The organism is Rhizobium sp. 3T7 (assembly GCF_020166565.1).
Classification (GTDB): Bacteria; Pseudomonadota; Alphaproteobacteria; order Rhizobiales; family Rhizobiaceae; genus Rhizobium.
Window position 1 is genome coordinate 1 of record NZ_JAIQXS010000024.1, and the last position, 56,215, is coordinate 56,215.

Annotated in this window: 53 protein-coding genes (1 of these 53 cut by a window edge); 18 read left to right on the forward strand and 35 right to left on the reverse strand. The window is 61.1% G+C overall.

Annotation, left to right across the window (positions count from 1 at the left end):
* Positions 1 to 58 precede the first annotated feature (58 nt).
* Positions 59 to 541 carry a DUF992 domain-containing protein gene (locus tag K9B32_RS24585; protein WP_224567163.1) on the forward strand — a complete coding sequence of 161 codons (483 nt, stop codon included), beginning with the start codon at positions 59 to 61 and terminating at the stop codon, positions 539 to 541.
* A 183-nt stretch (positions 542 to 724) separates the two neighbouring features.
* Here the strand turns inward: K9B32_RS24585 and K9B32_RS24590 are convergent, their stop codons facing one another.
* The 6 genes from K9B32_RS24590 to K9B32_RS24615 form a co-directional block, all read right to left on the reverse strand.
* A complete protein-coding gene (locus tag K9B32_RS24590) occupies positions 725 to 2,119 on the reverse strand; it encodes an NAD(P)(+) transhydrogenase (Re/Si-specific) subunit beta (RefSeq protein ID WP_224567000.1) in 1,395 nt (464 codons plus the stop codon).
* 7 nt (positions 2,120 to 2,126) lie between these two features.
* Positions 2,127 to 2,525: a proton-translocating transhydrogenase family protein gene (locus K9B32_RS24595; protein WP_007797674.1), complete on the reverse strand. Its 399-nt coding sequence runs from the start codon at positions 2,523 to 2,525 to the stop codon at positions 2,127 to 2,129.
* Positions 2,525 to 3,673, reverse strand: coding sequence for a Re/Si-specific NAD(P)(+) transhydrogenase subunit alpha (locus K9B32_RS24600; protein WP_224567001.1), 1,149 nt, complete (start codon positions 3,671 to 3,673; stop codon positions 2,525 to 2,527). The genes K9B32_RS24595 and K9B32_RS24600 overlap by 1 nt, the downstream gene beginning before the upstream one ends.
* A 99-nt stretch (positions 3,674 to 3,772) precedes the next feature.
* A complete protein-coding gene (locus K9B32_RS24605) occupies positions 3,773 to 3,997 on the reverse strand; it encodes an aa3-type cytochrome c oxidase subunit IV (protein WP_007797669.1) in 225 nt (74 codons plus the stop codon).
* Between the two features lie 181 nt (positions 3,998 to 4,178).
* The gene (locus tag K9B32_RS24610; RefSeq protein WP_088692114.1) at positions 4,179 to 4,931 is read right to left on the reverse strand and encodes an N-acyl amino acid synthase FeeM domain-containing protein; all 753 of its coding nucleotides are present in this window, start codon (positions 4,929 to 4,931) and stop codon (positions 4,179 to 4,181) included.
* Between the two features lie 149 nt (positions 4,932 to 5,080).
* The gene (locus tag K9B32_RS24615) at positions 5,081 to 7,384 is read right to left on the reverse strand and encodes a putative bifunctional diguanylate cyclase/phosphodiesterase (RefSeq protein WP_224567003.1); all 2,304 of its coding nucleotides are present in this window, start codon (positions 7,382 to 7,384) and stop codon (positions 5,081 to 5,083) included.
* 329 nt (positions 7,385 to 7,713) lie between these two features.
* On the opposite strand from K9B32_RS24615, the gene K9B32_RS24620 reads away from it, so the two are divergent.
* Both K9B32_RS24620 and K9B32_RS24625 read left to right on the forward strand, forming a co-directional pair.
* On the forward strand, positions 7,714 to 8,253 hold the full coding sequence (locus tag K9B32_RS24620) for a TRAP transporter small permease subunit (RefSeq protein WP_224567005.1): 540 nt from the start codon (positions 7,714 to 7,716) through the stop codon (positions 8,251 to 8,253).
* A gap of 21 nt (positions 8,254 to 8,274) precedes the next feature.
* Positions 8,275 to 9,822: a TRAP transporter large permease subunit gene (locus tag K9B32_RS24625; RefSeq protein WP_224567007.1), complete on the forward strand. Its 1,548-nt coding sequence runs from the start codon at positions 8,275 to 8,277 to the stop codon at positions 9,820 to 9,822.
* 57 nt (positions 9,823 to 9,879) lie between these two features.
* On the opposite strand, the gene K9B32_RS24630 is transcribed toward K9B32_RS24625, so the two are convergent.
* Positions 9,880 to 10,989: a TRAP transporter substrate-binding protein gene (locus K9B32_RS24630; RefSeq protein ID WP_224567009.1), complete on the reverse strand. Its 1,110-nt coding sequence runs from the start codon at positions 10,987 to 10,989 to the stop codon at positions 9,880 to 9,882.
* Between the two features lie 296 nt (positions 10,990 to 11,285).
* Here K9B32_RS24630 and K9B32_RS24635 point away from each other — a divergent pair, with 296 nt between their 5' ends.
* Entirely contained in the window at positions 11,286 to 12,065 is a 780-nt protein-coding gene (locus tag K9B32_RS24635) for a gamma-glutamyl-gamma-aminobutyrate hydrolase family protein (protein WP_224567019.1), read from the forward strand.
* Between the two features lie 35 nt (positions 12,066 to 12,100).
* Here the strand turns inward: K9B32_RS24635 and K9B32_RS24640 are convergent, their stop codons facing one another.
* The 5 genes from K9B32_RS24640 to K9B32_RS24660 form a co-directional block, all read right to left on the reverse strand.
* On the reverse strand, positions 12,101 to 12,775 hold the full coding sequence (locus K9B32_RS24640) for a VOC family protein (RefSeq protein ID WP_224567021.1): 675 nt from the start codon (positions 12,773 to 12,775) through the stop codon (positions 12,101 to 12,103).
* A gap of 198 nt (positions 12,776 to 12,973) precedes the next feature.
* A complete protein-coding gene (locus K9B32_RS24645) occupies positions 12,974 to 13,876 on the reverse strand; it encodes an adenylate/guanylate cyclase domain-containing protein (RefSeq protein WP_224567024.1) in 903 nt (300 codons plus the stop codon).
* A 138-nt stretch (positions 13,877 to 14,014) separates the two neighbouring features.
* On the reverse strand, positions 14,015 to 14,962 hold the full coding sequence (locus K9B32_RS24650; RefSeq protein WP_224567026.1) for a 2-hydroxyacid dehydrogenase: 948 nt from the start codon (positions 14,960 to 14,962) through the stop codon (positions 14,015 to 14,017).
* Between the two features lie 20 nt (positions 14,963 to 14,982).
* On the reverse strand, positions 14,983 to 16,005 hold the full coding sequence (locus K9B32_RS24655) for a LacI family DNA-binding transcriptional regulator (protein ID WP_224567028.1): 1,023 nt from the start codon (positions 16,003 to 16,005) through the stop codon (positions 14,983 to 14,985).
* Positions 16,006 to 16,125: 120 nt separating this feature from the next.
* Entirely contained in the window at positions 16,126 to 16,668 is a 543-nt protein-coding gene (locus tag K9B32_RS24660) for a MarR family winged helix-turn-helix transcriptional regulator (protein ID WP_411969747.1), read from the reverse strand.
* 145 nt (positions 16,669 to 16,813) lie between these two features.
* Here K9B32_RS24660 and K9B32_RS24665 point away from each other — a divergent pair, with 145 nt between their 5' ends.
* The 3 genes from K9B32_RS24665 (at position 16,814) to K9B32_RS24675 (ending at position 19,822) form a co-directional block, all read left to right on the forward strand.
* Positions 16,814 to 17,605: a creatininase family protein gene (locus tag K9B32_RS24665; protein ID WP_224567030.1), complete on the forward strand. Its 792-nt coding sequence runs from the start codon at positions 16,814 to 16,816 to the stop codon at positions 17,603 to 17,605.
* A 124-nt stretch (positions 17,606 to 17,729) separates the two neighbouring features.
* The gene (locus K9B32_RS24670; protein ID WP_224567032.1) at positions 17,730 to 18,833 is read left to right on the forward strand and encodes a CobW family GTP-binding protein; all 1,104 of its coding nucleotides are present in this window, start codon (positions 17,730 to 17,732) and stop codon (positions 18,831 to 18,833) included.
* Positions 18,833 to 19,822 carry a WD40 repeat domain-containing protein gene (locus K9B32_RS24675; protein ID WP_224567034.1) on the forward strand — a complete coding sequence of 330 codons (990 nt, stop codon included), beginning with the start codon at positions 18,833 to 18,835 and terminating at the stop codon, positions 19,820 to 19,822. Before K9B32_RS24670 ends, K9B32_RS24675 begins: the two co-directional genes overlap by 1 nt.
* A 116-nt stretch (positions 19,823 to 19,938) precedes the next feature.
* Here the strand turns inward: K9B32_RS24675 and K9B32_RS24680 are convergent, their stop codons facing one another.
* The 4 genes from K9B32_RS24680 to odc2 form a co-directional block, all read right to left on the reverse strand.
* Positions 19,939 to 21,093, reverse strand: coding sequence for a GGDEF domain-containing protein (locus K9B32_RS24680; RefSeq protein WP_224567036.1), 1,155 nt, complete (start codon positions 21,091 to 21,093; stop codon positions 19,939 to 19,941).
* A gap of 102 nt (positions 21,094 to 21,195) precedes the next feature.
* Positions 21,196 to 22,206 (reverse strand): serine hydrolase domain-containing protein, encoded by a 1,011-nt coding sequence (locus K9B32_RS24685; protein ID WP_224567038.1) that lies wholly within the window; start codon positions 22,204 to 22,206, stop codon positions 21,196 to 21,198.
* A 926-nt stretch (positions 22,207 to 23,132) separates the two neighbouring features.
* Positions 23,133 to 23,723 carry a GNAT family N-acetyltransferase gene (locus K9B32_RS24690; RefSeq protein ID WP_224567040.1) on the reverse strand — a complete coding sequence of 197 codons (591 nt, stop codon included), beginning with the start codon at positions 23,721 to 23,723 and terminating at the stop codon, positions 23,133 to 23,135.
* A gap of 88 nt (positions 23,724 to 23,811) precedes the next feature.
* Positions 23,812 to 24,945 carry an ornithine/lysine decarboxylase gene (gene odc2 / locus K9B32_RS24695; RefSeq protein ID WP_007802889.1) on the reverse strand — a complete coding sequence of 378 codons (1,134 nt, stop codon included), beginning with the start codon at positions 24,943 to 24,945 and terminating at the stop codon, positions 23,812 to 23,814.
* A 568-nt stretch (positions 24,946 to 25,513) separates the two neighbouring features.
* Between odc2 and K9B32_RS24700 the strand changes: the two genes are divergently transcribed.
* The 3 genes from K9B32_RS24700 (at position 25,514) to K9B32_RS24710 (ending at position 28,211) form a co-directional block, all read left to right on the forward strand.
* Positions 25,514 to 26,407, forward strand: coding sequence for a LysR family transcriptional regulator (locus K9B32_RS24700; protein WP_224567042.1), 894 nt, complete (start codon positions 25,514 to 25,516; stop codon positions 26,405 to 26,407).
* A gap of 89 nt (positions 26,408 to 26,496) precedes the next feature.
* Positions 26,497 to 27,138 (forward strand): DUF1007 family protein, encoded by a 642-nt coding sequence (locus K9B32_RS24705; protein WP_224567044.1) that lies wholly within the window; start codon positions 26,497 to 26,499, stop codon positions 27,136 to 27,138.
* A gap of 53 nt (positions 27,139 to 27,191) precedes the next feature.
* On the forward strand, positions 27,192 to 28,211 hold the full coding sequence (locus K9B32_RS24710) for a nickel/cobalt transporter (protein ID WP_224567166.1): 1,020 nt from the start codon (positions 27,192 to 27,194) through the stop codon (positions 28,209 to 28,211).
* An 8-nt stretch (positions 28,212 to 28,219) separates the two neighbouring features.
* Here K9B32_RS24710 and K9B32_RS24715 read toward each other — a convergent pair whose 3' ends face one another.
* From K9B32_RS24715 to K9B32_RS24730, 4 genes are all read right to left on the reverse strand, one after another.
* Positions 28,220 to 28,435 (reverse strand): hypothetical protein, encoded by a 216-nt coding sequence (locus tag K9B32_RS24715; RefSeq protein WP_007802896.1) that lies wholly within the window; start codon positions 28,433 to 28,435, stop codon positions 28,220 to 28,222.
* On the reverse strand, positions 28,432 to 29,127 hold the full coding sequence (locus K9B32_RS24720) for a GNAT family N-acetyltransferase (protein WP_224567046.1): 696 nt from the start codon (positions 29,125 to 29,127) through the stop codon (positions 28,432 to 28,434). Before K9B32_RS24720 ends, K9B32_RS24715 begins: the two co-directional genes overlap by 4 nt.
* Positions 29,128 to 29,197: 70 nt before the next feature.
* Positions 29,198 to 29,908: a tellurite resistance TerB family protein gene (locus K9B32_RS24725; protein WP_224567048.1), complete on the reverse strand. Its 711-nt coding sequence runs from the start codon at positions 29,906 to 29,908 to the stop codon at positions 29,198 to 29,200.
* A 107-nt stretch (positions 29,909 to 30,015) separates the two neighbouring features.
* Positions 30,016 to 30,654, reverse strand: a complete 639-nt coding sequence (locus tag K9B32_RS24730; RefSeq protein WP_224567050.1) for a 2-dehydro-3-deoxy-phosphogluconate aldolase — start codon at positions 30,652 to 30,654, stop codon at positions 30,016 to 30,018.
* Between the two features lie 156 nt (positions 30,655 to 30,810).
* Between K9B32_RS24730 and K9B32_RS24735 the strand changes: the two genes are divergently transcribed.
* From K9B32_RS24735 to K9B32_RS24745, 3 genes are read left to right on the forward strand one after another with little or no spacing between them, the layout of a single operon-like run.
* Positions 30,811 to 31,299 carry a CYTH domain-containing protein gene (locus K9B32_RS24735; RefSeq protein ID WP_224567052.1) on the forward strand — a complete coding sequence of 163 codons (489 nt, stop codon included), beginning with the start codon at positions 30,811 to 30,813 and terminating at the stop codon, positions 31,297 to 31,299.
* On the forward strand, positions 31,277 to 32,185 hold the full coding sequence (locus K9B32_RS24740) for a CHAD domain-containing protein (protein WP_224567053.1): 909 nt from the start codon (positions 31,277 to 31,279) through the stop codon (positions 32,183 to 32,185). Before K9B32_RS24735 ends, K9B32_RS24740 begins: the two co-directional genes overlap by 23 nt.
* 46 nt (positions 32,186 to 32,231) lie before the next feature.
* Positions 32,232 to 33,173, forward strand: a complete 942-nt coding sequence (locus K9B32_RS24745; RefSeq protein WP_224567055.1) for a rhodanese-related sulfurtransferase — start codon at positions 32,232 to 32,234, stop codon at positions 33,171 to 33,173.
* Here K9B32_RS24745 and K9B32_RS24750 read toward each other — a convergent pair whose 3' ends face one another.
* The 3 genes from K9B32_RS24750 to K9B32_RS24760 form a co-directional block, all read right to left on the reverse strand.
* Complete coding sequence (locus tag K9B32_RS24750; protein ID WP_224567057.1) at positions 33,174 to 35,384, reverse strand: EAL domain-containing protein; 2,211 nt, start codon at positions 35,382 to 35,384, stop codon at positions 33,174 to 33,176.
* A gap of 156 nt (positions 35,385 to 35,540) precedes the next feature.
* Positions 35,541 to 36,089, reverse strand: coding sequence for an NADPH-dependent FMN reductase (locus K9B32_RS24755; protein ID WP_224567059.1), 549 nt, complete (start codon positions 36,087 to 36,089; stop codon positions 35,541 to 35,543).
* Between the two features lie 43 nt (positions 36,090 to 36,132).
* Entirely contained in the window at positions 36,133 to 37,506 is a 1,374-nt protein-coding gene (locus K9B32_RS24760; RefSeq protein WP_224567061.1) for a GH1 family beta-glucosidase, read from the reverse strand.
* Positions 37,507 to 37,673: 167 nt separating this feature from the next.
* Between K9B32_RS24760 and K9B32_RS24765 the strand changes: the two genes are divergently transcribed.
* A complete protein-coding gene (locus tag K9B32_RS24765; protein WP_224567071.1) occupies positions 37,674 to 38,639 on the forward strand; it encodes an acetylxylan esterase in 966 nt (321 codons plus the stop codon).
* Complete coding sequence (locus tag K9B32_RS24770; RefSeq protein WP_224567073.1) at positions 38,636 to 39,364, forward strand: esterase family protein; 729 nt, start codon at positions 38,636 to 38,638, stop codon at positions 39,362 to 39,364. The genes K9B32_RS24765 and K9B32_RS24770 overlap by 4 nt, the downstream gene beginning before the upstream one ends.
* 27 nt (positions 39,365 to 39,391) lie before the next feature.
* Here K9B32_RS24770 and K9B32_RS24775 read toward each other — a convergent pair whose 3' ends face one another.
* Entirely contained in the window at positions 39,392 to 40,993 is a 1,602-nt protein-coding gene (locus tag K9B32_RS24775; RefSeq protein WP_224567075.1) for an ABC-F family ATP-binding cassette domain-containing protein, read from the reverse strand.
* A 356-nt stretch (positions 40,994 to 41,349) separates the two neighbouring features.
* On the opposite strand from K9B32_RS24775, the gene K9B32_RS24780 reads away from it, so the two are divergent.
* A complete protein-coding gene (locus K9B32_RS24780; RefSeq protein ID WP_224567077.1) occupies positions 41,350 to 41,751 on the forward strand; it encodes a DoxX family protein in 402 nt (133 codons plus the stop codon).
* A gap of 58 nt (positions 41,752 to 41,809) precedes the next feature.
* Here K9B32_RS24780 and K9B32_RS24785 read toward each other — a convergent pair whose 3' ends face one another.
* The 3 genes from K9B32_RS24785 to K9B32_RS24795 form a co-directional block, all read right to left on the reverse strand.
* A complete protein-coding gene (locus tag K9B32_RS24785; RefSeq protein ID WP_224567079.1) occupies positions 41,810 to 42,193 on the reverse strand; it encodes a hypothetical protein in 384 nt (127 codons plus the stop codon).
* Positions 42,194 to 42,318: 125 nt separating this feature from the next.
* Positions 42,319 to 43,506, reverse strand: coding sequence for a Gfo/Idh/MocA family protein (locus K9B32_RS24790; RefSeq protein ID WP_224567080.1), 1,188 nt, complete (start codon positions 43,504 to 43,506; stop codon positions 42,319 to 42,321).
* Positions 43,507 to 43,621: 115 nt separating this feature from the next.
* On the reverse strand, positions 43,622 to 44,674 hold the full coding sequence (locus K9B32_RS24795) for a sugar phosphate isomerase/epimerase family protein (RefSeq protein WP_224567082.1): 1,053 nt from the start codon (positions 44,672 to 44,674) through the stop codon (positions 43,622 to 43,624).
* 292 nt (positions 44,675 to 44,966) lie between these two features.
* Here K9B32_RS24795 and K9B32_RS24800 point away from each other — a divergent pair, with 292 nt between their 5' ends.
* Positions 44,967 to 46,742, forward strand: coding sequence for a tetratricopeptide repeat protein (locus K9B32_RS24800; protein WP_224567084.1), 1,776 nt, complete (start codon positions 44,967 to 44,969; stop codon positions 46,740 to 46,742).
* Between the two features lie 63 nt (positions 46,743 to 46,805).
* Here K9B32_RS24800 and K9B32_RS24805 read toward each other — a convergent pair whose 3' ends face one another.
* The 3 genes from K9B32_RS24805 to K9B32_RS24815 all read right to left on the reverse strand — a co-directional run bounded on the left by K9B32_RS24805 (position 46,806) and on the right by K9B32_RS24815 (position 50,445).
* Positions 46,806 to 47,753 (reverse strand): substrate-binding domain-containing protein, encoded by a 948-nt coding sequence (locus tag K9B32_RS24805; RefSeq protein ID WP_132589098.1) that lies wholly within the window; start codon positions 47,751 to 47,753, stop codon positions 46,806 to 46,808.
* An 88-nt stretch (positions 47,754 to 47,841) separates the two neighbouring features.
* Entirely contained in the window at positions 47,842 to 48,846 is a 1,005-nt protein-coding gene (locus K9B32_RS24810) for an ABC transporter permease (protein WP_224567086.1), read from the reverse strand.
* A gap of 75 nt (positions 48,847 to 48,921) precedes the next feature.
* Positions 48,922 to 50,445 (reverse strand): sugar ABC transporter ATP-binding protein, encoded by a 1,524-nt coding sequence (locus tag K9B32_RS24815; protein ID WP_224567088.1) that lies wholly within the window; start codon positions 50,443 to 50,445, stop codon positions 48,922 to 48,924.
* A 170-nt stretch (positions 50,446 to 50,615) separates the two neighbouring features.
* Here K9B32_RS24815 and K9B32_RS24820 point away from each other — a divergent pair, with 170 nt between their 5' ends.
* Entirely contained in the window at positions 50,616 to 51,647 is a 1,032-nt protein-coding gene (locus tag K9B32_RS24820) for a LacI family DNA-binding transcriptional regulator (RefSeq protein WP_007802715.1), read from the forward strand.
* Between the two features lie 91 nt (positions 51,648 to 51,738).
* Here K9B32_RS24820 and K9B32_RS24825 read toward each other — a convergent pair whose 3' ends face one another.
* From K9B32_RS24825 to xylB, 5 genes are all read right to left on the reverse strand, one after another.
* Positions 51,739 to 52,209 (reverse strand): cupin domain-containing protein, encoded by a 471-nt coding sequence (locus tag K9B32_RS24825; protein ID WP_224567090.1) that lies wholly within the window; start codon positions 52,207 to 52,209, stop codon positions 51,739 to 51,741.
* Positions 52,210 to 52,337: 128 nt separating this feature from the next.
* Positions 52,338 to 52,556: a hypothetical protein gene (locus K9B32_RS24830; RefSeq protein ID WP_224567092.1), complete on the reverse strand. Its 219-nt coding sequence runs from the start codon at positions 52,554 to 52,556 to the stop codon at positions 52,338 to 52,340.
* A 202-nt stretch (positions 52,557 to 52,758) separates the two neighbouring features.
* Entirely contained in the window at positions 52,759 to 53,535 is a 777-nt protein-coding gene (locus tag K9B32_RS24835; protein WP_224567094.1) for a phosphodiester glycosidase family protein, read from the reverse strand.
* 170 nt (positions 53,536 to 53,705) lie between these two features.
* Positions 53,706 to 55,016, reverse strand: coding sequence for a xylose isomerase (gene xylA / locus K9B32_RS24840; protein WP_224567096.1), 1,311 nt, complete (start codon positions 55,014 to 55,016; stop codon positions 53,706 to 53,708).
* A gap of 37 nt (positions 55,017 to 55,053) precedes the next feature.
* Positions 55,054 to 56,215 carry the 3' portion of a xylulokinase gene (xylB, locus tag K9B32_RS24845; RefSeq protein WP_224567098.1) on the reverse strand. The gene runs 293 nt beyond the window's last position, so only the last 1,162 of its 1,455 coding nucleotides appear in the window; the start codon falls outside the window, past its right edge; it ends in the stop codon at positions 55,054 to 55,056.

A 56,215-nucleotide genomic window follows, 5' to 3' on the forward strand; every position in this document is an offset into this window, starting at 1 on the left:
AAGGAAAAGCCCGCAAATGCTGGTGTTTACCCCTTGTGTTCTTTCATTGGAGAAGACCATGTTCAGGGAAACGATGATTGCCGCGGCGGCTGCCGCAGTAGCCGCCATCGCAAACCCGGCAAGTGCCGCAAATTACATCACGCTCGGTCAGCTCGTCTGCGGATCGGAGGGCGGTCAGGGATTGATCGTCACCTCGCAGAAGAACCTGCTCTGCACCTACACGCCGGCGGAAGGGGGACCCAAGGTCGTCTATGCCGGAACGATTCAGAAATTCGGCCTGGATGTCGGCCAGACCGGCAAGACAGTCATGATATGGCAGGTTCTGGCCAAGACCGGAACCGATATTGCCGACTACGCGCTGGCCGGTGAGTATTACGGCGTAGGGGCCGATGCGAGCTTCGGCGCGGGTGCAGGTGCCAAGGTGATTGCCGGTGGTACCAACCAATCCTTCATGCTCCAGCCACTGAACGTGCAGGCCCAGGAAGGCCTGAACCTCGCGCTCGGCGTGGAGAAACTGACGCTGGCGCCGGCTGCCACCTGATCGCAGGTCGCGCCGAGAAGGAGAGAGGCCCCTGCCTCTCTCCTTTCTATTCACGTGGAGCAATGCGCCGCCTAAGACCACATCGTCCGTCCGATTGAACCAACCGCTCTGCCGGTTACGGGGCAAAACAACGGCGTGGATCGAAAGCCGCGCCCTCGCTCCGATCAGCAACCCGACGAGGCCTCAGTGGCCGATCGCCTTGTTGATTTCCTCGGTCACCTTCTTTGCATCGCCGAGCAGCATCATCGTGCCGTCCTTATAGAACAGCGTATTGTCGATGCCGGCATAGCCGGAGCCGAGCGAGCGTTTGACGAAGAGGCAGGTCTTGGCCTTGTCGACGTCGAGGATCGGCATGCCGTAGATCGGCGAGGTCTTGTCGTCGCGCGCCGCCGGATTGGTAACGTCGTTGGCGCCGATGACATAGGCGACATCCGCCTGCGCGAATTCCGAATTGATATCCTCGAGTTCGAAGACCTCGTCGTAAGGCACGTTCGCTTCGGCCAACAGTACGTTCATGTGGCCCGGCATGCGGCCGGCGACCGGATGGATCGCGTATTTCACCTCGACACCGTTCTTCTTCAGATTGTCGGCCATTTCACGAAGTGCATGCTGCGCCTGCGCCACCGCCATGCCGTAGCCCGGCACGATGATGACCTTGGAGGCGTTCGCCATCAGATAAGCGGCATCTTCCGCCGAGCCGAGCTTGACCGTTTTGTCGGAATTGTCCGTGCCGCCTGCAGCCGTTTCGCCGCCAAAGCCACCGAGGATGACCGAAATGAACGAGCGGTTCATGCCCTTGCACATGATGTAGGACAGAATCGCACCGGAAGAGCCGACGAGCGCACCGGTGATGATCAGCGCCAGGTTGCCGAGCGTGAAGCCGATACCGGCCGCTGCCCATCCCGAATAGGAATTCAGCATCGACACGACGACAGGCATATCGGCGCCGCCGATCGGCACGATCAAAAGCACGCCGAGCGCCAGCGACAGCGCGACGAGCGCCCAGAAGTCAACATGGCTTTCCGTCGCGGCCAGGCCGATGATGAAGAGCACAATCAGCGCCAGGAGAGCGATGTTGATCAGATGCCGGAAAGGCAGGAGGATCGGCTTGCCGGACATGCGCCCGTCAAGCTTCAGGAAGGCGATGATCGAGCCGGTGAAGGTCAACGCACCAATCGCGACACCGAGCGCCATTTCGATCCGCGCCTCGGTATGGATCTCACCGATGTTGCCGATGCCGAAGGAAGACGGCGTATAGAGCGCCGACGCCGCCACCAGCACGGCGGCAAGGCCGACCAGCGAGTGGAAGCCGGCGACCAGCTGCGGCATCGAAGTCATCGGAATGACGCGGGCGATATAGGCGCCCGCACCGCCGCCGATGGCAAGGCCGAGAACGATCAGCACGAAACCGCCGAAGGACGGCGTTGCCAGCGTCAGCGTGGTGAGGATGGCGATCGCCATGCCGGCCATGCCGTAGAGATTTCCCTTGCGGCTGGTGGCCGGATGGGAAAGCCCACGCAATGCCAGGATGAAGAGAACGCCGGAAACAAGATAAAGGAAGGCTGCGATACTGGTCATGCGGTCCTCACTTGTCCTTCTTCTTGTACATCGCCAGCATGCGCTGGGTGACAAGGAAGCCGCCGAAGATGTTCACCGAGACGAGGACGAGGGCGATGAAGCCGAAGCCGGTCGCAAGCCCACTCGTCGAAATGCCGACCGCCAGAAGCGCGCCGACGACGATGACCGAAGAGATCGCATTGGTGACCGCCATCAGCGGCGTGTGCAGCGCCGGCGTCACCGACCAGACGACGTAATAGCCGACGAAGATCGCCAGCACGAAGATCGCGAACTGGAACACGAAGGGATCGATCGCGCCGCCGGTTGCGGCACTTGCCGCTTCGGGGGCATGAGCAGCAGCAGCCGTCACCGCGTTCACAGCCTGGTTCAGCTGCTCCAGCGCCTTGTCCATTGCTTCACTGGCCATCAGTTATCCCCCTTCTTCGCACCGCCGAACGCCGGGTGCGCGACATTGCCCGCATGCGTCAGCATCGTCGCCTTGATCAGCTCGTCCTCGAGATTGAGAGCAATCGTCTTCGTTTCCTTGTTGACCATGGTCTCGAGGAAGGTGACGAGGTTCTTGGCGTAGAGCTGAGAGGCACTGGCGGCAATCCTGCCGGCCATGTTTGCAAAGCCGATGACGCGCACGCCGTCGACGTCTGCGACCTTGCCCGGCTTGACGCCTTCGATATTGCCGCCGCGCTCGACGGCGAGGTCGACGGCGACCGCACCCGGCTTCATCGACTTCAGCATCTCGCGCGACACGAGCTTCGGTGCCGGGCGTCCGGGGATCAGCGCCGTGGTGATGACGATGTCCTGCTTGGCGATGTGATCGGCCACAAGAGCCGCCTGCTTCGCCTGGTATTCCTTGGACATTTCCTTGGCGTATCCGCCAGCCGTCTCGGCGGCCTTGAACTCTTCATCCTCGACGGCGATGAATTTCGCACCCAGGGAAGCAACCTGTTCCTTCGCCGCCGGGCGAACGTCGGTCGCCGAGACCGCAGCACCGAGACGACGAGCCGTGGCGATCGCCTGCAGCCCGGCAACGCCGGCGCCCATGACGAAGACCTTGGCCGCCGGAACGGTGCCGGCGGCCGTCATCATCATCGGCATGGCCCGATCATAAACCGCCGCCGCTTCGATGACTGCCTGGTAACCTGCCAAGTTTGCCTGCGAGGAAAGAACGTCCATTGACTGCGCGCGCGTGATGCGCGGCATCAGTTCCATGGCGAAGCTGGAGAGCCCGGCCTTGGCCATGGCGGTGATCGCTTCGTCGTTACCGTAGGGATCCATGACCGCAATCACGATCGCGCCGCTCTTGTAGCCACCGATCTCTTCGTCCGTGGGACGGCGCACTTTCAGCACTACATCGGCCGTGGCCGCAGCACCGACGGAGCCGATCCGTGCCCCGATCGCTTCGAACTCCGCATCCGGAATTTTCGACTTGGTCCCCGCTCCGGTCTCGACGACGACGTCGAGCCCGAGCCCTACCATCTTCTTTACGGTTTCGACGGACGCAGCGACGCGCGTCTCATCTCCCGTGGTTTCTTTCGCGACAAAAACAATATTGCCCAACCGCCCCCTCCTCCGGGTCAGCCAGCCTGCCGCAGGTCCTCCCTGCTCAGTCCGAATATTCAGTCAAAGCTCTGGAAAAGCGCCCCTCCCACGCCGCGCTTAGCGCAGCAGAACGAGGCCAGCGATAAAGACGATCAGCAGGACGACGAGTCCGCCAAGGAAGCCAGCCCCGGTGAAGAAGCCAGCGGTCATGCCGAGCAGCAGAGCGACAAGAAACAGCGTGCCGTACTTCGCTGCGGCAAGGAACATGCTGTAAGTCTGCTCATGTTCCTTGTAATCCATCGGCGCGCCAACTTCGGCAGGTCCGGTGTGATGCTCAGCCATGAATATCGTCTCCCTCAAACTTCCCGGCCGATAAAGCAATGCGGCCGGTCGACTGCCGTGATTCCCTCGCTCCCGCGAGGGAATTTCCCTGCAGAGGGATTACACAAAGCTTTGATAAAGCGCAATGCATGAGAATGCCACAGGCAGGCCTGCATTCTCAGCCAAATTCAAGCGGATGGGATCACAGCGGAAGATCGGTTCCGAGATCGCCTTCAGCCATGAAACGTGCCGTCGGAATGATGGTGAGCGGCGGCAGCGTGTCATTGGGAGTGCGCGAGAACATCATGCGCTGCTCGCTGGCGCTGGAGATGAAGAAGGGATAGCGCGTCAGGAGCTTTCGGCCGACCTCGATGACATTGGTCGCCATCAGCGTCAGATCGAAGCCGTAGGTCTCGGTCATGCGGCTCGCGACGACGGTATCGGCATAGAAGACACGCTTGTAGAAGGCCGCATGCGCCGGGCGCACGTGCTGCATTACACGGTCCGCGCGAAAATGCGCGGCAGCGACGATGTTCGGACGCAGCGTAAGATAGGGAATCCACGGCATTTCCGTGCTGAGTTCCGGATCCGCAGCGAAGCGCGCCGGATCGATCAGGCTCAGTCCGGCATCCAAAAATGCATCCATTTCCACCGGAAAGATACCGCCCGATTGTGAGACACGATGGTCCGGCGTCACGTGATGGATGCGGATCGTGCTGACGAGCTGTTCATAATAGTACAGTCCGAAAACATAGGCCTGACTGTCGAAATCGGCCTCGTCGATCATGCTTTTGGCGGCGACCGGAAGCACTTCACGGGCCTTGTAGGCCTTGTAGCGCAGGCGCTCCACCTCTTCCATATCCTCGCCGCTTTCGACGCGACGGTATTCGACGTGGTTCATTATTTCGAGGAGTTTGCTGCTGAAATCACTCGTCTTTAAAGGGTTGTCTGCCATAGTTACTCGGTTCGCTGTTAACGAAGCATTAATCATATGGAACCGGCGGAAGAGCAAGAACGGTGCGAGAATTTGCATTATATTTGAATTGTTAAGGTTAACGGCGCAGCGTTTGCGCGATGCATCCTCGGCTGCAAGAGCGAGCAGGCTTATGCAACTTTCGAACGACGACGCGGCGCCGTACGGCGACTGAGGCTTTGGGAGAGGATGGCGATGTTCTGCGCCGGAACTGCCGGCGAGAAAACGTAGCCCTGCACGAGATCGGTGGCGCGATACTTGTTGAGCAAGGCCAGTTGCTCGGTGGTCTCGACACCTTCGGTGACGATCTTCAGACCGAGTTCGCGCGCCAGGTTGACGGTGCCGCGCAGCAGCTTGAGCCGACGCCCGTCCTCGACGATGTTGCGCAGGAACGAGCGGTCGATCTTGACGATGTCGAGCGGCAGCGTGTCGAGATAGCTGAGGCTGGAGAAGCCGGTGCCGAAGTCGTCGATCGCAATCGTGATCCCGCGTGCCCTAAGTTCGGCGAGAATCGCGCGCACCGCAGCCGGCTCGTCGATCAGGCAGCTTTCGGTGATCTCCAGATGCAGTCGCGCTGGCTCGAGGCCCGAGGCCTCGAGCGCTTCCGCGACCACGGCAAGAATGTCGGCGTCACGCAGATCGCGCGCCGACAGGTTGACCGAAACCGCGATATGATCCGGCCAGCTCATGCAGTCCTTGCACGCCTTCATCAGGATAAAGCGGGTGATGTCGGAGATGATGCCCATCTCTTCGGCAAGGCGAATGAAGACATCCGGTGGGATCGCGCCCTTTTCGGGATGCACCCAGCGCGCCAGCGCCTCGGCACATTCGATGCGCGTTCCGTCCGCTTTGAACATCGGCTGGTAGGCAACGCTCAGACCCTGGTTGCCGATCGCTTCGCGCAGATCCGCCTTGAGCTTCTGCTGCTCGATATAGCGACCGTCCATCTCGCGTTCGAAGCCGGCAATGCCGCCGCGCTGCTTCGACTTGCTCTCGAAGAGGGCGAGATCAGCCTTGATGCTCCACTCCTCCATCGCGAAGGCATCGCTTTCCAGGATCGCAAAGCCGGCACTCAGCGAAACGAGGAAGGTGACGTCATCCGCCTCGTAATTGCCCTGGATGCTCTCATGGAAACGGTGAATCTCCGCGTCGAGCGTGGCCAGGTCCTTCGCATGCGGGAAGAAGAGAATGAACTGGTCACCCATCAAGCGGCCGACGATGGCCTTGCCCGCCTGCTTGGCGATACGGCTTGCGATGGCGCACAGCAACCGGTCGCCGGTGATGTGGCCGCGCATATCGTTAACATGCTTGAACTCGTCGATATCGAGAACCATGAAGGCGACGGGGCCGCGCTTCTTCTGGTGCTTGGTCAGGTAGTCCTGCACGAGATGGCTGAAGTATTCGCGGTTCGGCAGACCGGTCAGCGCATCGAAGCGAACCATGTGCAGGATCTTCTGCTCCGCCTTCACGCGGCTCGACACGTCTTCGAAAATCAAGACGGCACCGCCATCGGCGCGGCGGCTCGCCGAAAACTCCAGCGACAGATCCTCTGGAAAGTGAATCAGCGTGCGCGAAAGCTTGCCCTCGGCGACATGCGTCATCTGCCGCAGGATCAACTCCGGCTGCGTGGAATCCATAAAGCTGTAGCGGGCGCCGTAGCGCAGCACCGCGCCGAGGTCGCGTTCCTTCAGCCGCTCAGGGTCGCCGATCTTCAGAAGGTCGCAGGCCTTGCGGTTGATAACCTGGATACGGTTTTCCGGATCGACCATCACCAGGCCATGCGGCATGTTGTTGAGTGCCGTGTCGAAGCGGTCGGCGATCATCGAGATCTCGCGACGCGCAATGACGTTCTCATAGAGGAACTCGCGCACGCCGTTGGCCATTGCCCGCGTCGTCAGGCCGAACGGAATGAGGAAAGCCGACAGGATCGCACGATAGAAGTCGAGCGCCATCAGGCTGCAGATGATCATCGGCAGACAGCAGGCCAGCGTCTGCAGGTCGATCGCCTTTTGCGATCCATAGTTTCGGCCGACGACGGAGACCATCGACGCCATGGTGACCGCGATGCAGGCGAGCTCGGCGAAGGGATCCTGCAGGATGAAGATCGCGTAACCGCTGCCGATGCCGAGGATGGTCGCGGTGGACGCGGCACCGATGACGTAGACGGTTTCCCAATGTTCGATCTGCTCGCGCGAGAGCGTCCGCTTGTCGACCTTGTCGAACATGCGGAAGGTGACCATCCGACCAGCGAAAACCGCAAGGAAACCGACCGACAGGACGACATAGAATGGAGAACTGGTTTTCAGGGCAACGGCGAGGAAGGCAACCACATGCACGACGACGCCCGCGACGAGTGTCATGCGATTCCCGAAGAGGGAGCTGACAAACGACAGATAAACGTCGGTAGGGACCCTGTTCGGGTTATGTGGCTTCATCCATACTTTCCCTGTGCGGCGAAACCTTACCCGCAACCCTTTAAAAATTGATTTCGGGTAATCGATACATTTTGTCGAATTTTTCAAAACCCTGGGATGAATTTTAGCGTTTGCAAGGACTTATGCAGCCATTCGGAGAAGTTTTCGGGCTTGTGCGGCTAGCCATAGGTTGTCTTGCCGCTCCACGATTAACGCCACGCGCGTCTGGGAGGGTCTATACGACTATATTCCAACACGCCCCCTTTAATCTTCCAATTTGAAGAGCCGTGGTCTAAACCCGTGAAAAGATAAAAGGCGCATAAAAACGCGCGACATAACAGGGGGAAGGCATGCCGGCTTTGTTGACCGTCAGCCGGTTGATCGATGCGGTCAGCCAATTCATGGGCAAACTATCCGAATACATGGTGCTGTTCTGCTGTCTGATCAGCGCCGCCAACGCACTGATCCGCTATTCTTTCAGCTACAGCTCCAACGGCTGGCTCGAGATCCAATGGTATCTCTTCGCCTTCATCGTCGTGCTGGGCGCTGCTCCTACGCTGCGCATGAACGAGCACGTGCGCGTGGACCTGATCTACGGCGCGGTCTCGGACAAGACGAAGATCTGGATCGACATCATCGGCCTGATCGTGTTCCTGATCCCGGCCTGCATCTTCCTGACCTGGCTCTGCTGGCCGTTCTTCCTCTCCTCCTACCAGCAGCATGAGATTTCCGCCAATGCCGGCGGCCTGATCCGCTGGCCGGTCAAGCTCATTCTCCTCCTCGGCTTCGGGTTGCTATCCCTTCAGGGCATCTCGGAGTTGATCAAGAGGATTGCTGCCCTCACCGGCTACATCCTGATCGATACAAAATACGAAAAGCCGCTGCAGTAAGCCGGACCGGGAGGAACACCATTGTTTGATTTCGGCATCATTCCGCCGGCCATGTTCGTGGGCATGGTCCTCTTCATGCTCTACGGCTTTCCGGTCGCCTTTTCGCTGGCTGCCGTCGGCCTGTTTTTCGGCATTATCGGCATCGCCACCGGACATTTCAGCGAAGCCTTCCTGCAAGCGCTGCCGCTGCGCTTCTTCGGCATCGTCTCCAACGACCTGCTGCTCGCCATCCCCTTCTTCACCTTCATGGGCGCCATCCTGGAGCGCTGCGGCCTGGCCGAGGACCTGCTCGAGGGAACCGGCAAGCTGTTCGGCCGCATTCCGGGCGGCCTTGCCTACGCGGTGATCCTTGTCGGCGCCGTGCTCGGTGCCATCACCGGCACCGTTGCTGCCTCGGTCATTACCATGGGCGTCATTTCGCTGCCGATCATGCTGCGTTATGGCTACAGCCCACGGCTCGCCACCGGCGTCATCGCCGCCTCCGGCACCATCACCCAGGTCATTCCGCCGTCCCTCGTGCTCGTCGTGCTTGCCGACCAGCTCGGCAAATCGGTCGGCGACATGTATCTCGGCGCTATTGGCCCGTCGATCCTGCAGGTCGCGATCTTCATGGGCTATATCCTGATCCTGTCGATCTTGAAGCCCGCCACCGTGCCGCCGCTGCCGAAGGAAGTGCGCGGCGACTTCACCTGGGGGCTGCTCCTGAAGGTGCTGTCGGGAATGGTGCCGTCGATCGTGCTGATCTTCCTCGTCCTCGGCACGATCTTCATGGGACTGGCGACGCCCACCGAAGCCGGTGCGCTTGGCGTCGTCGGCGCCATGGTGCTTGCCGCCATCCATCGCCGTCTCACCTGGCCGCTGATGCAGGAAGCGATGCGCTCCACTATGCACATCACCTCGATGGTAGTGATGATCCTGATCGGCTCGACCTGCTTCAGCCTCGTCTTCCAGGGCATGGATGGCTCGCGCTGGATCGAGCACATGCTGTCGGGTATCCCCGGCGGCCCCGTCGGCTTCCTGATCTTCGTCAACATCTTCATCTTCGTGCTGGCCTTCTTCCTCGATTTCTTCGAGATCGCCTTCATTGTCATCCCGATGCTGGCACCGGTTGCTTCGGCGCTCGGCATCGACCTGATCTGGTTCGGCGTGCTGATTTGCGTCAACATGCAGACGAGCTTCATGCATCCGCCCTTCGGCTTCGCGCTCTTCTACCTGCGCTCCATCGCCGATCGCAGCGTCAAGACCTCGGATATCTACATGGGTGCCCTTCCCTGGGTCTGCATGCAACTGGTCCTGGTTGCGATCGTGATTTTCTGGCCACAATCGGTAACCTATTGGCTCGACAAGGGGCCGAAGATCGATCCGAACTCGATCAAGATCGAGGTGCCCGGCTTCGGCGGCAACGGCTTGTCGCTGCCACCGCTGGGAACACCGGGCGGCGCTTCACCACAGATGCCCGGCCTGACCTTGCCGCCGCTGAATGGCCTGCCCGGCCAGCCACCGGCGCCCGCGCCGGCAACTCCCGCGCCACCGGCCACCGATCTCAGCCAACCACCCAAGATCAACTGACAACAAAAAAGCCCCGAACTATCCGGGGCTTTTTCTTGTCTCGGCCTGAACCAGCGCTCAGATCTTGCCGGCCCGCTGCTGGATCATCATGAACGTGTCGAACGTGTATTCCGACAGCTGCGCCCAGAGGTAGGCATCGCGCTTGAACGCGGTCTGATCCTCGTAGATCTTCTTGAAATACGGGTTGGATGCCGAAATCTCGGCATAGATGCCGAGGGCCGCCTGGAAGCAAGCTTCCAAGATGTCCTGGCTGAAGGGCCGCAGCGTCGCGCCCTCCGATACCAGCTGCTTCAGCGCCGGCGGGTTTTTCACATCGTATTTCGCCATCATGTTGGTGTTGGCAAAGGCACAGGCATCGGTCAGCGCCGCCTGATAGTGCTTCGGCAGGCTGTTCCACTTTTCCAGATTGAAGAAGGCGTGAACGGTCGGACCGCCTTCCCACCAGCCGGGATAGTAGTAGTACTTCGCAACCTTGTGCAGGCCGAGTTTCAGATCGTCGTAGGGGCCGACGAATTCGGAAGCGTCGATCGTACCCTTTTCGAGGGCCGGATAGATGTCGCCGCCGGCGATTTGCTGCGGAATGACGCCAACCTTGCTGATGACCTGGCCGGCAAGACCGGCGATACGCATCTTGACGCCCTTCAGATCGTCAAGCGTATTGATTTCCTTGCGGAACCAGCCGCCCATCTGAGCACCCGTATTACCCGCCGGCAGGCCGTAAATGCCCTGCGTGGCGTAGAACTCGTTCATCAGCTTGTTGCCGTTGCCTTCGTAGAACCAGGCATTGGTCAGGCGTCCGTTGAGACCGAACGGGATTGCCGTGCCGATCGCGTAGGTCGGATCCTTGCCGACGAAATAGTAGGAGCAGGTATGCGCAGCCTCGACCGTGCCGGCGCTGACGGCATCAGCCGCCTGCAGGCCCGGAATGATTTCGCCTGCGGCAAAGGGCTGGATGGTGAAGTTGCCATCGGTCGCTGCGGCAAGGTGCTTAGAGATATCGTCCGCCGCGCCATAGATCGTATCGAGGCTCTTCGGGAATGACGACGTCATGCGCCAGGAAATCTTAGGGTTCTCTTGTGCAATGGCGGGCGCCGCCAATGTACCCGCAGCAGCGATCGCGCCGGCCCCGGCGGTTCCTGCTTTCTTCATGAATGAACGACGATCCATCAAAAACCTCCCGTATAGATGGTGCTGCGAGGTGAACCCTCATCTCTGCCCGCAGCAATGGCGGAAACCTAAGCACGGTGGCGACCGTGTTTCAAGCACTGTCCCATTAGTCTTTGGCATCACGACGGCAATATGGCGCCGAGCGCATTTGCATCAAAATCAGCGAGTTAGGCAAGACACGCCCGAGCAACCGGCCGACAACGCCGCAATTCCGCCCGCGATTGCGCCGAGACGTTGACTTCCAAGCCGTTCTCGGCTCTCACAATAACGAACCGCATCTACCGACCGGGGTTAAAATGACGAAGCCGATCGTCGCCGTTCCTGCCGATATCCGCACCTTCGACGGTGCCACATGGCACGCCGTCCAACATCAATATGTCCGCGCTGCGCTGAACGCCGCTGGCGTCATGGCCTTCATCATTCCGGCGTTCGAGGAAGGCTACGGCACGGACGCGATCCTGGACCGCGTCGACGGCGTTCTCGTCTCGGGCTCGGCCAGCAACGTGCACCCGTCTTACTACGGCGCAACCGCGACCGACGCCGACGGGCCCTTCGATATCGCGCGTGACGCAACAAGCCTGCCGCTGATCCGCCGCGCCATCGACCGCGCCATTCCGCTGCTCGCAATCTGCCGCGGCATTCAGGAGCTCAACGTCGCGCTGGGCGGCACGCTCGCCAGCGAGATCCAGACCCAGCCGGGCATATGGGATCACCGCACGCCGGCCGAGGTGGACCGTGACAGCAAGTACGCGATCCGCCAGAGCGTCTTCGTCAAGGAAGGCTCCTGCATCGCGGGCATCGTCGGCCCGGGCGAGATTAGGGTGAACTCTCTTCATCGCCAGGCCATCGCCAAGACCGCGCCGCGCCTGCAAATGGAGGCGGTGGCCGAAGACGGTACGATCGAGGCCGTGTCCGTGATCGATGCTCCGGCCTTTGCGGTCGGGGTTCAATGGCATCCGGAATACTGGGCTGAGACCGACGAGCCATCGAAGCAGATCTTCACCGCCTTCGGCGATGCGGTGAGGGGCTACGCTGCAGCCAAACTCTCAAAAGCGGGCGAAAAGACCTCCGCCTGATCGACCCGCAAATCGCCGACGCGTCATCGAGCAACTCACGACGGCAGGGGCCTGCCTGCCTGTTCGCTGACCATGTACGCCGCATACCAGGTGGGCCAGTCATCATCGTGCTTGCCGATGCGCTTCTCGTGCTCTCCATGGGCGGCCGCCGCCCGGCGCAAAGCTGCCTCAAGATCGGTTGATGACGCAAACAACGTTTCGTCGGCGTCTATTCGGCCAGGCAATCGCGCTGTCACTTCCTGGAACAGCCAGCCGTTGCCATCGGGATCGCTGAACGACGCAAAAGAGGCGTAGCTGCGATGTCCCGGATGCGGTCCCGTCAATCGGGCATTCTCGCCGGCATGATGGAATACGCCGCCAGCATCATGGAAAACTTCGCTCACATCTACGCCATACTTCACAAGCTCGGCGCGAGCCGCCTCCACGTCGGAGACGATGAGATGGAGCCCCTGCGCCGTACCGGGCACGGCGGCCGTCACATTCTTGCCGAAGATGACAGAACACGGCGAACCCGGAGGTGTGAATTGAATGACCCGGAAATCGTCGCCCGTGACGACATCGGCGTCGAGCCGCCAACCGAGATTGCCATAAAACTGCTTGGCGCGGTCGACGTCCGACACCGGGACGACGATGACCTCAAGCTTCATGTCGGCCGTCCGCATTGCCGGAGTCCTGACCATCGCCTCGCTCTGCACAGAAGTATTGCCCATGTTCAGCTCCCTGGTTTGGATACTTTGAGATGGCAATAGAACGTGGCGAGTGGATCACAGCAGTCGCAGGCAGTCGAATCAATTTGTCCCATGCGGGCGCGCGGCAGATCGTTGGCCCTGCCGGATGGCGATAGAGTGACCACGGGCCTGACGAGATCATTCGAACCGCAAGGGAAGCGAGAGCAGGAGCGTTGACCTTTACCCTCGCATGGCCCATCGCAGGCCGACGGTGACCGCCAAGCCTAGCAGCGGCCATATCGCCCAGAACACCCCATGCCATGCCAACAGATTGATCATGACGATGCCAATGCCGATGACGACCAATCCAGCAATACGCTGGTCAAAACGGCTCTGCCTGCGGACCCAGGCCATCGCCGAGACGAAGGCAAGGCCGAGAAGCGGCCAGACGGCCCAGAAGACGCCCTGCCACGACACGAGATTGATCGCGATCAAAGCGATGGCGATAACTGCGAACACGCCGCCAATCTTCCGCACCCTCGGACCAAAGGGCTGGCTCGGTTCGGGCGCGGCAGCCGCAGGTAACGGATGAGCCGGTGGCGCGGGCGCTGTCGACACGTCGTCTCCAATCCGCACAGCATAGCTCGGCACCGCCTCGCTGACGTTCTTCACCGTCAGCGGCCCAAGAAAGTCGAAGCCGACCGCAACCTTGTTGCGGACCTGGTCATAGACCGTGTTGGAAATCACGATGCCACCGGCCGGTGCCGAGGCCTGAAGCCTGGCGGCGATGTTGACGCCATCACCATAAATATCGTTACCCTCGGCGATGACATCGCCGAGATTGATGCCGATCCGGTAGAGCATCCGTCCCTCCGCCGGCCGGGCAGAATTCATACCGACGAGCTCGTTCTGGACGTCGATGGCAGCGCGCACCGCTTCGACGACGCTCGGAAATTCGGCAATCAGGCCGTCGCCCCAGGTATTGATCACCCGGCCGCCATGCGCGCCGATCAGACGCGACATCGCATCGCGCGACCACTTGAGCATGGCGAGAGTACCCTCCTCGTCGGCGCCCATCAGCCGCGTATAGTCCTGGACATCGGCAGAGAAGATGGTCGTCAGCTTGCGTCGCATTTCGTTCATGACGCTTCGTTCCTAACCATGTTCGATCAGCAAGACCCGGCACGGTTGCAGTAAACAGAGCCGCATCCTGATAGATGTATTCCCAATCCGCTTCGTTCAAGCCAGCTTCCGTTTCGCCCGCCCTCAAAAGATGGGGCCTCACGCCTTTGACGGCGTCTCCGGCACGGGCGTCAAAGGTCTGCCCTTTGCGAACCACTCAACGAGATTATCGACGACCAGATCCGCCATCGCATTGCGCGTTGGCACCGAGCCTGACGCGAGGTGCGGCAAAAGCACGGCGTTCGGCAGATCGAGCAGAGAAGCCGGCACATCAGGCTCGTCATAGAAGACGTCGAGACCTGCGGCACCGATGGTTCCGGACTTCAGGGCCTGAGCAAGCGCATCCTCATCGACCGTCCAGCCACGCCCGACATTGATGAAAACGCCGTCAGGGCCAAGTGCGGAGAGGATCTCCGCATTGATGGTCTTGTGGGTCTGCGGGGTTTTCGGAACGATGGAAATCAGGGTGTCGACGGCCTCGGCGAGATCCTTCAGCGACGGATAGTAGCCGTATGGCGCATCCGGGTGGCGGGTGCGGGTATGGTAGCTGATCTTGACCTTGAACGGCTCGAGACGCTTGGCGATCTCCTGGCCGATGCGGCCAAGACCGTAGATTCCGACATGCCGCCCCTTTAGGGAGAAACGCGAGAGCGGATAGTTCTGTCCAGGCTTCCAGTTACCGGCACGCAGCCAATTTTCCGCACGCGGGAGTTCGCGGATCGTGTTGAGCAACAGCCCGATCGCAGTATCGGCAACCTCGTCGTTCAGCACATCGGGCGTGTTCGTAACGATCACGCCCTTAGTGGCCGCGTGCTTCGCATCAACGCCGTCATAGCCGACGCCGAAGCTGGAGATCAGCTCGACATTCGGAAGGCCGTCGATCGCAGCCGCGTCGAACGTGCCCGAGACGGCGACGCCGCGAATCTTGCCCGCGGCCTCCGCGTCAAGCGTCGCCGGATCGGCTTCGATAACGTCGAAGCCTTCCTTAAGGCGTGTCAGGACGCGTTCGTGTATCTTCCCGGGGACGACAACAGCGATGCGGGACATGGCATTTCCTCTTGGCTTGCTTACGGGCGCGGACGATGGGGGCTGGTCGACTGGCGGATGCGCATCTCGGGCTTGATGAGATGGAGGCCGTCCGGCTCGTGGCTGCCGGCCAGGCGATCGAGAAGCGCGCGGGCTGCAAGACGTCCGACTTCCGCCTGGCCGTTCCAGACCGTCGTCAGCGCCGGCATCGATATCGATGCTTCCTCGAGATCGTCATAGCCGGTGACGGAGATGTCCTTGCCCGGAACGAGACCCGCGCGGGCGATGCCGTTCATCAGGCCGATCGCGACGAGATCGTTCCAGCAGACGGCGGCTGTCGGCTTTTGCGGTAACGACAGGAAATGCACCGCTGCCTCGAAGCCCCCTTGCATCGAGCGTGGGCCGGGAATGCGCAGACCCGGATCCACATCGATGCCGGCCTTGCGCAGCGCGTTGACGTAGCCTTGATAGCGATCGCGCCCCGTGGACGTCTGGTCGGTGCCGCCGATCATGGCGATCGACCGATGGCCAAGGCCGATCAGATGGTTGGTTGCGAGTGAAATGCCGTAGCTGTCGTCACCCCGATAGGTCGGAAGGTCCAATCCGTCCAACGAGCGGGCAACCAGGATCGCCGGCATGCCGTTGTCTTCAGCGAGCTGCATATCCTCCGGCGGCGTGCCGATTGCCGGCGACATGATGACGCCGTCGCCACCGAGCTGCAGCAACGTTTCGATGAAGGTGCGCTGCTTTTCGACGGAGTCGTAATGGTTCGACAGAATGAAGGTGTGCCGGCTGCGATCGAGCTCGCTTTCAATCGCCTTCAGGATTTCTCCATAGAACGGGTTCATGATGTCGTGCACGACGACGCCGATGATGCCGGAGCGGGACGTCCGCAGGCTGGCAGCGCGGCGATTGTAGATATAGCCGAGCGCCCGCGCCTGTTCCTTGATTTTGTCTCGGGTGGCGCCAGCCACGAGCGGGCTGTCACGTAAGGCAAGAGATACGGTTGCTGTGGAAATGCCGAGCGTTTCGGCGATCGTCGAAAGCTTTATCTTTTGAGCCACGTGTCCTCCCCAGGCAACGCGCGGTTTTTCATGCGCCCGACATTAGAAGAGTCGAGCGTTATTAAAATGTTTAATTAAAAGATTAAACGCAGCGAGGCAATTCGTAATTTCACAAATCTGTCAGATTTCCTCAGGCTCATCGAGAGGAATGGCGGCGGACTGCAAGTTGCCGTCGATTGCCTTCAACAGACGGACAAGATTGCGGATTTCCTTCTCGGAAAATTCCTGGGTTGCCAACCGGTCGCAGGCCGAGGACGCCATTTCGATTGCCTTGACACTGCCGCGGCCAAGTTCGGTCAGATAGACCTTGGTCAGGCGGGCATCGTCGGCATCCGCCTTGCGCTCGAGGAACCCTTGCGCCTCCATGCGCCCGATCGTGCGCGTCATCGTGGGCGCCTTGACGCCAAGCTTCTGCGCCAGCCCGCCGGCGGTCATCCCGTCACTTTCGGCAAGCAAAAGGATGACGCCGTCCTGGCCGGCATAGAGGCCGCTTTCGAGGAGGTTGCGCGACAAGACCGTGCGCATCGACCGAGCCGCCTGCGTCAAAGCCGGCGAAAGATCGACGACTGTATATTCGGTCTGGTCCTTCTTCTTGGATTTCTGCTTCTTTCCGTCCTTGTGCTTCTTCCCCATCGCCATCCCTTTGACTTTGCTGCGTTGCACGCACCTTGCCCGTGCAAGGGAGCCAGAACATTCACAATAGTCTCCCCTAAATCGATTTCGATTTAAGGGGTTATGCGCTAAGCATTGAGAACGCTGCGTTATGACATTGCGCATCATCTCGTCATAAACAAGAGGTCTTAGCCGGATGACGGAGCCTTCTCGCGACTTCGAGGATAACGATCCGAACCTGCCGCCTGCAGACCGCCGCCGATGGATCGCTGTTCTGCCGCTCGGCGCGCATGAGCAACACGGCCCTCACCTGCCCTTCGAGACCGACACGCTGATCGCCAAGGGCATCGTTGCCCGGCTCAAGGCCACCCTTCCCGCCGCCCTGCCGGTGACGTTCCTACCGACCGAAAATGTCGGCTACTCGGTCGAGCATATGGACGTGAAGGGCACGCAAACGCTGACATATGGGGAGGCCATCGAACGCTGGCTGGGCATTGCCCGAAAGCTCTCCGACATGGGCATTCGTAAACTGGTGATGCTGAATGCCCATGGCGGCAACTCGCCGTTGATGACGATCGTTGCGACGGAAGCTCGCGTCCGTTTCAACATGCTGGCGGTGGCGACGAGCTGGGCACGCTTCGGCGTTCCCGCCGGTATCATCTCGCCCGAGGCAAAAGCGATCGACATCCACGGCGGCGACATCGAAACGTCGGTGATGCTGGCGCTTCACCCTGATAAGGTCGACGTGACCAAGGCCGCTGACTTCCCGTCCCGCCAGTCCGACCTTGCCGCCCGCTTCAAACATTTGCGTGCTTACGGCCCACATGCCTTCGGATGGAAAATGTCGGATCTCAGCACATCAGGCGTGGCAGGCAACGCATCGCTGGCGACAGCGGAAAAAGGCGAGGCACTGATTGCACATTCCGTAAAGGGGTTGGTCGAACTGCTGGGGGACGTCGACGCATTCGACGCAGCAGAGCTTGATTGAAACCATCCCGTCGCGATGTGATCTTATAACATACAAAACCCTTTGAACTGCCGCTCGCAACTCCTTATATGTGACCGACGAATTTTCAGCCCCGCCCCCGGGCGTGCCATCTCTCGAGGTTCTTATGACCGACGCGATCCCCACCCAGCAGAAGCCAATTCCCGTCACCGTTCTCACCGGCTACCTCGGCGCCGGCAAGACCACATTGCTCAACCGCATCCTGTCGGAGAACCACGGCAAGAAGTATGCAGTCATCGTCAACGAGTTCGGCGAGATCGGCATCGACAACGACCTTATCGTCGAATCCGACGAAGAGATCTATGAAATGAACAATGGTTGCGTCTGTTGCACCGTGCGCGGCGACCTGATCCGCGTCGTCGAAGGCCTGATGCGCCGCCCCGGCCGTTTCGACGGCATCATCGTTGAAACGACGGGCCTGGCCGATCCGGTTCCGGTCGCCCAGACCTTCTTCATGGATGACGACGTGCGTGCCAAGACGGAACTCGACGCCGTTGTCGCCCTCGTCGACGCCAAGCATCTGCCGCTGCGCCTGAAGGACAGTCGCGAGGCCGAAGACCAGATCGCCTTTGCTGACGTCGTCCTGATCAACAAGACCGACCTCGTGACACCGGAAGAGCTGGCGCAGATCGAAGACATCGTCCACGCCATCAATCCCTCGGCGCGCGTCTACAAGACGAGCCGCTCCGGTGTCGATCTCGCACGCGTTCTCGATCAGGGTGCCTTCAATCTGGAGCGCGCGCTGGAAAACGATCCGCACTTCCTCGATCATGACCACGACGATCACGTCTGCGGTCCGGATTGCGATCACGACCACCACGATCACCACCATGCGCATGATCACGACCACGATCATGACCATCACGACCATGACCACCATCATCATGGCGCCATGTCGCCGATCCATGACGTGACGGTGCAGTCGGTTTCGCTGCGCGGCGGCGAAATGAACCCGGAACGGTTCTTCCCCTGGATCCAGAAGATCACGCAGACGCAGGGACCGAACATCCTGCGCCTCAAGGGCATCATCGCCTTCAAGGACGATCCCGAGCGTTATGTCGTGCAGGGCGTGCACATGATCGTCGAGGGCGACCATCAGCGTCCCTGGCGGGATGGCGAGAAGCATGAGACCCGCCTCGTCTTCATCGGCCGCGAACTCGACCGCGAAAAGCTCGAAGCCTCCTTCAAGGCGTGCGAGGCGGCAGCCTGATGCCGACAGTTGCGCCGTTTGATCTCGACGGCCATATCCTGGCCGTCGAATTTTTAGGTGACATCCCCTTCTTCGCCAACGCCGCCGGCACCTTCCACCGTCTCGATGGCGGCGAGAAGGTGACCGAAGCCCATCAGGGCATGCTGAGCTGCATCCGAGATCCCTACAGCGAGAGCCTGATCTCCGGCGGCGAGGACGGCAAGGTGCTGCGCATCGCGGCCGACGCCAGCACGACCGAGCTTGCCAGCGCGCCGCGCAAGTGGATTTCGCAGCTTGCCGCCGGCCCTCAGGGTGCTGTCGCCTATTCCTATGGCAAGAGCGCTTTCGTCCGTCTCGCAGGCGGCGCGACCAAGGAATTTACCGAAGAGCGCACCGTCGAAGGCCTCGCCTTTGCCCCGAAGGGCATGCGCATTGCCGCTGCGCGCTACAATGGCGTATCGCTGCATTGGGTCGGTACGGCTGCCAAGCCGGTCGATCTCGAATGGAAGGGCGCCCACACCGGAGTGACTTTCTCGCCGGATGGTAATTTCCTCGTCACCATGATGCAGGAGAATGCGCTGCATGGCTGGAAGCTCGACGCCAAGGCCGGCGCCGAGACCCGCCACATGCGCATGACAGGCTACCCCGCCAAGGTGAAATCGCTCTCCTGGTCGGCGAAGGGCAAATGGCTTGCCTCCTCAGGCGCGCCGGCCGCGATCGTCTGGCCGTTCCAGGGCAAGGACGGCCCGATGGGCAAGGCACCGCTCGAACTCGGCACCCGGGCCAACATCATGGCGACCTCAGTGAAGTTCCACCCTGTCGAAGACATCCTGGCGATCGGCTTCATCGACGGCATGATCCTCGCTGTGCGCATTGCCGACAGCAAGGAAGCGCTGCTGCGCCGCCCTGGCAAGGGCGCGATTACCTCGATGAGCTGGAGCAAGGACGGCAAGCTGCTGGCCTTCGCATCCGAAGCCGGCGATTGTGGCGTGGTTGATATCGCAGCCTAGGCAACAAGAGAGTGCCGCCCAAAATACCGGCTCGAGGTGAAGGATAGTCGAGGCTCCGCAAGGGCAGTGGTGCCTCGTCCCCTGTTGCGAAGAGGCCTCGCCGCCACCCACACTGCTCAGGCGGCCTGCTCACCTTCCGACGCTTCGACGCGATTCCGGCCCCGGCGTTTGGAGGCATATAGCGCGTCATCCGCCTTTCGCAGAAGCTGTTCGAAATCGACATCTGTCTCGCCGGAAGTGGCAACGCCGATGCTGAGGGTCGGAAAGACTGTCAGCCCCGATACCTGCCGAACGGCCGCTGAAAACGCCAGCCTCATGCTTTCGGCGGTCTGCACCGCCTCGGCATCGGTCATGTCCTTCAGAACGGCCAGGAACTCGTCGCCGCCCTGACGGGACAGCAGATCGCTGGGCCGCAACATCGTCTGCGCCACTCGGACAAAGAGCCGCAATAAGTCGTCGCCCAGCACATGGCCGTGTTGGTCGTTCAACTGTTTGAAATTGTCGATATCGATGGCGAGCAGCGCAAACGACTGCGCTCGCTTGAATGGCAGGCGTTGGGCCAGACCGCCGCGATTGAGCGCGCCCGTTAGCGGATCACGATGCGCCAGATCGATGAGCTTGCTCCTGCTGCGCTCGGCGGCCATCAGGACAATCACGACGCTGCGCAAAGCGAAGAAGACCACCGCCGTGGCACCCATCCATCCATGAACAACACTATCGCCGAAGGCGCCCGGTCCGGCGATCTGGCCTGATGCCGCAAACAGACTACGAGCCAGGAAGATCGCCGCGGTCGGCGCATAGAGCCAGGCAAGCAGCCCGGCCGAAAACAGCTTCTCGCGCCGGTGAATGGCGGCGCCTTCCCGCAAGATCGCAAGATCACAGAGGCAGCATACGATTGAAACATAGAAGATACGGGCTGAGACCGCGGCGGGATCGACCGTGAAAAGCAGAACGGGCAAGCTGACGCCGGCAACGGCAAGCGCACAGTAGCGTTTGTCGACAAGCCGCTCCGCAAAAACGCGAACGGAAAAGAATGTCAGGAGGTAACCGGCGATCGTCACGACGTTGCCGACGTCAAGGGAGACGAACGAGGGAACGAAATTCCGCAGCGAAACGCACAACGAGCCAATACCGATCAGGAGATTGCTGATGCCCCACCATGCCGGCCAGCGTCCAAAGCGGCCGGTCCAATATGCCGCGAGATGCACGCTACCGAGCACGAGGCATGTCATGGCCGAAACGACGTAGATCGTTCTCAGGTCCAGTATCATTTCGGGCGCTCTCCAACCTATGGCCGGCGCACCTTATAACCGCGCTGTTGAATTTTGTTTTTACAGCTCGCTCGTTTTTTAACGACGTGCCGAAATCACTCATCAGGTCGGGCGACTGGCTGCAATAATCTCGGCCAAAAGGCCATGCAGGGCATCGCGGTAGCCGCTGCGTGCGGACGGGCCGCTCTCGTCCGATGTCATCACGACCGTCATGCCAAATGAGGGCACGATGTAGAGCATCTGGCCGCCGTAACCCCAGGCGAAGTGGACCTCTTCGCCGCCGATCTGCCGCGAGAACCAGCCGTAGCCATAGTCGTCGCCGGAGAAGCGGGAATTGGTGCGGTGCTGCCACGACTGCGCGATCCAGTCCGCCGGTACCACCTGTGTGCCGTCAGCCGTCCTGCCCCCGTTGCGGTAGAGCTCGCCGAAAGCCAGCAGCGAGCGAGCCGTCATCGCCATCTGGTTGCCGCCGAGATAGATGCCCTGCGGATCCCGCTGCCAGGCGCCGATTCGGAAACCGTCGACAGGCTCGAGCCATTCGCGAGCCAGAGCCAACGTCGATTTCCCGCTGACCTTCGTCAGGATCGCCGAGAGAAGGTGAGTGGAAGCGGTCGAATAGAGCATCTGGCCGCCGGGCTCGTCGTCGAAAGGCTGGGCAAGTGCGAAACGCACCCAATTGCGCGAGGCGACCCAGCGGCCGTAGTTGGGACCTGACAGACGACCAAGCCCCGCCTGCATGGAGAGCAGGTTGCCGATGGTAATCTGGTTGAGCCGCGGATCGGGATCAACAGGCAGGTCGGCTTTCAGGATGGATGCAATCTTCTGCTGCGGCCCTTCGAGCAGCCCCTTGTCGATGGCAATGCCGACGAGGCTGGAGACAATCGACTTGGACGCGGACTTGATGTTGACGGATTCGCTCGCCGTGTGGCCGCGATAGCCTTGCTCCACGACAGTCCGCCCATCCCTGGTGACGATCACCGTCTTCAGCGGTTTCAAATCGGCGCGTGACGATAAACTCCCCAGGAGAACCGCCGTCCGGTGATCCTCCTGCTGCGCGACGGCAGCAAATGGGGACAGCAGAAGAACGACGAAGAAAGCGAGGCGCGTGATCATCCCGCTGAACTAGCGTAGGCGCGCCGCGAAATCATCGCTCGCCCGGTGCGGTTCACGCGGACGTGAAAGCTTATGGTCGGCCGGCGTCGGCGATCGCGAAACGACACTGCAGGCATAGCCGCGTTCACGGGGCAAGCCGAAGTGCCGCGTTGAGCCATTGCTCCGCGACGGTCAACCCACCGGGATGGGCAGGCGGCTGAGGTATTGCTGTATGGTGTGTCAGGCTGCTCCACCAGCGCGACCCGCATCCGGCTTGCCGGCTTGACCAGAACGGCAGGAGCGTCTCCCGTCCTGGCTTCTCCGGCTGGAACACCCGCCCCGACGGCGTGAGACCCATCGTCTGCGGCCGCCGTCGAGCGCCGAAATATGAACGGTGGACGCACGGTTCGTGAACCCGGCTCCCTGCCCGACGACAAGCCGATCATAGATCAGCCTGCACCGCGCGGGAAAACTTCTGCCGAAATTTTGATCTAAATGATTGAAATAACTGCAGACTTACTAGAACAAACCATGAATATCGCACTCATCGAGCCAAAACTCAGGTGTTGCTAAAATATCATTAATTTTAGCTCTCACAGTTTTTTGTTCATCTGGCGTTCAGAAAACTCTTTGGAAAGCCACTTTTTGAGCCCACATTGAACTCCTGAGAATAGGAGTGCATGAATGATTCTAAGGGCCACTGCCGCAGCGACTATATTCGCGGTCTATGCTTTCACGATGTTCTTCATCGCCGCTATACCTGAAAATGTCGTTCAGACTGCCGGAACACAATTGATCGACGCAAGCGTCGTGAAATGATCGAAGCCTAAGGGGGCAGGCAGTCGTAAAAGTTTAGGCTACGCGTTCGCCGGTCTTCCGGCGCCTCTAAACTTGATTTCCGAAACCGGGAAAAAAGGCCTCTCCCCGTCGGGGAGAGGCTCTGCCGATCACGCCGCCCTGCGGACCGGCGCGCTTGCCAGCATCCGTCCCGAGGGGACGACCATGCCGGCAGCACCGTCAAGCCAGCCTTCGATGAGCTCCAGCGCCAGGAAGCGCGAGCGTTCGAAGGGACCCGGCATGACGAGATGTTGAGCCGTTTCGGCAAAAAAGCCGAACCGCTCGTAGTAAGGAGCATCGCCGACGAGCAGGATCGCGCCGTGCCGACGGTTCTTCGCTTCCAGAACGGCAGCGCGCATCAGCGCCGAGCCGACGCCCTTGCCTTCGAAGCTGGAATCGACTGCCAGCGGTCCGAGCAGCAGCGCATTGATCGGCGTGCCCTCGGCATCGACGCCAGCCTCGACATTCCACAGACGCACGGTGCCGATGACATGGCCGTCACGATCACGCGCAACCAGCGCCAGACCTTCCGCCGGAACGCGACCGCGGCGGATCTTCTCCGACGACTTCTTGCGACGATTCGGGCCCATGGCGCGATCGAGCAAATTCTCGCGCGCCACGACATCGCCGGGGTTCTCGGCATCGATGGTGAAAACAGAAGGCGCAAAGAATGCGCGGACAGAATCAAGAACAGCGGCCATCGTGGCCTCCCGTACCCAAAACCGTTATGAGCGGCGATTGATATGAATTGTGAGGGTGCCGCCCCGGCTGGCTACGGGGCGAGCTCTATTAGATGACGTAGGCTTTCAGCGGCTCGAAGCCGTTGAACGCGACCGCCGAGTAGGTGGTCGTGTAGGCGCCGGTGCCCTCGATCAGGATCTCGTCGCCGATCGAAAGGGAGATCGGCAGCGGATAGAGATTCTTTTCATACAGCACATCGGCCGAATCGCAGGTCGGGCCGGCAATCACGCAAGGCTCCATTTCGTCGCCGTCGCGCTCGGTGCGGATCGGGTAACGAATGGCTTCGTCCATCGTTTCGGCGAGACCGCCGAACTTGCCGATGTCGAGGAATACCCAGCGGGCAGCGTCGTTGTCCGACTTCTTCGAGATCAGCACGACTTCCGTCTTGATGACACCAGCGTTGCCGACCATGCCGCGACCCGGCTCGATGATCGTCTTCGGAATCTGGTTGCCGAAGTGATCACGCAGGCTCTGGTAGATCGCACGACCGTAAGCTTCCGCCGACGGAACGTCGCGCAGATACTTGGTCGGGAAGCCGCCGCCCATGTTGACCATCTGCAGGTGGATACCCTGCTTGGCCAGCTGAACGAAGACGCGCTTGGCATCGGAAAGCGCCGCATCCCAGGCGTCGACCTTGGTCATCTGCGAGCCAACATGGAACGATACGCCGTAGGACTCGAGGCCGAGCTGGTGCGCGTAGACAAGAACGTCGACGGCCATCTGCGGCACGCAGCCGAACTTGCGCGACAGCGGCCATTCAGCGCCTTCGCCATCCGTCAGAACGCGGCAGAACACGCGGGCGCCGGGAGCGGCACGCGAGATCTTCTCGACTTCCTCGTGGCTGTCGACCGCAAAGAGGCTAATGCCGAGCGCATGCGCGCGGGCAACGTCGCGTTCCTTCTTGATCGTGTTGCCGTAAGAAATACGGGCAGCGGTCGCACCGGCGTTGAGCGCCATTTCGATTTCAGCGACAGACGCGCAATCGAAGTTGGAACCCATGTCGGCGAGCAGCTTCAGGACCTCAGGAGCCGGGTTTGCCTTGACGGCATAGTAGATCGCGCTGTCCGGCATCGCATGGCGGAAAGCAGAGAAGTTGTCGCGTACGACGTCGAGGTCGACCACGAGGCAGGGACCATCGGGACGTCGGGTTGCGAGAAAGTCGCGGATGCGCTGGGTGGTCATATCAATCCCTCTTCCAATTCCAGAGCTCCGGGAAACCCGGAGGACAAAGGGCAACCAATCACTCGCATAGGAACCAGCCGGTGGAGACCCCGGAACCTTAGCAAGCGCTTGGATCGCGCAAATGATGAATCAACGCCGCATAAGCGACATGGATCCGACTTTGTCTGCCATGGATTGGAGGGAGAATCCCAACCGCACTTCCGGCAATGAAGGTGTGCCTCTTCAGTAACCCCCGCTGATGGAAAGCAGGGAGAGAACAAAAAGGCCCGCACCGTCGTTGCTTCAGGCGTCCTCGCATTTTCCGGTTGGCCGGAATAGCGACTGGAGGGGTTAATTCCAGGTACCTTACCGATTTCCTCACCAATTCGAGGGTTCGGCGGACACCCATGGGCACGTGCGACTTTGGGCTGACCACGAGATAGGAATATTCACCGTCATAATCAAGCGGTTTTTTCGCATCTCCCGGCAGAAAATATTTGAACAATACACTGCAATTTGTTCAACGTGATGAAACGGCAAGCAAGCAATTGATTTGACTGCCGGTTCGACGCGCTCGGAGACATCAGCCATGGACACCCTCACCCGCATCCGCGCCTTCATCGATGTCGTTGAAGCAGAAGGCTTTTCGGCCGCGGCCCGGCGCACCGGCCGTTCCAAGGCGCTGCTGTCCAAATACGTGCGTGAATTGGAGGACGAACTCGGTGCCCTGCTTTTGAACCGCACCACCCGCCAGTTCTCCATGACCGAGGCCGGCCACACCTACTACCGCACTGCTTCCGATATCCTCAAGGAGATCGACAACCTCGCCGATCTCGTGCGCGAGAATAATGCGCAATTGAAAGGCCGGTTGAAGATCTCGGTACCGCGCACCTTTGTCGATGCCGATGTCGGGCAATCGCTGATCGATTTCGCCAAGGAAAACCCCGATCTGGCCCTCGATATCGCGGCCGACGACAGGTTCGTCGATCTGATCGAGGAAGGCTTCGACGTCGCGATCCGCGTGACCAAGCTCGAGGACTCCGGTATGATCGCCCGCAAGATTTCGGATTTCCGCGTCCATCTTTGTGCAACGCCAGACTTCGTGGAGCGTCATCCCGATCTCGCCCACCCCTCGGATCTCTCGAACGTCCCCTTCATCATCGACACCAACTCGCGCAGTCAGGGCAGCATCCGTTTCTACAATCCGGACAACAGCTCCTTCGCGGTTGCCGTCGCCGGCCCCATGGAAGTCAACAGCCCGCATGCGACGCTGCGCGCGGCGCTTGCCGGCATTGGCGTTGCGCTGATCCCTGATTTCATCGCCCGCAAGCCGATCGAAGACGGAGAGCTGGTGACGCTGTTCAACGATTACATTCCGACCGATCGCGGCATCTATGCCGTCTATCCGCACCGGCGCTATCTGCCGGCCAAGGTGCGGATCTTCGTCGATTATCTTCACAATTGGTTCAGGAAGCACCCCTGATCGGTCGGGCGCTCCGCGCTGGTCCCAATTCCGTCCCATTTTCTGGCGAGGAATCACGGTGAACAACGGGATCCCCAGCAAGAGCACGCATGAAGAAATCGACATTCCTGATGGCGTCGCTCCTGTCGCTTCTGCCAGCCGCCGCCTTTGCACACCCGCACGTGTTCGTCGAGGCACGGCTGGAGGTCGTCGCCGATGATGACGGCAACGTTGCCGAACTGCGCAACGTCTGGCGCTTCGACGAGGTCTTCTCGTCATCCGTCGTGATGGATTTCGACAAGAACACCGACCTAAAGCTCGATCCGAACGAACTGGCCGAGGTCGGCAAGACCGTGCGGGATTCGCTGGTCGACTACGACTACTACATGAACCTCACGATGAACGGGAAGAACATCAAGGTCGAGAAGCCCGATCTGATCCATGTGGATTACAAGCAGGGCCAGCTTCTGATGTTCTTCGCAGTCAAGCCGGCGGAAAAAATGCCGCTCAAGGGCCGCCTGACCTTCGGCGTCTACGACCCGACGCTCTATACGTCGATCGACTTTCCGAGCGACAACGAGCTGGTCCTGGTTGGAGACAGCTTCAAGAGCTGCAAGCACCAGGTCGTTCGCCCGGATGCGGACCAGGTGATCGCCGAGAACAAGCAATCCCTAACCGACGCCTTCTTCAACGATCCGACGGGGACGAACATGTCGAAGCTCTTTGCGACGCGACTGGACGTGACATGCTGAGGCACCGCCTTCGGCCGCTTGCCCTGGGAATAGCACTCGCGCTCATCGTGGGCATGGCCGTTGCACATGCGCAGTCGCCGCTCGGCATCGGCACGTCGGAGCCGAGCTTCCAGCCGACCGGCGGCCCGCTGGCGCCGATTCTACTCTATGTGAACACGCAGCAGCAGGCCTTCTATCGCGCGCTGACGGGCGCGCTGCGCGCCATGCGCGAGGATTCGTGGCATCTATGGACACTTATCGGCCTCTCCTTCGCCTATGGTGTCTTCCATGCCGCCGGGCCCGGACACGGCAAGGCCGTCATCTCTTCCTACATGATCGCCAACGAAATCGAGCTGAGGCGCGGCGTATCGATCTCCTTCGTGTCCGCCTTCCTCCAGGGAGTGGTCGCAATCGTGTTGGTCGGCGGAGCGTGGTTGGTGCTGCGCGGCACCGGCATTACCCTGACGGCAGCGACGCAGGCGATGGAGATCGCCAGCTTCATCATGGTCATCCTCTTCGGGTGCTGGCTGCTGTTTCGCAAACTGCGCGGGATCATCGGCGGCATGCCACGCCGAGAGGTTATGGCAACCTCCTCCGGTCCCGTCAGCATGATACTGGACTGGAAGGAGAATGAGGAACAAAAGCAGGGCTCGAGCTACGCCTTCGGCGAGGCAGACGCGCTCAAGGCCGGACACAAATTCATTGCAGGCATGGCCTGCGAGACCTGTGGCCAATCACACATGCCCGACCCCTCCCTGCTTGGCGCGGAAAAGTTCAATATCCGGGAAGCCTGGTCGGCCATCATCGCGGTCGGCCTGCGCCCATGCTCCGGCGCGCTGCTGGTAATGACTTTCTCGCTGCTGAACGGCCTCTATCTCGGCGGCGTGCTGTCGGTGATTGCCATGTCGTCTGGCACCGCCATAACAGTCACGATCCTGGCGACGCTCGCCGTCACCGCCAAGGGCACCGCGATGCGGCTTGCCGGCCAAGGCTCTGCCGCTTCGATCTGGATCGGCAATGCGATCGAGATTCTCGGCGCCTTGCTCGTGATTGCCATGGGCGCGCTGTTGCTGGGCGCCTCGCTGCAGGGTTAGGGGAAGCGTTACTTGCCGCGCCGGCGCTGATAGCGTGCTCTCAGCCAGAAGACGACGAAGAAGGCAAGGATCAGGCAGGCGCCGACGCCAGCCGCCAGATACGGTGAGTAGCTGCCGAGTGCGAGCACGATGGTCGGCATGAAATAGAGGACCAGGCCAGCCGCCACGAGGATGATGGCGGCCGCAATCGCCTGCGAACGGCCTTCCGATTTCGGCGCCGTCATGCGGCTGATTCCTTGCTGATCTCGGCGCGGATATCTTCCAGCCGGCACTTCTGCTTGCCGTCCGGATCGAAATTGTCAGGCGACAGCCAGGCCTCGAACGCGGCGTTAAGGACAGGCCATTCGGAATCGATCATCGAGAACCACGCCGTATCGCGGTTGCGGCCCTTGGAGATCATATGCTGTCGGAAGACGCCTTCGAAGGTGAAGCCGTAGCGGGCTGCCGTCGTTTTGCTCGCCTCGTTCAGATTGTCGCATTTCCACTCATAGCGCCGGTAGCCGAGCTCCTCGAAGATATGCTTGGCCATGAGATAGTGAACTTCCGTGGAGAGCGGCGAGCGCTTCATGTCGGGACCGTGCGCGACGCCGCCGACCTCGATCACGCCATTGGCCGGATCGGCCCGCATGTAGTTCGCCATGCCGACGATCTTGCCGGAGCTGTTGTCACGGAAGATGTGCGTCAGCCAACCCGATTTGGAGTAGACCGAATGAAGCCAGTTGGCGAAATCATCCATCCCGGTGAAATCGGGCTGCGCGAAATAACGCAGCAGCGGGTTGATGCCCATGCCGCCGAGACCATCCCACAGCGCTTGCAGATGCTGCTCGCGGACATAGGGTTCGACGGTGACAAAACGGCCCTTGAGGGTCACCGGCCGGGGTTCCGGGCAGCCCTTGAAATTCGATAGATCGCGCATGCGCTCCTCCAGATAAGGAGACATGGCTTAGGCCAGCCGCCCGGGAAAGGCAACTGGCCGTTTGATACGCTTACAAACCGACCTTGGCAGAGGAAACCGTCGCCTCGATGTGGTCGACCAGCGCATCCGGAAGACCGAGGCGACCGGCCAGCAGATCGAGGTAGCCGCGCTCGGCGCGCGAATCCGGCTCGATGGTCAGCCGCGAGGCGGTGTAGAGCTCCACCCGTTGCTCCTCGGTGACGGCGGCTGCGACCAGCGCATCGATATCCGTCGGCTGCGACAGCTCCCGTTCGATGAAGAAGGCGGCTTCGCCACTGACATCCGCGGCCTTGATCTTGTCTAGAATGAGGGCGCGTTCGCCGTCGTCGATATGGCCGTCGGCCTTTGCCGCCGCGATCATGGCGCGGATGAGAACGAGCACGAATTCGTTGCTTTGCGCAGGCGAGGCCGCGCCGAATCCAGAGTCGGCAGGTGGCGGCAGCACAGCCGTCTTTGGCGGCGGCGCATCGGATGGCGTCGCCGGGGCCTGCCCTGCCTGATAATTCTTGTAGGCCTGGTAGCCGAGACCCGCGATCGCCGCGAGACCGCCGATCGCAAGCGCATTGCCGGCAACGCTGCGGCCGGTCTTGGTCCCGAGAAGCACGGTTGCCAGCGCGCCTGCCTTCCACGGATTGTCCTTGGCCATCTGGACCGCGTCACCCGCCCGGTCCCGGACGGAACCGCCGACACCCGGCACCTGCGAACCCAAGAACTGCTCAAGAAGCTTCTTCGCGTCGAACATTCCTCATCATCTCCCTGTCTAGAGGCCAGAGGGGAGATAGGTATCGGCAGCGAAAATACCAAATGCAGGCGGAGCATCCGCCTGCATTGAACGCAGTCTTTCCGAAATCAGCCCTTCAACGCTGCCGCTTCCGACGCGAGCTTGGTGATGCCGGCCCAATCGCCAGCGGCGATCAGTTCCTTCGGCGCAACCCAGGAGCCGCCGACGCAGATGACGTTCGGCAGCGACAGGTAGTCCATCGCGTTCTTCAGCGAGATGCCGCCCGTCGGGCAGAAAACCGTGCCGGCGAGCGGCGAGGACAGCGCCTTGAGATAGGCGGCGCCACCGGCCTGCTCTGCCGGGAAGAACTTCAGCACCTGATAGCCTTCTTCGCGCAGCGCCATGACTTCGCTGGCGGTCGCAGCACCCGGCAGCAGGGGAACGGACGAAGCGCGTGCGGCATCGAGCAGTTCCTGCGTCGCGCCGGGGCTGACGATGAACTTCGAGCCAGCAGCGACCGCGGCGTCCCAATGAGCGGTATTGAGGATGGTGCCGGCTCCGACCTCGGCGCCTTCGACCTCGTCGGCAACGGCGCGGACGGCATCGAGTGCGGCCGACGTGCGCATGGTGATCTCGATTGCCTTCAGACCGCCTGCGACAAGGGCGCGCGCCAGCAAAACGGCGGACTTGACGTCGTCGACGATCAGGACCGGGACAACAGGCTGGAGTTTCAGGATGGAAAGGAGCTTTTCTGTCTTCTCGCCCATGGCCGCGTGATCCTTTTGAACCGATTGAATTCGGGACCCGAAATAACCCCAAGGGTAAGCTTTGTCGAGCCGAAACCCGTCTTTGGAATAGAATGGGTACCCATGGTGATAAAATTAGGCTAGCGTAATAAAACCGTCACACAAGGTTCACCGGGAATGGCGAAAGAAATCGAGCGGAAGTTTCTGGTGCACAGCGATGCCTGGCGCTCTGGAGCGGAGACGAAATCCATTTTAAAACAAGGCTATATCGCCTCGATGGATGATCGGTCCGTGCGGGTGCGCGTGCTCGACAACGCGAAGGCGCGGCTGACGGTCAAGATCGGCCGCAGCACGATGACCCGCGAGGAGTTCGAATACGACATCCCCGTCGCCGACGCCGAACAACTGCTTGACGACGCGATCGGCGTCATCATCGAGAAAACCCGCTATCGCGTCCCCCACGGCGGTTTCGTCTGGGAGGTCGACGTGTTTGCCGGACAGCACCGTGGCTTGGTGATCGCCGAAGTGGAGATGCGCTCGGAGAGCGACAACCCCGCGCTGCCTTCATGGATTGGCCGCGAGGTGACAGGAGATTTCCGCTATTCAAACCAGGCGCTTGCCACTGAATACGAGCACGATCGGCATGCCCTTTCGCATACGGCCTGACCACAGGTTTACCGCGGAGTTCAGGAAGGCCGCTGGCGGCCAGCTTTCTCATGCGATCCGCACGCTTGAAGAAAGACCAGAGGGCAAGCACGAGGCGATCCACGCTTTTCGTAAAAACCTGAAGCGTGTGCGCTCCCTTTATCGCCTGGTGGCCAGCGAAGTCTCGGAGTTTCGCGAACACGAGAACGCTCGGCTTCGTGATGTGGCAATGTCTCTTTCGGCGATCCGAGATGCGACAGCGCTGATCGAGACCGCCGCCTACCTGAAGAAAAACGCCCGCAGCACAGGAGAGGCGAAAGCACTTGGCCGCATTGTCGCAGCACTGGAAAGCCGGCGCGACCACATGGCTGACGCCGAGGCGGATATCGACAGGAAGCTCACTAAAGCGCCGGAGGTGTTGAGGGACGCCATTGCAGCGCTGGAAGAGGTCCACTTCAACGGCGGCCCGCGTCGGAATGCACAGCTTGTCGCCAAGGGCTGGCGCAAGACAACGCTGAAGGCGAGGAAAGCCATCGAGCATTGCCAAGCCGAGGCCTCAGCGGAAGCCTTTCACACATTGCGCAAGCGAGCACAGGATTACCGGGCATACCAACGGCTGCTTCGGCCGCTTTGGCCGGCAGCGATGAAGGCGAAATACGAGGTGACGAGCAGCCTGATCGATCTGCTCGGTCATATCCATGACCTCGACGTGCTCTGCGCATTGGTGGAGGCCGAGCCGCAGCATTTTCCCAATGCCGACGATCTCGCGCACCTGCTCGATGCGATCATCTTCCGCCAGCAGGAGGACCGACATGCGGCACTGGAACGGGCAGAGGACGTCTTCGCCGATGATCCGCAGGAGGAAGCGGACCGGATCGAATTGCTCTGGCGAGCTCAGGTGAGCTGAAACGCCCCAATTGCGCAGACGGCCCGAAAGCTGTATTTGCAGCCGCATGACAGACACGCTGACCCACTCGACGGCAGCGGCGAGCCCGTTCCTCGTCGCGGCACTTTATCATTTCGTTTCCGTGCCGCGCTTTGAAAGCTTGCGCGAGCCGCTGCAGGCGCTTTGCGAAGAAAACGGCGTGAAGGGTACGCTGCTTCTGGCGCATGAAGGGATCAACGGCACGATCGCCGCACCGGACGCGGGTATCAAGACAGTGCTCGCCTATCTGCGTGCGCAGCCGGAATTTGCCGCTCTCGAGCACAAGGAAAGCCGCGCATCGAAGATGCCCTTCCTGCGCATGAAGGTGAAGCTCAAGAAAGAGATCGTCACCATGGGCGTCGAGAACATCGACCCCAACAAGGTAGTCGGTACCTACGTGGCACCGCAGGACTGGAATGCGCTGATCTCCGATCCGGATACCATCGTCATCGACACGCGCAACGATTACGAGACGGCGATCGGCATTTTCCGCGGCGCGCTTGATCCGCAGACGAAGACCTTCCGCGAGTTTCCGGACTGGGTGCGCAACAATACAGGCCTCCACAACAAGCCGAGGATTGCCATGTATTGCACCGGCGGCATCCGCTGCGAGAAGGCCACCGCCTTCATGAAGGAACAGGGCTTCGACGAGGTCTACCACCTCAAGGGCGGCATCCTGAAATATCTCGAGGAAATCCCGCAGGAAGAAAGCCTCTGGGACGGCGCCTGCTTCGTCTTCGACGAGCGCGTGTCGGTCGAGCACGGGCTGAAGGAGGGCGAGCACAAGCTTTGCCACGCCTGCCGCAATCCGATCACTGCCGAAGAGACGACCTCACCCTACTACGAGGAAGGCGTCTCCTGCAGCAACTGCTACAGCACGCGCAGTGAGGACGACCGCCTGCGCTACCGCCAGAGACAGCATCAGATCGCGCTTGCTAAGAAGCGCGGTCAGAAGCACATCGGAACCTGATCAGGCGGCATTGGTGCGGCGCGTGGTGACCTTCGCCGCGCGCGCCTGCATCAGCCGCTCGGTGATCTGATCGGCCGGCATCGGCCGGCCAAAGAAGTAGCCTTGCAACGTGTCGCAGCCGAAGAGCCGCACGGCAATGCCCTGCTCCTCGGTCTCAATACCCTCGGCCGTGACCGGTATATCGAGCGAGCGGGCCAGCGCCACTGTCGCCTGCAGCATTTCGCGCTGGCTGTCGCTTTCCAGGATATCCATGACCAGCGAGCGGTCGATCTTGATGCGGTCAAATCCGAACTGGCGCAGATAACCGATGGACGAGAAGCCCGAACCGAAGTCATCAAGCGCAATTTTGACACCCAGCGCCTTTAGCCGTTCGATCGCTTGGCGTGTGCGCTGCGGGTTCTGGATCATATAGCCCTCGGTGACTTCGAGCGTCACCCGCTTGGCCTCGATCTCTGTCTGCTTCAAGACGTAGCGGACATAGTCGGCAAAGGCGGGGTTGCGGAATTGCCCGGGAGAAACGTTGACCGAGATACGCAGTTCAGGCCACTGCTTGGCGGTTTCGCAGGCCTTGCGCAGCACGAAAAGCCCTAGCGCCTCGATAAGCCCGCTGGTTTCCGCGACAGGAATGAAGACCTCAGGCGAGACCGGTCCGTGACCCGGTCGATTCCACCGCACCAATGCCTCGACGCCGGTCATTTCATGGGTCGCCGCATCGATCAGCGGCTGATAGGCGATCTGCAAGTCGCCGCCCTCGATCGCCATCCGCAAATCGAGTTCCAGCGCATTGCGCTCTCCGCGATCGGCGTCCATGGCGGGGTCGTAAAGTGTCATGCGTGCACGGCCAGCTTCCTTGGCCTTATACATGGCAAGGTCGGCGCGGCGCACCAGCTCTTCACGGTCGATCGTGCCACCTTCCGACATGGCGATACCGATGCTCGCGCCAATGACAACGACGCGTCGACCGATCTCCAGCGGCTCCGCCAGGAAATCCAGTATCTGCTCGGAAAGCTGCAGGGCAACCGCCTGTTCGCTCTCGGAAACAAAGGCAATGGCAAACTCATCGCCGCCGATACGGGCGAGAACGGCGTTCTCCGGAATGAGCACGTTAAGGCCAGCGGCGACCGCGCGGATCAGCTGGTCGCCGGTGCCATGGCCATAAGCGTCGTTGACTTCCTTGAAGCCATCGAGATCGAGATAGAGGATAAGCACGTTGCGACGTGTCTGTGCCGCCTCGGCAACGAAGGCGTCGATTGCCGTTCCAAGCCCGTCGCGGTTCAGCAGGCCGCTCAACCGATCACGATTGGCTTCCTCGCGGGCATTGATTTCTTCCGCCTTGAGGCGCCGCAGCGCGAGCCAGCCGATGATGAGCAGAACGACGAAGAACAGGCCGACAAGCCCGAGCGCCTCGACGACCATTGGACGAACTTCGCCATAGCCGATATCGCCAGGAGCCCGCGACATCCAGATAAGCCTTCCAAGGGCAACCGGTTGCGCGTCCGAGATTGTCACCGAGTAGGGGGCTTCGAAGTCCGGAGCGACCAATTTCAACCCACCGATAACATAAGTCGCACCAAGCTCGGCGACCTTGTCGGCACTAAGGTGCCGCGCGAATATGAGGTAGCGATGTTTTCCGGCCGGCACGTCAAGCGCACCGGATTTCTCGCGAACGAGCGCCACACCGACTGCCGCGATACCGGCCTTGGTGCCAATGAAGCCCGTCGCTTCCGGATTGTCCTGTGGCCCCGCAGCCTTTGCCTTGTTGAAAAGCATCCAGAGCGATGGGGAGAAGAACTCGTCCAGCGAGCCGTCCATCGGCTTGCCTTCCCGATACGCCATGATCGGTTTCTTCTCATCATCGATGACGATCGCCATGTCGAAGAGGGAGCTGTTGACCGACATTTCGCCGTAGTTGCTGATCGTCCAGGCCATACCATCGGCCGTATAGACGTTCACTGCGGCATCGTCCCAGGCCGCGTAGTCGTTGAGCGTCGCGCCCAACTGCATCTCGAAGGTCTTCAGTGCGCCGGATATTGTTTCCCGCGATCGCTCGTCGTCCAGCACATTCGATCGCTCCGCAACGCGTTCGAGCGCGCTGAGCACCATGACCGTGACAATCGCGACGACAATGGCAAAAGAAAAAAGCACGCCGGCAACGGTCGCATGACGACCGATGCCCGAAATTTTTCTGCTGCCCTTGAAAATTGCCCGCATTCACTGCTCCCCGATCAAGGAAGTCTGCCAGCGAATGGCTCAAAAAACGGTTAAAGGGCGATATAACGATTAATCGTCCACGATTTGGCAAAAGCATTCTAATAATGTAGACACGCGCATATTTTCTAAACAGTTTCAAAAGCTTGAGAAAAAAAGCTAGATCCCGGCGCGATTGATTGCAGCGCAGAATTTTACAAGCGCTGATACAAGAAGACCACTTTGGACGCTCTCGGCGAGGACGGCGGCCTGTACGTCTTTTAATTTGCCGAGCAACGAGATCCGTAGAAAGGCCTCGTCGACAAGCCGAAACGACATTGTCTTCAGGACCTCGGTCAGTTGGTCCAGCGCGAAATCGCCGCGATGGGAGGCATGCACAATCATCGCGGGCTTGAACGGCACCTCGTCGCGGGAGACCAGCCAATCCAGCGCGTTCTTCAGTCCGCCCGGCAGGCCATGGGCATATTCCGGGCAGGCGATGACGATGCCATCGCACGCACGGACCTTGACCGCGAATTCTTCAACAACCGCAGGCGTGTTCTCGCCCTCGCGATCAGGGTTGAAGATCGGCAGCTCGCCGATGAGCTCGCTGATCTCAATCGAAACGCCTGCCGGCGCATTGTCGCGCAGCGCTTCGAGCAGCCGGTGATTGGTCGAAGCCTTTCGCTGGCTGCCGCAGAGCGCATAGAGGAAGAGCGGCTTTTTCATGCGCCCGGTTTAAGCCACGGCGCCGATTCGCACCATGCGCTCGTCAGCTGCTCTTGTGGTTGCCCTTCGGGAACTGTGCGGCAAGTTCGCTGTACCACTTGCCACTCTTCTTCACGGTGCGGACTTGGGTGTCATAGTCGACATGCACGAGACCGAAGCGCATGCGATAGCCCTCGGCCCACTCGAAATTGTCCATCAGGCTCCAGGCGAAGTAGCCGCGCATCGGATAGCCGTCCTTGATCAGGTCGGCGACGACATCGAGGTGCGCGCTGTAGTAGTCGAGGCGCGGCTGGTCATCGACCTCACCGTTGACGACGCCCATGTTGTAGCAGGCGCCGTTCTCAGTGATGTAGCACTCCGGCAGCTCGTAGCGGCGATAGAGATCCTCGACGACGTTCTTCAGGCCGGGCGCGTAGACTTCCCAGCCGATATCGGTCTTCACGTCGCTGGCGCGCGGCGCCTCGACCGTCCAGGGGAAGTCGCCGTTCTTCGCAGGATCGTCGGCAACACGCAGCGGCGTGTAGTAGTTGAGGCCCCACCAATCGAGCTTCTGATTGATGATCTTGAGGTCGCCCTCCTCCACGACCGGCATGCGGTCGCCGAGCGCTTCCAGGAATTCCTTCGGGTACTCGCCCTTGAAGACCGGATCGAAGAAGGCGCCGTTGTGGAACTCGTGCGCGCGTTCGCCCGCCGCCTTGTCGGCTGCGCTGTCAGAGCCCGGCATGACGGACATCGCATTGAGCACGAGCCCGACCGGCACGTTCGGCGCCTCGGCCCGGGTCGCCTCGACGCCGAGGCCATGCGCGAGGTTCATGTGGTGCATGGCGTGGAGCGCGGCTTGCATGTTGCGCTCGCCCGGCGCATGAATGCCGTAGAGGTGGCTGAGCCAGACGATGCACCACGGCTCGTTGAAGGTCGCGACGCTGTCGAGGCGGTCGCCAAGGCGGGCCATCACGGTCTTGGCGTAGCGCTGGAACGCGTAGGCCGTCGAGCGCGCCGTCCAGCCGCCGTCGCCGGCAAGAAGCAGCGGCAGATCCCAATGGTAGAGCGTTGCGAAGGTCTTGATGCCGCGCGCCTTGCAGCCATCGACGAGACGATCGTAGAAATCGAGCCCCGCCTCGTTCACCGGACCGGTGCCGTCAGGGATGATGCGTGGCCAGGCGATCGAGAAGCGATAGGCTTCGACGCCCATGGACTTGATGAGATCGAGATCCTGATCGAGCCGATTGTAGTGATCGCAGGCGACATCGCCATTGTCGCGGTTGAAGACGCGGCCCGGCATGTTGCAGAAGGCATCCCAGATCGAGGGTTTGCGGCCGTCTGCCTTGGAAGCGCCTTCAATCTGGAACGCTGCCGTGGCGACGCCAAAGGTGAAATCGCCCGGGAAGCGGGCAGCAAGGGTCTTCGGATCGATCATGGAAATCCCATTCTTTTGGTTTCGAGGGCGGTTTAGCCAAGCGAGCGGGCGTTGTACAGGGTGGAAATGACAGCGCTGCAACGTTTCAGTCGCGCCCTTGCCGCCGTTCCGCGTGCTGTCGATGCGACTGCCTTGCATTACACGTCTTTTCACGAAACAACCCTCCCATGAGCATTCCCGCGACCCACCCTTTCGCCTTCGACCCCACTTACGGCATGACGCTTGCCGACCTTCGGGCGATTGTCCCGCCGGAGGCGCCGCCGGGCTTCGACGGGTTCTGGCAGGCCCGATACGAAAGGGCGATCGCCACCGATCCGCAGCCGGTGCTTAGGAAAAGCAAGCTGACGCATCCCGACTGGCAGGTTGTCGACATCGTCTACACCTCGAGCGGTGCCTTCGATATCGGCGGCTGGCTGCTTTTGCCGCGCGACCGGCCGGTGCGCCGCGGGCTGGTGGTGGGCCACGGCTACGGCGGTCGCGACGCGCCAGAATTCGACCTGCCGGTGGAGGAGGCGGCCATTCTCTTCCCCTGCTCCCGCGGCCTGTCGCTTAGCGCCCGCCCGCCGATCCCGCCTGATGCGTCTGGCCACGTCCTGCAGGGCATAGACCGTCCGGACACCTACATCATCGGTGGCTGTGTCGATGATCTCTGGCTTGCCGTTTCAACGCTCCTGACACTCTATCCGTGGCTTGCCGGTCACATCGGTTACAGCGGCATCAGCTTCGGCGGCGGCATTGGTGCACTAGCGATCCCATTCGATCCGCGCATCAGCCGCGGCCACCTCGTCGTCCCAACCTTCGGTGACCGGGAGCAATGGCTGACCCTGCCGACCGTCGGCAGCGCCGATTCCGTGCAGACCTATCAAAAGACTCATGGAAGCGTGCTTAAGACGCTGCGCATGTTCGACGCAGCCAGCGCCGCAAGCCGGATCAAGGCGCCGATGCTGGCAGCCGTCGCACTCTTCGACCCCGCCGTCGCACCGCCCTGCCAGTTCGCGGTGGCCAACGCCCTGCCGACATCAAAATATACTGAAACCTTCATATTGGATGCTGGACACTTCGATTATCCTGGAAGCACCGAGCAGAGCGCGATTCTGCGTGAGAAAGTCCGAGATTTTTTCAAGGTGTTATGAACCGGGAATATTTGCGCTGGCATAGTCCGCGCCTGCATCGCGAGATGGAGCTACTGGTGTTTGGCCATGCCGGCGCCAAGGTGCTGATGTTTCCGACTCGCGAGGGACGTTTCTGGGAGTACGAAAGGCTCGGCGTTGTTGAAAGCCTCGCCGACAAGCTGCAAGCCGGCCAACTGCAACTCTATTGCATCGAGGGGCTGGCCGCTGAGACCTTCTACGGCTTCGACCGGCATCCGGCCGAACGCATCCGTCGCCACACGGCCTTCGAAGAGTATATCCTGAATGAAGTCCTGCCGCTCATGGCGTCGAAGAACGGACATGAATGCACCATCGTGCATGGCTGCAGCCTCGGCGCCTTCCAGGCCGCGAGCCTCGTCTTTCGGCATCCGCACCTGTTTCGCAAGCTCGTCGCCTTTTCCGGCCGCTACGACCTGACGATAAGGGTCGAATCCTTCGGCGATCTGTTTGACGGCTATTACGATGATGCGATCTATTTCCACACGCCAACGCACTTCCTGCCGGGGCTCCATGGCGGCCGGCAGCTGGCGAAGCTGCGCGAGGTCGAGATTGTTCTGACCATCGGTGACGCCGACCCTTTCCTGGACAACAACTATCACCTCAGCCGTCTGCTTGCGGAAAAGCAGGTCGGCCACCAGCTCCATGTCTGGGGTGGCCGCGCTCACCGGGCAGGTGCCTGGCGCAAAATGGCGGGCCTCCATATTTGATCCTGCCCTCCGCCCGTACTCGGTTGCTTAGAGGAGAACCTCTTCGCCTAACGGAAGCTGAAGCCGTCTCGATATGCCGATATTCTCCAAAAACACCTCGTCGTGACTGACGACAAGCAGCGCACCGTCATAGGCTCGCAGACCCGCCTCCACGGCGGCGATGGAATCGATGTCGAGATGGTTCGTCGGCTCGTCGAGGATCAGGAGCGGCGGCGGCTTTGCACCGCCAAGCACACAGGCAAGGCCAGCGCGCAGCAACTGCCCGCCAGAGAGCGTCGAAACGTGCTGCAAGGCGGCATCCGCCCGAAACATGAAACGCGCCAGCGCTGCGCGACAGGCATTCTCGTTGGCATCGGGATTGAGATTGCGGAAGTTCTCGCGGATCGACAGTGATCGATCGAGCAGGTTGACACTCTGATCGAACAGCGAAAAACCGGTCATGACGGCGACCGTGCCTGACCATGGCTGTAGCGTGCCCGTGATCAGCGCCAGCAGCGTCGTCTTGCCAGAGCCGTTCGGACCGGCGATCGCGACGCGATCGGGGCCGGTCATGGCGAAGGAAAGGTTTCGGATGATCGGCTCGCCCGGCCCATAGCCGGCGGTGACACCATCCAGCCGCAGAACATCCCTGCCCGGCGGCAGCCCCGTTGGCGCAAGCTGCGCCGAGAAAGGCTGAAGGATCTCGATCCGCTGCCGCGCAGCGGACGCCCCTTCCATCGCCTCCTCACGGCGTCGTTCGCCAAGGCGAACCTTGTTGCCGCTGGTGTTTTCCGCCGCCCGCTTGAGACCACCGGCGACGATACGGGGCATGTCGCCCCTTGCCGCCTTCTTGCGGCCGTTGCGATCGCTGCGGGCCCGCCGCTCCGCTGTGACCTGGGCGCTGCGGACCACATCGGCAACGCGCCGCTCCGCATCCGCGAGATCGTGTTCGGCGGCGGCCAGCTCTAAGGCCTTGCGCTCCCGAAAGGCGCTCCAGTTTCCACCGTATCGCCGCGCGCCCAGCGTCGTGATCTCGACGATCGCGTCCATGGTTTCAAGCAGCTCGCGATCGTGGCTGACGACGATGGCGCCAGCTCTCCAGCCGGCAAGCAGTGCGATGACCGCCTCGCGCCCATCCCGGTCGAGATTGTTCGTCGGCTCGTCGAGGATAAGGAAATCAGGGTTGCAGAAGACGAGCGCTGCGAGAGCGGCGCGCGTCCGCTGCCCGCCGGAAAGCGAGGCGAGCAGGGTCTCCGGCTGGGCATCGAGCCCGACACGCTCGAGTGCTGCAGCGATGCGCGCTTCGATGGTCCAATCCGCCACGACAATCTCGTCGGCAGTGGCCTCACCGGCCTCGGCTCGACGCAAGATGGCCAAAGCATTGCTGGCGCCAAAGAGGTCGGCGACCGTTGCCCCCTCCTCCACCTGGACCGACTGGCGCAAGATGCCGAGCCGTCCGCCGAAGGCAATGCTGCCGGATTGCGGCTGCAATTCGCCCGCCACAAGCTTGAGCAGCGTCGTCTTGCCAAAGCCGTTGCGACCGACGAGACCGGTTCGCTCGGCGCCGAAGCTCAGATCGAGATTGGAAAGAAGGGTCCGCCCGTCAGGCGTGGACCACGAAAGATTGGACAGGGTAATGGATGCAGGCATGGATAAAGGGCTCCCGAATGGCAAGGCGAACTGGCGTTGCGATCGGGGTGAAATCCATTGCTGCACACATCCTGTTGGTATTGGCGATGGCCGCAATCTAGGCGGGCATCACGCCGAAATCAAGGCGGCGGACGAGCGAACCGAGATCATCGGAGCTGCGCCAGCCAGCAATCAGCGACGATTCGATCGGATTCGGATGAAGACAGGCGGCATCGGGAACGTCCGCACGGACCTGTATAGGTCCTGCAACATTGCTATCCTATTGAAACCGCTGATAACGCCAACGTCAGAAGTCGTGAATTTGCGATGCTGGTAAGGCAGGCTAGAGCAAGGAGCTCCATCACGAAAGGAACCCGATGCTCTCCCCGATCCACCTGGCGCAGCCGCATCTTCTGAGCTTGCTGCGCATTGTGTCTTCGCTCGTGCTCTTCAGCTACGGCACACAGAAGATCCTGCATTTCCCCGCCGCCGAGCGAGTGCCCGATGTTGGCTCCCTGTCCTGGATCGCGGGCCTGCTTGAACTGACGCTCGGCTTCCTCGTGTTGATCGGCTTCAAGACACGCGCCGCCGCCTTCGTCCTCTCGGGGCTGATGGCCTTCGCCTATTTCATCGGACATGCCTCGAAGAGCTTCTACCCGGCACAGAACGGCGGCGTCTCCGCAATCCTGTTCTGCTTCGTCTTTCTCTATCTGGTTGCAGCCGGCGGCGGCCCCTTCAGCGTTGATGCGCTGGCCAAGCGCAAGCAGGCCGCGGCCTGACAAATGCCTGGCTCGAGGCGGCAGATTTGCCGCTTCGAGCCACGATGCCGATAGACGGCTAGGGCTTCTGCGCGCTGTCCTTGAGCTTCACGGCCATCGAGACGGTGCCACGCACGATAATGTCATTTCGCGAACCACGATTGAGATCCGCGCTGCTCGTGAGGTTAGTGATCTGGCAGCTCTCGGCCAGCGTCTGCAGGATGAGATCGCACTGCCCTCCCGCCATCAGGTAGAACCCTTTCTGGGCGGCCTTGATCTGTTCACCGGTTTCCTTCCCGGCCTCGACAGGCACCGACAGGGACACTGTAGTCTGCACGTTCACCGTGCCGGGAACACGTTGGCCGCCATTGAAATTCGGTAGACGATTGGGAACTTCCTGCGACAACGCCGGAAACGCAGCGAGCGCAAAGGCGCATGTCAGAACTCTGGAAGAAGCTTTCATCGAACGTCTCTCCATCTGGTTGCACTCATTTCTGCCACAGCACTGTTAAACGACAATGAGCGCACTTCCTAACATTCTAGGAAGCGCGCCCAGTAGTTGTATCAGTCAGTCTGGTGGAGTGAAGGTCAGACCTTGACCCAGGCACCGTTCTTCTTCGAGGAAGCAACGCAGGCTTCGACGAAGGCAACGCCCTTCACACCGTCATCTACGGTAGGGTAGACAACCGCCTTGTCCACCGCCTTGCCCTTCTTGTGGGCGTTGATGGCATGTGCCGCCTCGGTATAGATCGTTGCGAAGGCTTCGAGGTAGCCTTCCGGATGACCGGACGGGATGCGCGAAACGCGGGCGGCGGCTGGGCCGGAACCGGCGCCGTTACGCGTGATCAGGCGCTTCGGCTCGCCGAACGGCGTGAACCAGAGGTAGTTCGGATCGGCCTGAACCCATTCGAGACCGCCCTTGGTCCCGTAGACGCGGACCTTCAGGCCGTTCTCGTGGCCCGGCGCCACTTGGCTGCACCAGAGCATGCCCTTGGCGGGCTTTTCCTTGCCCTTCGCCTTGAAGCGCAGCATCACGTGGGCGTTGTCGTCAAGACGACGGCCTTCGACGAAGCTGTCGAGATCGGCGGCAAGGCTGTCGAGTTCGAGGCCCGAGACGAAGGAGGCAAGGTTATAGGCATGCGTGCCGATATCGCCGGTCGAACCGCCGGCACCCGACTGTGCAGGGTCGGTACGCCAGACAGCCTGCTTGGCACCCGTCTGCTCGACGGCTTCCGTCAGCCAGTCCTGCGGATATTCCGCCTGCACGATGCGGATATCGCCCAGCTCGCCATTGGCGATCATTTCGCGTGCCTGGCGGACCATCGGATAACCGGTGTAGTTGTGCGTCAGGATGAAGAGAGCGCCGCTTTCGTCGGCCACCTTCTTCAGCTTCTTGGCGTCGGTAAGGTTCGAGGTCAGCGGCTTGTCGCAGATCACATGGATGCCGCGACGCAGGAATTCCTTGGCGGCGTCGTAGTGCACATGGTTCGGAGTGACGATCGAAACGGCCTCGATGCCGTTTTTCAGCTTCGCTTCGCGGATCGCCATTTCGCGGTAGCTGGAATAGGTGCGCGACGGATCGAGGCCGAGGTCGCGGCCCGATGCGATCGCCTTCTCGGGCGTCGACGACAGCGCGCCGGCGATCAGGTCGTACTGGTCGTCGATGCGGGCAGCAATGCGATGGACGGCGCCGATGAACGCGCCGGCACCGCCGCCGACCATGCCGAGACGGATGCGCGGTTCTCGCGCCTGTTCTGTAGATGCTTCGATTGCCATTGGTTCCTCCAAAAATGCGTAGGGCACAAACAGCCCTTCCCTCGGTGGCTGGGGAAGGGAGAACCCCTTCCCGCTGCGTTCCAATCAGCCCTTCCTGTAGGGAAGGGCCGCGACCTCAAAGACCGAGCATGCGGCGGTTGGCCGCCTGGTCCGTGCCGCCGGCGGCGAAGTCGTCGAATGCCTTTTCCGTAACGCGGATGATATGCGCCTTGACGAACTCGGCGCCTTCGCGTGCGCCGTCTTCCGGATGCTTCAGCGCGCATTCCCACTCGACCACGGCCCAGCCGTCGAAGTTGTTGGCCGTCATCTTCGAGAAGACCGCGCCGAAATCGACCTGACCGTCGCCGAGCGAGCGGAAGCGGCCGGCACGCTCGACCCAGCCCTGGTATCCGCCATAGACACCCTGGCGGCCGGTCGGGTTGAACTCGGCATCCTTGACGTGGAACATCTTGATCCGGTCCTTGTAGATGTCGATGTTCTCGAGATAGTCGAGGCACTGCAGGATATAGTGCGACGGATCGTAGAGCATGTTGGCGCGCGGATGGTTGCCGACGCGCTCCAGGAACATCTCGTAGGTGATGCCGTCGTGCAGGTCTTCGCCGGGATGGATTTCGTAGCAGACGTCGACGCCGTTTTCGTCGGCATGGTCGAGGATCGGCTTCCAGCGGCGGGCAAGTTCATCGAAGGCGGTTTCGACGAGACCGGCCGGGCGCTGCGGCCACGGATAGATGAACGGCCAGGCGAGCGCGCCCGAGAAGGTCGCATGCGCCTTGATGCCGAGGTGCTTCGAGGCCGTCAGCGCCATCTTGACCTGTTCGACGGCCCATTCCTGGCGCGCCTTCGGATTGCCGCGCACCTCAGGTGCCGCAAAGCCGTCGAACGCTTCGTCGTAGGCCGGATGCACCGCGACAAGCTGGCCCTGAAGATGGGTGGAAAGCTCGGTGACTTCGACGCCGTTCTGCCGTGCCACGCCGGCGAATTCGTCGCAATAATCCTTCGAGGAAGCCGCCTTCTTGAGGTCGATCAGCTGGCCGGCCCAGGTCGGAACCTGCACGCCCTTGTAGCCGATGTCGGCCGCCCATTTGGTGATCGAATCCCACGAGTTGAAAGGCGCGGCATCGCCCGCGAACTGTCCAAGGAATAGGCCCGGACCCTTGATCGTTTTCATGTCAATTCCTCCCTAAAAGATGACCGTAAACGTTTCTGGTAGAGTTCTAGCACGCGATTTGAAGTCTGCAAGCCGATTTCGGCGAGACTGCAAATTTGCCCGGCCGGGCGAAAATCGAAGGCGGCCGACTTAACCACGGCCTGTCTCGAGCCGCAAGATGTACGTACCGCATTTCCTCCGTCCACCACGTCACGCCTATATCATCTGCTTTCGATCCGAGCACCCATCGGGCCTTACGGCGGTAGACATCACGCCGTGCCGTGCTACTGTCTTTGGACCAGGAGGTTGGCGCATGACGCGGCGTCTGGCAGCAATCTTGGATGCGGATGTTGTCGGCTTCTCCCGGCTGATGGGCTTTGACGAAACCGGCACTTTCGCAACGCTGAAAGCGCACAACAGCGAAGTCATCGTCCCCAGCATCAGCAGGCATCATGGACGCGTCGTCAAATTTGTCGGCGACGGCACGCTGGCGGAATTTGCGAGCGTGGTCGATGCGGTGGGCTGCGCCATGGAAATTCAACGAGCATTGCTTCGGCGCAATGAGGCCATCGAGCCGGATCGACGCATGTTGTGGCGAATTGGCATCCACGTTGATGACGTACTGGTCGAGGACGAGGAGATCTTCGGCGATGGCGTAAACGTCGCCGCAAGCCTGCAGGCGCTGGCGCCGCCGGGCGGAATCTGTGTCTCGCAGCAGGTCAACGACCAGATCCGGTCGAAGCTTGACTTCCAAGCAATCGATTTCGGCAACCGCAAGCTCAAGAACATCGACCGGCCGATCCGTGTCTGGCGGTGGACGGCGGAAGGCGAACAGCTTCCATCGCCGGCCGCGCCGAAGGATCAGGCGACGAGGCCCTTGCGCAATCGGCCTTCGATTGCGGTGCTGCCCTTCAGCAACATGTCGAGCATCGAGGAACAGGAACATTTCTCGGACGGCTTCACGGACGAGCTGATCGCCACGCTGGCCCGCTGTCGCTGGTTGCTGGTCGCCGCCCGCAACTCCTCCTTCAGCTACAAGGGCCGGCAGGCCAATGCGCAGCAGGTGGCGGAGGACCTTGGCGTCAAATACGTGCTCGAAGGCAGCGTGCGCCGCGCGGCCGATCGCGTTCGCGTCACCGCGCAATTGCTGAACGGCACGGATGGCACGCTGCTTTGGGCGGAACGCTACGACCGAACGTTGGCCGACATCTTCGAGGTTCAGGACCAGCTCGCTTCTGAGATCACCGGAACGATCGAACCGGAGTTGGGCTCCATCGAGTTCGCCGCCCTTCGTGGCCGCACGGTGTTCGACATGGATGCCTGGGAAATCTACCTCAAGGGACTCTGGCATCTGTACCGGTTCACGCTTGACGAACTGAAGACCGCCAAGGCGCTTTTCGAGCAGGCAATCGGCATTGATCCGACCTTCGCGCAGGCGCAGGCCCGCTTGGCCTACGTTCACATTCAGCTCGGCTGGTATGGCCCTCTCGACGAACGAGCCGAGCGCATCTGCGAGGCGATCGACCTTGCCGAACGAGCGATCGGACTGGATCAGAAGGAACCCGCCGCGCACCTCGCCTTGGGCAGAGCGCTTGCGCTTGATGGGGCAACGGAGGCGGGAATAGCGCATCTGCGCAACGCCTTGCAGCTGGATCACAGTTTTGCGCAGGCTCACTTCGCGCTTGGCCAGGTCCTGTGCTACGTCGAGCGCCCCGCGGAAGGCATCGCCGAGATCAAGGAAGCGTTCCGGCTTAGTCCTCGCGATCCGCATCTTTGGACCTTCCATAACATTCTCGCGATCGCGAACTATCAATTGGGCGACTTGGCGGAAGCGGCCAAAGCAGCCCGCGCATCGCTCCGCTCGCCGAATGCCACCTTCTGGCCGGCGATCGTTCTGGTTGCGACCCTCGGAAGGCAAGGCGAAATCGACGAGGCCCGAGAAGCAATTTCCAGGCTTCATCGTTTCCGGCCGGGAATGAGCTGTGCCGACGCCCGGCGGGAATTCTATTTCGGTGACAATCCTGTGATGACCGAAGCCTTCATCGACCGTTTCATCGCCGATCTCGCCAGCGCCGGCCTGCCTGACTAGCAAGCGGCACGATCAAGGAAAGGCGCCCGTCCCGTCGAACGGGCGCCGCACTGGATTTTCAGATCAGAACGGAGAGTCCGGGAAGTAGAAATCCTTGGCGTTATCCTTCGTCACCAGCGTCGCGTCGAGGACGAAGGTGCCGCGAACCGGAACCTGGCCATAGAGGCCGGCAGCCGTCAGTTCCATTGCCGTACCGACCATTGCCGGCGGATAGAGAACGTCAACCGGGATCATCTTGTCACCGTCCATGACCTTCTTGACCATGTCCTTGGAGCCGGCGCCGGCAACGACATACTTGATGTCGGTGCGCTTGGCCTGCTCAATCGCCTGCAGCACGCCGACAGCCATGTCGTCATCCTGGCACCAGACCACGTCGATCTTCGGGTACTTCGTCAAGTAGTCCTGCATGACCTTGAAGGCATCGTCGCGGTTCCAATTGCCATACTGACGGTCAAGAACCTTGACCTTGGAGCCGGCAATGCCCTTGTCGAAGCCGTCCTGGCGCTGCTGATCGATCGGGATCGGCAGACCGCGAATGACGACGACTTCGGCGTCCGGCGTCTGCGCAGCGATGTACTTGCCGGCGACTTCGCCGAGCGCCGGGTTGTTGCCAGCAACGTAAAGGTCGCGGACGGTGTCATCGTTGGTCGATGGCGCACGGTCGACAAGAGCAACATACTTGCCCTTGCCCTTGACTTCCTTGATGGCGTTGACGAGCGGATCCGGATCCGACGGCAGGATAACGAGTGCATCGATGCCCTGCGTGTCAAGATCCTGCACGGCGTTGGCCTGGCTGGCGGCATCCGGCGAGGTCTTGACGATGACATTCAGGCCCGGATGCTGTTCCATCAGCTTCTTGGCGATGCGTTCGGCGTGGAACACGACGCCCGAGGTCCAACCATGGTCGGCGGCCGGAATGGAGACGCCGATGGTGAACTTCTTGTCCTGTGCGTATGCAGTACCCGCCAGCGTGACGGCCGCAACCGCAAGACCCAACATGAGTTTGCGCATTCTATTTCCTCCCAATAAACGTCAGGGACTTTTCCTACCCGTCAACCGGACGCCCTGTGATCCCGGCCAATTCCTGGAGCCAGTCCGCCTACGATTTGCGGACCAGCGAACGCTGCACCAGCATGGCGATAATGATGATCGCACCCTGGATCGCACCGATGAGATATTCGCTGATAAAGTTCGACAGCAGCATGATGTTGCCGACGAGCTCGAGAATGAAGGCGCCGCAGATCGTGCCCCAGACACGGCCGGCACCACCCTTCAGCGCCGTACCGCCGACGACGACGGCGGTGATTGCCTGCAGCTCCCACAGGATACCGGTCGTTGCCGAGGTCGATCCAAGGCGCGGCACATAAAGCAGCACGGCGATGGCAACGCAGAGCCCCTGGATGACGAAGGCGATCGTGCGCACGCGATTGACCGCAATGCCGGAGTAGCGCGCCACATCGCTGTTGGAACCGACGGCGACGACATGCCGGCCGTAGCGTGTGCGGTAGAGGATGAAGGCTGCCACTGCAGTCACAGCCAGGATCACGACAATCGGCACCGGCACGCCGAGAACGCTGCCAAAATAGGCCGGACGATAGAGCGTCTGGATGTCGGGCGAACGCAGCGTGATCGCCCCGCCTTGGCTGAGCCACGTCGTCAGGCCGCGATAGATACCCATGGTGCCGAGCGTGGCGATGAACGGCTCGATCCTGCCGACCGTGGTGATCAGACCATTTGCAAGCCCGCAGAGCGCGCCAGCAACCAGCGTGAACAAGACCGCAGCGGCCAGCATCAACGTCGGATCGGCAATCACGCCGGAATTCATCAACAGGATCATCAGGCTGGCGACGAAGGCCACCATCGAGCCGACAGAAAGATCAAGATCGCCCGCGGAGATCACGAAGGTGGCGCCGACGGCAATGATGGCGATGAAGGCGCAGCGCGTCGCGACGTTCAAAAGGTTGGTGATGCCAATGAAGTTCGGATTGACCAGCGCGCCGACGATCAACAGCAGTATCAGCGCTGCAAAGGGCGCAACCGCCCTGAGATCGATATCCCGCCAGGGGCGACGCCTGATTTCCCTGGTCTCCTCGTGCACACTCATCTCCAAACCAACCTCCCGCCCCTTTGATGGGCATCATACCTGTGCGGCGCTGAGCGCAGCCGCCTCCCGCCAGCGTCAGGCGGCTTTCTTCTTCAATCCGGCTGCGTAGCGCATGATCTCCTGCTCGGAGATCTCGTCGCCCTCGAGCACGCCGACGATCCGCCCCTCACGCATCACGGCGACCCGTGTACAGAGACCGATCACCTCAGGCATCTCTGAGGAGACGACAATGATGGATCGACCGTCGCGCGCCAGCGCCGAGATGAAATGATAGATCTGCTGCTTGGTGCCGACATCGATGCCGCGTGTCGGCTCGTCGATGATGATGATTTTGGGCTCGGTCTCCATGACCTTGGCAAGCAGCAGCTTCTGCTGATTACCACCCGACATGCGGCCGGCAACGATATTGGTGTCGCGGACACGAATATCGAAGCGCCGCCGCGCCTTGGCGAGCGCCGCCGCCTCGCTGCTCGGGCTGAGATAGCCGTGCCGCGAATGCTGGCCGAGCGACTGAAGCGTCAGATTGGTCATCATGCCCGAGCGAAGGAGCAGGCCCTTCGACTTGCGATCCTTCGTCATGTAGGCAAGCCCGGCGCGGTTGACGGCATGCACATCGCCCGAAAGCACGGGTTCGCCGCGAATGACGACCTCGCCGGATGCGCGCGCGCGAAGCCCGGCGATCGCCTCCATCAGCTCCGTGCGGCCCGAGCCGATCATCCCGGAAAATCCGATGATCTCACCCTTCCGCACTTCGAAGCTGGCATTCTGCACGTAGCCCGTCGAAACGCCCTCGACCCGGAGGACGACTTCCTCGTCGACATTGGGCTCCACCTTGGTCGGATAGAGGCTTGAAAGCTCGCGTCCGACCATCAACTGGGCAATGGATTCGCCATCGAGCATCGACGTGGGGGCCGTCTTGACCCATTGCCCGTCGCGCAGCACGGTCACCCGGTCGGTGAGCTCCATCACTTCATCGAGCTTGTGCGACACGAAGATGAAGCTCGTCCCCTTGTCGCGCAGCTTACGCACCTGCCGAAACAGGAAATTCGTCTCTTCCCGCGAGAGCACGGCTGTCGGCTCGTCCATGATGACGACGCGGGCATCACGGCTGATTGCCTTGGCGATTTCCACCATTTGCTTGTCCGCGATCGACAGCGTGCCGACGACGGCATTCTCATCGACATGCGAACCGAGGAGATCGAGCGCCTTGCGGGTCTCGGCACGCATATACTTGCGATCGAGCACGCCGAAACGCGTGACTTCACGACCGAGGTAGAGGCTCTCGGTGACAGTGAGATGCTCGGCGAGATTGAATTCCTGATGGATGAGGACGATGCCAAGCGCTTCAGCCGCGCCGTTGGCTGGCAGTACGACCGGCTTGCCGTCGAGCAAGATCTCGCCCGAACTCGGCTGCTCGAACCCAGACATGACCTTGACCAGCGTCGATTTGCCGGCGCCGTTTTCGCCCATGAGAGCATGGATCTCACCGGCACGCAGGTCGAAGTTGACACTGAAGAGGACTTGCACGCCGCTGAACGACTTGCAGATGCGCCGCGCGGACAACACCACAGGCGCAGCGTCGACAGAATCCACACTCATTGACTGGCTTCCTCCCTGCGGCTCCCATCCGCTTGAAGCCATATGTAAACCTTTACACGAGGCATGTAAAGGTTTACATCGTTGTTACACACAGATCTGCCGGTCCCGGCGTTTGACCTCTCGGCAAGTCTGTGTAGTGTCGCGGCGAAGGCATCCCAAGGCAGGACGCAGTGTCGAATTCCACGCCCGCAACCATAGAAGACGTCGCCCGGATCGCCGAGGTTTCGATCGCGACGGTATCGCGGGCGATCCACACGCCGGAGAAGGTCGCCAACTCCACGCGCCTGAAAGTCAACCAGGCGATCGCCATCACCGGTTACACCACCAACTTCATGGCACGCAGCCTGCGGCTCGGCCGGTCGAACATGATACTCGTGGTCGCCCCAGATATCGGCGACCCGAATTTCTCCAACATTCTCGTCGGCCTGGAGAATGAAGCCCGCGCTCATGGCTACGGCATTCTGATCGGCCATACGCAGAATGACGCGCAACGCGGCCTTGAATATCTGAAGTTCCTGAATTCGAACCAGGCCGCCGGGCTGATCCTGTTTACCGGCATCCTGCCCTTCGGCCACCAAACGATGACCGCCCGCCTGCCGCCGAGCGTCGGCGTCTTCGAGCCCGTTTTCAACGGCGGCATCCCCTATGTCGGCGTCGACGACGTGGAGGGCGCCAGAAAGGCGGTCGACCTGCTGCTGGCCGAGGGCCACCGCAAGATCGCCTTCATCGGCGATTCGCGCACGCGCCTTGCCTATAGCCGGCGGCGTCAGGGCTATGATGCAGGACTCGATGCGGCGGGCGTTGCACCCGATATGCGCATCGTGCTGGAAGGCGACGGGACACTGGAAAGCGGCCGCCATGCCGTCGAACAGCTGTTCATGCGCGACACGCTGCCGACTGCCTTCATGTGTGTGAACGACCAGACGGCGATCGGCGTGATGATCGGCCTTGGCGCTCGCGGCTACGATATCCCGAACGACTTCTCGGTGACCGGCTTTGACGATGTGCCACAGGCCGTCTTCATGTCGCCGCCGCTGACCACCATCCGCCAGCCGCGGACATTGATCGGCAAACAAGCCATGGCGCTCCTTTTGGAGTTTCTCTCCGACGGCCAGCCGGCGGAGACCGAAATCCTGCTGCGGCCGGACCTTGTGGTGCGCAATTCCGTTGGAGCGCCTTCGCGTCGGTGGACCAAACGCTGACGCCAGCAGCTAAGCCTCCGGATGCTGGCACGCACGTCCCGCCGCACTTGGCGGCGGAAACAGTGGCCTTCGTGCCGCAACTGGCTATTGGCTATTGCGACTTTTGAGGATCGTCCGCCGGGTTGACGTACCTAATGCTCCATGGGCCGTTGGTGTTGATTTGGACGACAGTCTCGTCGTCGAAGTAAACGAAATGCGCCGTGCCCGGCGGCAAGGCAAAGAAACTGCCCGCAGGCAGTGCCTTCGTGGCGCTCCGATCGGCAGTTTTGCCCATGCCCAATTTGGCAGCCCCGGATATGACCGTGACCACTTCGTAGCCTGGATGCGTGTGCGGTGGGATCGCATACCCCGACGGCACTTTGAGCCGAAGGGCAAACAAGCCTTTCTTGGTGGGATTGCCGAACAAGACCGCCGCTTGCGCTCCGGCAGGAAGCGTTTTGGGGGCCTCGATCCATTTGACGTCACCGGGAGCGAATATTGTGTGCGCATCCTCTGCCAAGGCAAAGGCAGCGGTCCCACAAAATCCAATCCAACCGAGTGCGAATATCGATGCGATTTTCATGATATCCTCCCTCTCGCCGGGCCCTTCACCTCGGCCGCATGCTGGGGCAGGCTCGCGAAAGCTAAGGATACGTCCGCGGACCATCCCTAAGCAAGCCTTCCTCGGTCATCCGATCGAATGTCGGCAAGTCATTTCACCCGCTTGAACACCCATTTCACGACGTATTCGCCACTTCGCTTCATCTTCGTTTTCGTCTTGACCTGGACCGGCCCTCCCAGAGCCGCTTCGGCGGCTTCAAACGCCTGTCGCGCCTCGGCCATTGCCGTGTGATAGGCGCTGTTGTCGCGCTTGGGGCTGTCTGCGACGGCCTGCACGAGGGCGGTCCAATCACGTTCACTGTCGCCCATGTATCGGCCCTCCCGTTTGCAGCAGGGTGATCTACGCTCACCGCCGCTTGCCGCGCAAGCCACAATGATGGTTGGTGTCACCTCGCTGTGCCGAGGTGGGGAACTGGTCGCTATCCTCACCGGACTGGTAGCATTTGCGGTTCATGTCGATCGAGCGAAGATACGGGACGCGCCGTCCGGCAACTGCATCGCCGTCGTCGTGCTACTCGACAAGCCCGAACATAGGGCCGAACCCGCCATGCCAGGATTTGTCATTGCGCCCCATCTCCGGACTGTAGAAGCCGACACCTCGACCACCATCGAGAAACAGCGCATCGCGGCACGCCAAATGGTCGCGAAACAACCGCGCGAAATCATGGAAATTCACCTCGTCTTCGCTGACCGCGAAGCGCACCGCGCCATCGCCGCAGACGCCGACTCCGCCGCGACGAGTCCGGTCCGTCGATCCGACGATAAAGATCGGGTTTAGTTTATTGTCGATGACAAGCATCGGACCGGACTGGGTAGCGAAACGGACCGCGGGACGGCGCTTCAGGAATTCCTGCGTAGGAAGTACTCCGGCGCCGGCGCCATCGAGAAAGAACACGCCACTCGGCCTTTTATAGAAATTCGGCACCGGACCGGCGGCGGATCCATCGCTACGCGCCCTGTTGGCAGGCCGCAATTCTCGGCCATCCTCGACATAAAGACCGATCGGCGAAAAGTCGGGCAGATACATGCCGGCATTGACCGCAAACGCCAAAGTCCGCCCCTTGCCGCGAACGGCCTCGGCAACGCTCGAGAAATAACGGTACGGCTCTCCATCCGCGCTCTTCCAGAACAAGCGGAGATCGCCTTTTCCTTTCTCGATGGTGCAGACGATATACGCCTCCCCTTCGAAGGTGTCCTGTGCGCAGGGCTGGGCGCAAGCCAAGTTCGCAGATGTCGCTACAGCAAGCATCGTGGCCGCGGCAAGCATACCTTGTCTGAGATAGGCCATCGCTGCCATGTCCTTTCTGTCGTATCCCTTCGGCCGCCCGCAATGCGCCCAAGCGCCAGCAGCGTATCTCGCCGCAAGCTTCAAGGCCATGGCCGCGCACCGCCGCGATCAACGAAAAGAGGCCAGGAAGCTTTCGCTCCCCGGCCTTCTCCCCCACAATCAACCGCCGATCAGACGTAACGGTTGACGATGTTTTCGAGCAGTTCCTGTTTGCCGGACTTCGGCTGCGGGTTGATGTCCTTGGCTTCGACCCACTCGGCGATCTGCTCGAGCGAGTATTCGCCGCGGGCAAGCTTCTGGCCTTCGGCCGAATCCCAACCGGCATAGCGGGCGTCGAGCGGGCGGGAGAGTGCCTTGTCCTCGATCATCTTGGCCGCAGCCTTGAGACCGCGGGCGCAGGCATCCATGCCGCCGATATGGCCGATCAGCAGATCTTCCGGATCGAGCGACTGGCGGCGCAGCTTGGCGTCGAAGTTGGTGCCGCCGGTGGTGAAGCCGCCGCCCTGCAGGACGTAGTAGTAGGCGAGCGCCATCTCCGGAACGTTGTTCGGGAACTGGTCGGTATCCCAGCCCGACTGGTAGTCGTTGCGGTTCATGTCGATCGAACCGAAAATACCGAGCGCGTTGGCGAGCGCCAGCTCATGCTCGAAGGAGTGGCCGGCGAGGATCGCATGGCCCTGCTCGATGTTGACCTTCACTTCGTTTTCGAGCCCGTGCTTCTTGAGGAAGCCGTAGACCGTCGCAACGTCGTAGTCGTACTGGTGCTTGGTCGGCTCCTGCGGCTTGGGCTCGATCAGGATCGTGCCCTTGTAGCCGATCTTGTGCTTGTACTCGACGACGAGGTTGAGGAAGCGGCCGAGATGGTCGAGTTCCTTTTTGAGGTCGGTGTTGAGCAGGGTCTCATAGCCTTCGCGGCCGCCCCAGAGAACGTAATTGGCGCCGCCGAGCTTGGCCGTGGCGTCCATGCAGGTCTTCACCGTCGCGGCGGAGTAAGCGAAAACCTCCGGATCGGGATTGGTCGCGGCACCCGACATGAAGCGACGGTTCGAGAAGAGGTTCGCCGTGCCCCAGAGCAGCTTGACGCCGGTGGCGGCCTGCTTCTCGGCGAAGTAGTCGACGATCTCGTTCAGGTTTTTGGTGTTTTCTGCGAAGTTCTTGCCCTCCGGACGCACGTCCGCGTCATGGAAGCAGTAAAACGGCGCGCCGAGCAGCTGGAAGAGTTCGAACGCAACGTCGGCCTTCAGCTTGGCGGCCTTCATCGTGTCCTCGAACCAGGGGCGCAGGAAGGTCTGGCCGCCGAAGGGGTCACCGCCCTGCCAGGCGAAGGTGTGCCAATAGGCGACGGCGAAGCGCAGGTGGTCTTCCAGGCGCTTGCCGAGAACGACTTCGTCCTTGTTGTAGTGGCGGAAGGCGAGCGGATTGGTACTGTCCGGGCCCTCATACTTGATCTTCTGGATGTCGCCGAAAAATCCGGTGCTCATCTCGTGTCTCCTCAGGTTCGAATTGTTGTTATCGGGTTCAATGCTGCAGCGATTTGATCGCCGGGTAGAGAGCGCGATAGCGCTTGTAGGCATCTTCATAGGCGCCGGAGAACGCCGCGACGGGCTCGATCGTGCCCGCCGTCTTCGGTGGTGTGCAGACGGCAACCGGATTAGCGCCGGTCGCCGCGATCAGGCCGAGACGCGCCGCCCCGAACGCCGCGCCAAAATCGCCATCGGCAGGCAGGTCGACCGGCACGCCCAGCGCCGTGGCGATCGAGGCGAGCCAGTAGCGCGAGCGCGAGCCGCCGCCGATGGCGGTAACGCGGGAAATATCCGTGCCCGCCGAGCGCAGCGCTTCCAGATTGTCGCGGATGGCGAAGGAAACGCCCTCAAGAACGGCCTGGGTCAGCACCACGCGGCTGCTCTCATGCTCAAGACCAATGAACGCGCCGCGAATGACGGCATCGTTATGCGGCGTGCGCTCGCCCGAAAGGTAGGGAAGGAAGGTGGCGCCGGACGGCGCCTTCAACGTTTCGCCGAGTTCGGTGGTCAGATCCGCCGCCGACTTGCCGGTGACGCTCGAGTGCCAGTTCAGCGCGTCCGTCGCAGAGAGAATGACCCCCATTTGATGCCAAGTGCCAGGCAGCGCGTGGCAGAACGCATGCACGGCGCTTTCCGGCTTCGGCAGATAGGCGGCATTGGCCGCAAACAGAACGCCTGATGTGCCGAGCGACACGAAGGCCGCACCATCGCTGACCGTGCCCATGCCGCAGGCCGAAGCTGCGTTGTCGCCAGCGCCGCCCGCAACGACGACGCCTCCCGAAATACCCCACTTGCCAGCCAGCTCGCCGCGAAGCTTACCGCCCTGCTCCGTGCCCTCGATCAGATGAGGCATCTGCTTTTCATCAAGGCCGGTGGCCGCAAGAAGCTCCGATGACCATTTGCGTTTGCCGGTATCGAGCCAGGAGGTGCCGGCCGAATCCGACATCTCGGAGATGTGCTCGCCAGTCAACCAAAGACGCAGGTAGTCCTTCGGCAGCAGCACCTTGGCGACCTTCGCAAAGATCTCCGGCTCATGCTTGGCAACCCAGGCAAGCTTCGGCGCGGTGAAGCCGGGGAAAACAATATTGCCGGTCAGCTTGCGAAAACGCGGATCGGAATCCAGAGCAGCCGCTTCGACATAGGAACGCGTATCGTTC

What these genes read in the sequence shown, in the direction of transcription:
- K9B32_RS24685 (WP_224567038.1), bottom strand. Translation starts at nt 22,206, where the DNA reads ATGATCACGCGCCTCGCTTTCTTCGTCGTTCTTCTGCTGTCCCCATTT.
- K9B32_RS24635 (WP_224567019.1), top strand. Translation starts at nt 11,286, where the DNA reads ATGACGAAGCCGATCGTCGCCGTTCCTGCCGATATCCGCACCTTCGAC.
- K9B32_RS24605 (WP_007797669.1), bottom strand. Translation starts at nt 3,997, where the DNA reads ATGGCTGAGCATCACACCGGACCTGCCGAAGTTGGCGCGCCGATGGAT.
- K9B32_RS24700 (WP_224567042.1), top strand. Translation starts at nt 25,514, where the DNA reads ATGGACACCCTCACCCGCATCCGCGCCTTCATCGATGTCGTTGAAGCA.
- K9B32_RS24785 (WP_224567079.1), bottom strand. Translation starts at nt 42,193, where the DNA reads ATGAAAGCTTCTTCCAGAGTTCTGACATGCGCCTTTGCGCTCGCTGCG.
- K9B32_RS24690 (WP_224567040.1), bottom strand. Translation starts at nt 23,723, where the DNA reads ATGGCCGCTGTTCTTGATTCTGTCCGCGCATTCTTTGCGCCTTCTGTT.
- K9B32_RS24595 (WP_007797674.1), bottom strand. Translation starts at nt 2,525, where the DNA reads ATGGCCAGTGAAGCAATGGACAAGGCGCTGGAGCAGCTGAACCAGGCT.
- K9B32_RS24800 (WP_224567084.1), top strand. Translation starts at nt 44,967, where the DNA reads ATGACGCGGCGTCTGGCAGCAATCTTGGATGCGGATGTTGTCGGCTTC.
- K9B32_RS24825 (WP_224567090.1), bottom strand. Translation starts at nt 52,209, where the DNA reads ATGAAAATCGCATCGATATTCGCACTCGGTTGGATTGGATTTTGTGGG.
- K9B32_RS24640 (WP_224567021.1), bottom strand. Translation starts at nt 12,775, where the DNA reads ATGGGCAATACTTCTGTGCAGAGCGAGGCGATGGTCAGGACTCCGGCA.
- K9B32_RS24805 (WP_132589098.1), bottom strand. Translation starts at nt 47,753, where the DNA reads ATGCGCAAACTCATGTTGGGTCTTGCGGTTGCGGCCGTCACGCTGGCG.
- K9B32_RS24790 (WP_224567080.1), bottom strand. Translation starts at nt 43,506, where the DNA reads ATGGCAATCGAAGCATCTACAGAACAGGCGCGAGAACCGCGCATCCGT.
- xylA (WP_224567096.1), bottom strand. Translation starts at nt 55,016, where the DNA reads ATGAGCACCGGATTTTTCGGCGACATCCAGAAGATCAAGTATGAGGGC.
- K9B32_RS24780 (WP_224567077.1), top strand. Translation starts at nt 41,350, where the DNA reads ATGCTCTCCCCGATCCACCTGGCGCAGCCGCATCTTCTGAGCTTGCTG.
- K9B32_RS24590 (WP_224567000.1), bottom strand. Translation starts at nt 2,119, where the DNA reads ATGACCAGTATCGCAGCCTTCCTTTATCTTGTTTCCGGCGTTCTCTTC.
- K9B32_RS24710 (WP_224567166.1), top strand. Translation starts at nt 27,192, where the DNA reads ATGGCCGTTGCACATGCGCAGTCGCCGCTCGGCATCGGCACGTCGGAG.
- K9B32_RS24650 (WP_224567026.1), bottom strand. Translation starts at nt 14,962, where the DNA reads ATGTCCCGCATCGCTGTTGTCGTCCCCGGGAAGATACACGAACGCGTC.
- K9B32_RS24795 (WP_224567082.1), bottom strand. Translation starts at nt 44,674, where the DNA reads ATGAAAACGATCAAGGGTCCGGGCCTATTCCTTGGACAGTTCGCGGGC.
- K9B32_RS24610 (WP_088692114.1), bottom strand. Translation starts at nt 4,931, where the DNA reads ATGGCAGACAACCCTTTAAAGACGAGTGATTTCAGCAGCAAACTCCTC.
- K9B32_RS24645 (WP_224567024.1), bottom strand. Translation starts at nt 13,876, where the DNA reads ATGAACGAAATGCGACGCAAGCTGACGACCATCTTCTCTGCCGATGTC.
- K9B32_RS24810 (WP_224567086.1), bottom strand. Translation starts at nt 48,846, where the DNA reads ATGAGTGTGCACGAGGAGACCAGGGAAATCAGGCGTCGCCCCTGGCGG.
- K9B32_RS24815 (WP_224567088.1), bottom strand. Translation starts at nt 50,445, where the DNA reads ATGAGTGTGGATTCTGTCGACGCTGCGCCTGTGGTGTTGTCCGCGCGG.
- K9B32_RS24680 (WP_224567036.1), bottom strand. Translation starts at nt 21,093, where the DNA reads ATGATACTGGACCTGAGAACGATCTACGTCGTTTCGGCCATGACATGC.
- K9B32_RS24740 (WP_224567053.1), top strand. Translation starts at nt 31,277, where the DNA reads ATGCCCTTTCGCATACGGCCTGACCACAGGTTTACCGCGGAGTTCAGG.
- K9B32_RS24750 (WP_224567057.1), bottom strand. Translation starts at nt 35,384, where the DNA reads ATGCGGGCAATTTTCAAGGGCAGCAGAAAAATTTCGGGCATCGGTCGT.
- K9B32_RS24755 (WP_224567059.1), bottom strand. Translation starts at nt 36,089, where the DNA reads ATGAAAAAGCCGCTCTTCCTCTATGCGCTCTGCGGCAGCCAGCGAAAG.
- K9B32_RS24760 (WP_224567061.1), bottom strand. Translation starts at nt 37,506, where the DNA reads ATGATCGATCCGAAGACCCTTGCTGCCCGCTTCCCGGGCGATTTCACC.
- K9B32_RS24720 (WP_224567046.1), bottom strand. Translation starts at nt 29,127, where the DNA reads ATGCGCGATCTATCGAATTTCAAGGGCTGCCCGGAACCCCGGCCGGTG.
- K9B32_RS24735 (WP_224567052.1), top strand. Translation starts at nt 30,811, where the DNA reads ATGGCGAAAGAAATCGAGCGGAAGTTTCTGGTGCACAGCGATGCCTGG.
- K9B32_RS24670 (WP_224567032.1), top strand. Translation starts at nt 17,730, where the DNA reads ATGACCGACGCGATCCCCACCCAGCAGAAGCCAATTCCCGTCACCGTT.
- K9B32_RS24830 (WP_224567092.1), bottom strand. Translation starts at nt 52,556, where the DNA reads ATGGGCGACAGTGAACGTGATTGGACCGCCCTCGTGCAGGCCGTCGCA.
- K9B32_RS24620 (WP_224567005.1), top strand. Translation starts at nt 7,714, where the DNA reads ATGCCGGCTTTGTTGACCGTCAGCCGGTTGATCGATGCGGTCAGCCAA.
- K9B32_RS24675 (WP_224567034.1), top strand. Translation starts at nt 18,833, where the DNA reads ATGCCGACAGTTGCGCCGTTTGATCTCGACGGCCATATCCTGGCCGTC.
- K9B32_RS24770 (WP_224567073.1), top strand. Translation starts at nt 38,636, where the DNA reads ATGAACCGGGAATATTTGCGCTGGCATAGTCCGCGCCTGCATCGCGAG.
- K9B32_RS24715 (WP_007802896.1), bottom strand. Translation starts at nt 28,435, where the DNA reads ATGACGGCGCCGAAATCGGAAGGCCGTTCGCAGGCGATTGCGGCCGCC.
- K9B32_RS24725 (WP_224567048.1), bottom strand. Translation starts at nt 29,908, where the DNA reads ATGTTCGACGCGAAGAAGCTTCTTGAGCAGTTCTTGGGTTCGCAGGTG.
- K9B32_RS24835 (WP_224567094.1), bottom strand. Translation starts at nt 53,535, where the DNA reads ATGGCCTATCTCAGACAAGGTATGCTTGCCGCGGCCACGATGCTTGCT.
- odc2 (WP_007802889.1), bottom strand. Translation starts at nt 24,945, where the DNA reads ATGACCACCCAGCGCATCCGCGACTTTCTCGCAACCCGACGTCCCGAT.
- K9B32_RS24585 (WP_224567163.1), top strand. Translation starts at nt 59, where the DNA reads ATGTTCAGGGAAACGATGATTGCCGCGGCGGCTGCCGCAGTAGCCGCC.
- K9B32_RS24745 (WP_224567055.1), top strand. Translation starts at nt 32,232, where the DNA reads ATGACAGACACGCTGACCCACTCGACGGCAGCGGCGAGCCCGTTCCTC.
- K9B32_RS24665 (WP_224567030.1), top strand. Translation starts at nt 16,814, where the DNA reads ATGACGGAGCCTTCTCGCGACTTCGAGGATAACGATCCGAACCTGCCG.
- K9B32_RS24705 (WP_224567044.1), top strand. Translation starts at nt 26,497, where the DNA reads ATGAAGAAATCGACATTCCTGATGGCGTCGCTCCTGTCGCTTCTGCCA.
- K9B32_RS24630 (WP_224567009.1), bottom strand. Translation starts at nt 10,989, where the DNA reads ATGGATCGTCGTTCATTCATGAAGAAAGCAGGAACCGCCGGGGCCGGC.
- K9B32_RS24615 (WP_224567003.1), bottom strand. Translation starts at nt 7,384, where the DNA reads ATGAAGCCACATAACCCGAACAGGGTCCCTACCGACGTTTATCTGTCG.
- K9B32_RS24775 (WP_224567075.1), bottom strand. Translation starts at nt 40,993, where the DNA reads ATGCCTGCATCCATTACCCTGTCCAATCTTTCGTGGTCCACGCCTGAC.
- K9B32_RS24730 (WP_224567050.1), bottom strand. Translation starts at nt 30,654, where the DNA reads ATGGGCGAGAAGACAGAAAAGCTCCTTTCCATCCTGAAACTCCAGCCT.
- K9B32_RS24765 (WP_224567071.1), top strand. Translation starts at nt 37,674, where the DNA reads ATGAGCATTCCCGCGACCCACCCTTTCGCCTTCGACCCCACTTACGGC.